Origin of the sequence: Shimia sp. R9_3, assembly GCF_017743755.1 — a bacterium.
GTDB lineage: Bacteria > Pseudomonadota > Alphaproteobacteria > Rhodobacterales > Rhodobacteraceae > Shimia.
Genome location: NZ_JAGHRP010000006.1, coordinates 168,223 through 224,869, shown reverse-complemented (window position 1 = coordinate 224,869; position 56,647 = coordinate 168,223). Strand labels below are relative to the sequence as shown.

Sequence of the window (56,647 nt, the reverse complement as noted above, 5' to 3'; positions counted from 1 at the left end):
CTCGCCGCGCCGGGCAGCAGTGACCTGACCGCCCATGTGGATTTTGAGGCCCTGGCACAGGCCGCCCCCTGCGCCCACAGCCGCCTCACCCCGCAAGGCGTGTTTCTGGAGCGCCTCGGCATCACCGCCCGCGCACAGGCCCTGGCCGCAAACCTCAGCGGCGCGGCGCTTGCCAGCCACATCGCCGCACATCGCCGCTTGACGCACCCCGAGGAAATGGGAAACCTGTTCAAAGTCCTCGCGCTCTTCCCCGAAGGCGGCACACCCCCAGCAGGATGCACCACATGACACTTGAGATTCTCACCTCGGACCTGCTTGCCCCCGTGCATCATGGCTTCTTCACCCGCCGCGGCGGGGCCTCCTCCGGCATCTTCGAAGGCCTCAACTGCGGCATGGGCAGCTCTGACCAATCCGAGATTGTTGCGATCAACCGCCAACGTGTAGCCGATGCGATGGAGGTCGACATCGCCCACCTCGCCTCCGTGCATCAGGTGCATTCCGCCGATGTCCACACCGCCACCGGCCCCATCACCGGCGAGCGCCCACGCACCGATGCGATTGTCACCAACCAACCGGGCCTCGCGCTCTCCATCCTCACCGCAGATTGCCAACCGGTCCTGTTCTCAGATCCTGAGGCCGGTGTGATCGGGGCTGCCCACGCAGGCTGGTGCGGCGCATTGGACGGCATTCTCGAAACCACCACGGAGGCCATGGAGGCCCTCGGCGCCTCCCGCGCCAACATCCGCGCCGTGATCGGCCCCTGCATCAGCCAAAGCGCCTATGAGGTTGGCCCCGAGTTTCTGGACAACTTTCTCGCCGAAGACCCCGAGAACAGCCGCTTCTTTGCCAATGGCGAAGGCGACCGCATGCTGTTTGACCTGCCCGCCTACGGGCTGCACCGCCTGCGCCGCGCGGGTGTCGGCGAGGCCGAGTGGATCCGCCACTGCACCTATGCCGATGCAGACAGATTTTACTCCTACCGCCGCACCACCCACGCCAAAGAAGCAGACTACGGCCGCTTAATTTCCTGCATCCGCCTCTAAACACGGCCCTGTGAAAGGCCTTTGTTTTAAAGGCCTTCACCAATACCGCCAAATTGTCACCGCATTTTCCTAAAATCTGACCAATCCTGCCCCATCTCTGCCTCAATTCGACACGAGACTGATCTCAAGTTGGAAACAATAGGCCCGACAGAGGCCAGAAAGACCAAGGAGAGCAGACATGAAAACCCAGAGCCGCTTTATCAAATCCGTTGTTGCCGCATCCAAAGCAGACGCCCCTCAGATGCCTTGGGCCCGTGGCCAGCGTCGCGCCGCCTTCATTGCAAAGCGCAAAGGCGTGCAGCTCAAAAAAGTGGCGTAACGCGCGAGTCGCCCACTCCCGGCGCTGCCCGCTTACCCCAACGCACGACCCTCCAGAAAAAGCGCAAAGCATCTTGCCAGAATTACGGGCTGCTTTGCGCTTCTGCATATGCCAGACCCGCATATGCGCAAATCAGACATCGCTTCATAAGCACTCATCAGCGCATTTTCGCAAAGCCCATCGGCTCCGTTGCTTAAATCCTTAAACCGTCTATAACGCTCGCCAAATTCTCATGTCAGAGGCGCATATGACGGACACACCTCAAGTCGGCATCATTATGGGCAGCCAATCCGATTGGCCGACCATGAAAGAAGCAGCCACCATTCTGGAAGAGCTGGGCATCACCTACGAGAAGAAGATCGTCTCCGCCCACCGCACCCCGGATCGCCTCTGGTCTTACGGCAAAGAAGCCGTCGAGCGCGGCCTTCAGGTGATCATCGCAGGCGCAGGCGGCGCAGCCCATCTGCCCGGCATGATGGCCTCCAAAACCCGCGTGCCTGTGGTGGGTGTTCCGGTCCAAACCCGCGCGCTGTCAGGTGTGGACAGCCTCTACTCCATCGTGCAGATGCCCAAAGGTTTCCCCGTGGCCACGATGGCCATTGGTGCGGCAGGTGCCGCCAACGCAGGCCTCATGGCCGCAGGCATTCTGGCGCTGCAGGATGCTGACCTTGCCACCCGCCTTGATGCGTGGCGCGACGCCCTCTCGGCCTCTATCCCGGATGAACCCCAAGATGACTGATCCCCTCCCCCTCGGTTCCACCATCGGCATCCTCGGCGGTGGCCAGCTGGGCCGCATGCTCTCCGTGGCGGCTTCCCGTCTGGGCTACAAAACCTGCATCTACGAGCCCGGTGGTGATTGCCCTGCCAGCCACGTGGCAAACTATCACTTCCAGAAAAGCTACGACGATGCCGAGGCCCTGCGCGCCTTTGCCGAAGCTGTGGATGTCATCACCTATGAGTTTGAAAACATCCCCACTTCCGCGCTCGACATCCTTGAGGCCCATGTGCCTATCCGCCCGGGCCGCGAAGCGCTGCGCGTCAGCCAGGACCGCCTGACGGAAAAAACTTTCCTGCGCGAACTGGGCCTGAAAACCGCCCCCTTCGCCGATGTCACCGACGCCGAAACAATGGCCGCAGCCGTGGCCGAGATCGGCGCACCAGCGATCCTGAAAACCCGCCGCTTTGGCTATGACGGCAAAGGTCAGGCCCGCCTGAAAACCGCTGCCGATGCGGAGGCCGCCCTCGCCGATATGGCCGGCGCCCCCGCGCTTCTGGAAGGTTTTGTCGATTTCTCCCATGAGGTCTCCGTGATTGCCGCACGCGGCATCGACGGTCAGGTCGCCTGTTTTGATCCGGGCGAAAACGTGCATGCGGAGGGTATCCTGCGCACCACCACCGTGCCTGCCCGCCTCACCGCCGCGCAACGCATGGACGCGGTGCTGCTCGCCGCCAACATCCTGAACGCGCTGGAGTATGTGGGCGTCATGGGTGTGGAGCTCTTCGTCACTTCTGAGGGGCTCATCGTCAATGAAATCGCCCCGCGCGTGCACAACTCCGGCCACTGGACCCAAAACGGCTGCGCGGTCGATCAGTTTGAGCAACACATCCGCGCCGTGGTCGGCCTGCCTCTGGGCGACGGCCAGCGTCACAGCGATGTGGTGATGGAAAACCTGATCGGCGACGACATGGACCAGCTCCCCGCCCTGCTCAAAGAGCGCGACACCGCCGTGCATCTCTACGGAAAGTCCGAGGTCAAAGCAGGCCGCAAAATGGGCCACGTCAACCGCGTCAAAGCCGACGCCGCCAAATAACACGTCAAGGCGAACTCAAAGGGCCCTGTCGCGGGGCCCCGCCTTCTCATTCGTCAAATATCCTGGGGTAGCCACATCAAAGATGAGGCTGGGGCGAAGCCCCCTCTTTTCCCCTTAAGCCGCCATAAACCGCGCCGCCACATCTCCGGCCATATGGCTCACACGCCCGCCCACAAGCGTCGCGCCGATGCGCCCATCCGGCGCCATCACAATCAGATCAGCGCGTTTGCCCGCCTCCAGCGTGCCGCGATCACTCAGCCCTAACACCTCTGCCGGCCGCGCCGAAATCAGCGCCCAGCCGGTCGCAAGATCACAGACGCCTTCCTCAACCATGCGCAGCACCGCCTGTTTGGGGGCCGGATAGTGGTAGTCAGAGGCCAGCGCATCCACCAGCCCTTCGGCCACCAGCTCTGATGCGGTCACATTGCCGGAATGACTGCCGCCGCGCACCACATTGGGCGCGCCCATCACCACCGGATCCCCCGCTGCCTGCGCAGCCTCTGCCGCCTCGCGGGTTTCCGGAAACTCGCTGATCGTCAGCCCACGCGCCCGCCAAAAGGCCCGTGTCTCCGCCGTGTCATCATCATGGCTGCCGAGCCGCACGCCTTTGGCAGCCAAACGCGCCGCCAGTCCGGCCACCGCTTCTGGCACCGCGTCCCGCGCGCCGTGCAGTTCTTTCAGCAAGGCCAGATGCGCTTCCGGGCTGCGCCCGCTCTTCAAGGCCTGCCCGGTCAGCCGCGGTGGCTTTTTGCCCTTCTCCAAGGCGGCATGGGGCAGGTGGTCATTAAACACCACATAAGGCACGCCGTGCGCATCCACCGCCGCCTCAAAATCCGTATAGTCAGACAGCAAATGGCTCTCAAAACGCAGTTGCACCCGCATGTCGGTCAACAGCCCTTCCGCTGCATCGAGCGCAGTCAGAAACCGCTGCGCAAAATCGGGGCTGCGCATGCCGCCTTCCCAGCTCCAGAACTGGGCCAGCACAGCCGTGGTGATGCCATTGGCCGCCAGCTCCGCATCCACCGACATCAGCCCGTCGCCAAGGTTCTTCATTGCGCCGCGACGCGGTGCAAGATGGCGCTCAAAACCGTCGCCATGCAGATCGACAATGCCCGGCAATATCCGAAACCCGCTCAGATCAATCGCGCGTCCCGGCCTATGCCTCGGCGCCGGAGCGGCCAGCATCCCGTCGCGCACACCAAGCGTGACCTGCGCCAAACCGTCCGGCAAAAGCACCTCCGCGCCCGTCAAATCCAGCGCCAGATCCAGCGCCGGATCACTCATCGTGGCGCGCCTCTTCATCACAGGCAGAGGCCACGCAGTCATCTTCCACAATCCGCTGCAAGGCCCGCACAGTGGCCTCCGCCCCCTCAAAGCCCAGCTCCGGATCAAAAGCGCCTTCTGCAAGGAAGGCCTCCACCTGCGCGATCACCACCGGATTGTTCATCATAAACGTATGGGTCACCGGCAGAACGATATGATCCTTCATGCCCGCCACCTTGGTACTGGCCACCGAAACCTTGCCGTCATCCGGTCCCTCGATCAGGCTTGAGAAATACGGGTTCAGCGAGCGGTCCCCCGCAATCACACCCAGCTCAAAATCCACCGGCGGCAGATCGCTTGGCAAGCCGTCCGTGCCCAGCTCCTGCCCCGCCGGACCATTCAGCCACTCAAACGGCGCCAGATCGCGCAGCTCGTCCACCACTTCACTGCCTTTGTTGGGCGGCCCCAACATTACCACCCGGCCGAGATTTTCAGGCCGGTTGTTCACAAACCACTGGCGCAGCAGAATGCCCCCCATGGAATGGGTCACAAAATGCACCTTCCGGTCGCCGCATTTCGCCACCGCCTCAGGCAGGGTGCCGTAGGCCAGATGCGCGATATCTTCCTTGGTGGAGGGATAGCCCTGCCGCACCACCTCATAGCCGTGTCGCTCAAGCGCAAGCTGCATCACCACAAAGGAATTCTTGGTGCGGGCCAACCCATGCAGCATCACCACACATTCCTCTGCCCGCGGGTCTTCGGTCTCAGTTGGCACAGTGCCCAGCACAGGCGCGGCCATCAACGGCAGGAGCGCGGCCAGAACGGCGCATTTTCGGATCAAATATCTCATGGCCTTGAGATAGGCGCTCCGCCCGCTCTACAAAAGCAAAAACCTTACGGAACTTTATGCATGTCGCCGCCTTCGCCCTCTCCCCGTCTCGCTGCCCGCGCCATTATCCTGCAAGAGGGCAAGCTGCTGCTGGTGAATGCCTATCCCGAGGGTCAAAGCGATCTCTGGTGTGTGCCCGGCGGCGGGGTGGAGCGGCACAGCTCGCTGAAGGAAAATCTCGCCCGTGAAGTCTGGGAGGAATGCGGCCTCACCGTCGCCGTACATGATCCCTGCCTGATCAATGAATTTCACGACCCAAGCGGCAGCTTTCATCAGGTCGACATCTATTTCCGCTGCACCATCACCGAGGGCAGCCTGAGCCACGACTGGAAAGATCCGGAGAACATCGTCACCGAGCGGCGGTTTTTCTCCCGTGAAGAGCTTAGCGGGGTGCGGTTTAAGCCTGACAGCCTGCCCGATGTCGCTTGGGGCTCCGGGCTCACTTATGATCCGCTGGAACCCATCGTGAAGCCCTAATCACGCTGCAGTGCTGTGCCGCGGCTTAAGCCTTGCGCATCGACACCAGCACGCCGCCAATCACCAGCACCGCCGCGCCGACAAACCGCAGGGTCAGCGGCTCTGCCAGAAACGCCATGCCGCCCGCCATGGCGATCACCGGCACGGTCAGCTGCGCCACCGCCGCGCGGCTTGCGCCCAGCCCCGGCAGGATCGCATACCACAGCGCATATCCCAGCCCCGAGGTGATCACGCCAGAAACCACCGCCAGCGCCACGCCCTGCCCGCTCAGCGCCGCAGCACCGCCGATCACAATTTCGCCAGCCAGCGCCCAACTCAGCAAAACCGCCACCGGTGCGGCCAGAATGAAGTTCATCGCCGTGGCCTGCGTCGCGTCTGATTCTCTGCGTCCCTGCAGCGAATAGATGCCCCAGCCAAGGCCCGCCGCCGCCATCGCCGCCGCATGGGCCACCGAAACGGCGCCACCTGAACCCGGCGCAAGCAGCCAGACCAGCCCCGCCAGCGCCAATCCGGCACCAAGCCATCGGGTCATCGGCATGTCTTCACGCGCCACAACGGCGCCGCCAAACATGGTGATTTGCACCACGCCAAACAGGATCAGCGCGCCAAGCCCCGCATCCAAGCCGCGATAGGCCAATGAGAAACCAAAAATATACGCCAGAAGACCCGCCACCGCGACGCCACGCCCGACCCCGCCAATGGCAAAGCCACGCTTCTGCCAGGCAATCAGCGCCGCCAGCGCCAGCGCGCCGGAGACAAGCCGGATCACGCCAAAGCTCATGGCATCCATGCCAAGCCCGCCCACAGCGGCGCGGTTCAGAACAGAGTTCGCGGCAAAGGCGGTCATCGTGATAGCGGTCAGAAGCAAGAGTCTCATACCGCCCTGAGTGACACGCGTGGCCGGGACGAGCAAGCCATCCCGACCACGCGCAGCCCCGGGTGTCGCCGCCGGACCAAAGCAGCAACAGAGGGGCCGGGCTTAATGCAAGGCAACGAGACATTTCGCGATACCGCATCGAGCGGAACGCGGCACCGCCACGCTGGGGGGAGCTGTCAGCCCCGCTACCTTTGCTCAGCCATCACGTCGCGCGCAAAGTTCTGATTGCGCGCCTTATCTCCAATCCACATCGCCATATAGCGATCCCGAATATTGTCATGCTGCAGGGTGCAGGTCTGGGTGCCATTCACCCAAAACCGCAACGCATCCGCACCTCTGGGGGCCGCCACAATCCGGTCGCCCGGCTGGATGTCGCGGTAACAGCTGGTCAGCTTGGACAGGATATCCGCATGATCCGCCTGCTCGCCTTCAATCCGTGTCAGCTCTTCCAGTGACGCCCGCAGCAAAATCTTGCGCCGGATCTTGCGCTGATATTCGATCTTCAGCGCGTATTTCCCGTCCCGGTCAAACCCCTGCCCCTGCGGCGCAAACATCTGTGCATCATAGACTTTCAGGCCCAGATAACGGAACTGTCCCGAACCCAGCGTCTGAGGCTGCCCAAGCAGGCTCTCCACCTCCGGCGCGGCGGTGGCAGAAGTCTCCGCCTTGGCGGTTGCCCCCCAACCCAGCGCAAGCGCGAACGTGAGGCACAACATCAGAGAGCGTTCCCGGATCGGCATTCTGAAATGCATGGTTGTCGCCCTCCCTTGCGCGCTTTGGGTCCACCCCCCGCCCAATATTCAGAGTTTTTCTGGCCGGTTTGAGAAAGATACGCAGACAAAAGGCGCCCGGATCACTCCGAACGCCTCTGTTTTGGGGAGAAAATTCCGGCTACTTGCGCCCCTTTCGCCCTTTATGGGCTTTGGTGACGGTTTTGATCATCTTGCCGAAGCTTTTGTCATAGGCCCGTCGCTCCGCCAGCGAGGCGGTGTTGTGCCGCTCCTCTGCCTCAAGCTTGCGCCACCGCTCCAGCCGATCCGCATCCAGCGTCCCCGCCGCGATCGCCGCACGCACGGCGCATCCCGGCTCGCTTTCATGGGCGCAATCGCGGAATTTGCACTGTGTGGCCAGCTCGACCACATCGGCAAACAGATCCGCCAGGCCATCACCCGCCTCCGCAAGCTGCAACTCGCGCATCCCCGGCGTGTCCAGAATGGCCAGCCCGGCCTCGGTGAAATGCAGCTGCCGCGCCGTGGTGGTGTGCCGCCCGCGGCTGTCATCTTCGCGGATCGCCCCGGTCTCGGCCTGCTCACTGCCAAAGAGCGCATTGACCAGCGTGGATTTCCCCACACCGGAGGTGCCAAGAAACGCCACCGTCTGCCCCGGCGCGCACCAATCGGCGAGCTTTGCGGCAGGTTCTTCGCTTTTGGCATTCAGCAACACCACCGGCACCCGATCCGAAATCCGCTGCGCCTCGTCCACAAAGGGCGCGGTGTCTTCACACAGATCGGCCTTGGTCAGCACGATCACCGGCGTCACATCCGCCTCAAAGGCCAGCGCCAGAAACCGCTCCAGCCGCGCCACATTGAAATCATTGTTGCAGCTAGTCACCACAAAGGCGGTGTCCACATTAGCGGCAATCATCTGAATGCTGCGGTCGTGCCCTGCGGCGCGGCGCTTAAACAGGCTCTTGCGCTCCAAAACCTCGCTGTGGCTCGGCAGCTCCGCATTATACAAAAGCCAGTCGCCAACCGTGGCCTCAGGCCCCGGCGGGATCAGCGCCTCAATGCCGTCGCCGCGCACACGCAATCCGTTGCGATGCACTTCCACCACCCGCACCGGCGGAGAGGCCTCCAGAGCATCAAGATCAGTCTGCTGGGCGAAGAAAGGCTGCCATCCCAGAATATCCAGCGGCGCGCGCTTGGGGGTGTCAGAAGGGGTGCCACTGCTGGGCAAAAATTGGGAATAGTCCCGTGTCATTGGTCATGAACTCTCATGGATCAGCCACACGCTGCGCATCTGGCCGAAAGGTAACAGAAAATAGTGGGGGCACAAACGCTCAGCCCCGCGCCAAAGCGCTTGGGTCGCTGATCTGTTGGTGCATCGGGTGGGCACTCTGCCACCCGCCATGTTCAGGCATCCTGATACCGGGCCATAAAACCTCCATCTGAGTTGCCCTAGCTCTACGCCACGGGGCCGCACAGGTCAATTCAGCCTGTGCGCTCAGCCCGCGTGACGCGCCACAAAATCCTGCATCATCGCCACCAGCAGCGGCGCCTGTTTCGGCGTGATCACATGCCCCATGCCGTCAATCGCGTGGTAATCACACCCGGGGATCAGCCCGGCAATCTCCGCCCCGGCCTCCGGCGGGATCAACGTGTCGTTTTCGCCGTGAATGACCTGACAGGGCACCGTCACTTGGGCCAGATCATGCCGCCGGTCGGTGGAGGCAATCACCGCCAAGACCTGACGGTTCACACCTTCCGGATCAAAGCCCCGGTCATAGGCCAGCCCCGCCTGCGCCGTGAGCTCCGCCTCGGTCATCGGATAGGCCGGGCTGCCCCAGAACTCATATTCCCGCAGCGCATTGGCAATGAACTCCTCCCGCGCCACCGGATGCGCCAACAAGGTCGCCAGCCACTCCGCATTGCCGCCACGCTCCGCAAAGGGGCGTGCTGTTGCCATCACAATGGTGCCGCTGAGCAAACGCGCGGCGTGATCCATGCACAAGAGCTGCACAATCGCCCCGCCCATGGACATGCCAAACACATGTGCTGTCTCGATGCCCAGCGCATCCATCACGCCCACCACATCCGCCGCCATGTCATCCAGCCGATACGCAGCAGGCACCGTGCCCTCTGCCAAAGCCCGTGCCGTGATCTCATCCGCTTGGCTTGGCACCCCCTCTTTAGGACAGCGCTGCGAAAGCCCCACATCACGATTGTCAAACAAAACCACGCGAAAACCTGCAGCGGCCAATCCTTGCACAAACTCCTTGGGCCAGTGGATCAGCTGAGACCCCAGCCCCCGGATGAGCACCAAGGGGACGCCCTCGCGCAGCCCGTGGTCTTCCACCTCAATCTGAATGCCATTTGCCGTGATCTGCATCTCTCACCCCTTGTGCTCTTGCCGCAGCACGTTCTTCTGCACCTTGCCCATAGTGTTACGCGGCAAGGCTTCCATGACCACATACTGTCGCGGATGTTTGAACCGTGCGAGCCGCGCTCCAACCTCTGCCTTGATGACCTCGACATCCAGAGTCGCGCCGGGTAGCGCCACCAGCGCCGCAATCACGCTCTCGCCAAAATCCGCATGTGGCACGCCATAAACCGCGCTTTCCGACACGCCCTCCAGATCGTTGAGCACATCCTCAACCTCTTTTGGATAAATGTTGTAGCCCCCGGAAATAATCAGGTCTTTCGCCCGCCCCACAATGGTGACCCGCCCATCCGGCTCCATCACCGCCAGATCACCGGTGATGAAAAACCCATCTTCACGCAGCTCTTCGGCGGTTTTCTCCGGCATCTGCCAATAGCCCTGAAACACATTGTCCCCGCGCACCTCAATCATGCCGATCTCTCCATGCGGCAGGGTCTCACCGGTCTCCGGATTGGTGATCTTCACCTCCGTGCCCGGCAGCGCATGGCCCACCGTGCCCGCCACCCGCGCCCCGTCATAGGGATTGGAGGTGATCATATTGGTTTCCGTCATGCCGTAGCGCTCAAGGATGCGGTGACCGCTGTGCGCCTCAAAGGCCTGATGGGTCTCTGCCAGCAAAGGCGCAGAACCGGAAATAAACAGCCGCATATTGGCACAGAGGGCTTTGTCAAACCGCCCATCGCCCAAAAGCCGCGTATAAAACGTCGGCACACCCATCATCAGCGAGGATTGCGGCAGCGCGCCCAGGATCTCTTCAAGATCAAACTGCGCCATCAGCCGCACCCGCGCGCCTGCCAACAGCGACGTGTTCATGGCCACAAAAAGCCCATGGGTGTGGAAAATGGGCAAAGCATGAACCAGCCTGTCTTCAGATGTGATCTGCCATAAATCCGTCAGCGACCGCGCGTTGGACAGCAGGTTCTTATGCGACATCATCGCGCCCTTGGAGCGCCCGGTGGTGCCTGATGTGTAGAGCAGCCCGGCAAGGTCGTCCGGCCCGCGCGCCACGGTCTCAAACTGCGCAGGCTGCGCATCTGCCGTCGCACTCAGGCTCCCGCCTGTCATTGTCAGCGTCAGCACCTGCGCCCCAACATCCGCCGCAATCTCTCCAATCTGGTCCGCATCTTTGGCATCACAGACAATCAGCTTCGGCGTCGCATCCTCACAGAAATAGCGCACTTCATCCTGCGTATAGGCAGTATTAAGCGGCAGATAGACCGCCCCCGCCTGCAACGCACCACCATAAAGCGCCAGAGTGTCGCGAGTCTTTGGGGCCTGCACCACGACACGCTCCCCCGGGGCCACACCCGCCGCTTGCAGCACATGCGCCATCTGAGCAGCCCGCGCGACAAAATCCTGATAGCTCAGCGAAACCCCGTCATCACAATCCAGAAAAACGGCCGCATTTTCTGCATGGGGGGCAATCAAAGCGTCATAAAGTATGTTGGTCACGCCGGAGGATCCTTTGTCAGTGTGGTCTCGCAGGCAGACCTTTGGGCATCCCGCCCCGATTTACAAGCGCCATAAAACATGGGTCCGACCTGCCTTTTTCCGCCCAATTCAAAAAATTGACGCAACAGCGTTGACTCCCCCGCATTCGCCCCCTACCTCTTTCGCCGTTAGCACTCGCCATTAGGGAGTGATAACGGCTCCGCTGAGGAGTCAGGGAGACACTTTAATTAGGGAAACCTAGTCATGGCTTTTACACCTCTGCATGACCGCGTGCTCGTTCGCCGCGTTGAAAGCGACGAGAAAACCGCAGGCGGTCTGATCATTCCAGACAGCGCCAAAGAAAAACCAGCTGAAGGCGAAGTTGTATCCGTGGGCGCGGGCGCACGTGACGACAAAGGCGCACGCGTCGAGCTCGACGTGAAAGCGGGCGACAAAGTCCTGTTTGGCAAATGGTCCGGCACCGAAGTCACCGTTGACGGTGAAGAACTGCTGATCATGAAAGAATCCGACATCATGGGCATCATTGCCTGATCGTCTGACCGCAATTTACGAATTTAGGAGCCTATAAAATGGCAAAAGACGTCAAATTCGACACCGATGCCCGCAATGCAATGCTGCGCGGCGTGAACGTTCTCGCAGACGCAGTCAAAGTGACCCTCGGCCCAAAAGGCCGTAACGTTGTTCTGGAGAAATCCTTCGGCGCACCACGCATCACCAAAGACGGTGTGTCCGTGGCCAAAGAGATCGAGCTGGAAGACAAGTTCGAGAACATGGGCGCACAGATGGTGAAGGAAGTTGCTTCCCGCACCAACGACGAAGCCGGCGACGGCACCACCACCGCGACCGTTCTGGCACAAGCCATCGTGCGTGAAGGCCTCAAGCAGGTTGCTGCTGGTCTGAACCCAATGGACCTGAAGCGCGGCATCGATCTGGCAACTGCGAAAGTTGTTGAAGGCATCAAATCCGCATCCCGCGAAGTTGCTGACTCCGCAGAAGTTGCTCAGGTTGGCACCATCTCCGCAAACGGCGAAGCCGAAATCGGCCAGCAGATCGCAGACGCGATGCAGAAAGTTGGCAACGAGGGCGTGATCACCGTTGAGGAAAACAAAGGTCTGGAAACCGAGACCGATGTTGTTGAGGGCATGCAGTTCGACCGCGGCTACCTCTCCCCTTACTTCGTCACCAACGCAGACAAAATGATCGCTGATCTGGACGACTGCATGGTGCTGCTACACGAGAAGAAACTCTCTTCCCTGCAGCCAATGGTTCCACTGCTTGAGCAGGTGATCCAGTCCCAGAAGCCTCTTCTGATCATCGCAGAAGACGTGGAAGGCGAAGCGCTGGCAACTCTGGTTGTGAACAAACTGCGCGGCGGCCTGAAAATTGCTGCTGTTAAAGCACCTGGCTTCGGCGACCGCCGCAAAGCCATGCTGCAGGACATCGCCATCCTGACCGGCGGTCAGGTTATCTCCGAAGATCTGGGCATGAAGCTCGAGAACGTCACCATGGACATGCTCGGCACCGCCAAGAAAATCGAGATCACCAAAGACGAAACCACCATCGTTGACGGTGCAGGCGAGAAAGCAGAGATCGAAGCACGCGTGGCTCAGATCCGCACTCAGATCGAAGAAACTTCTTCCGACTACGACCGTGAGAAGCTGCAAGAGCGCGTTGCCAAACTGGCAGGCGGTGTTGCTGTGATCCGCGTTGGCGGCATGACCGAAGTGGAAGTGAAAGAGCGCAAAGACCGTGTGGACGATGCTCTGAACGCAACCCGCGCAGCTGTGCAGGAAGGCGTGATCGTCGGCGGTGGTGTTGCTCTGGTTCAGGCCGGTAAAGCACTGAACGGTCTGGAAGGCGCAAACGCTGACCAGAACGCAGGCATCAACATCGTGCGCAAAGCCATCGAAGCACCTCTGCGTCAGATCGCAGAGAACTCCGGTGTTGACGGTGCTGTTGTGGCGGGCAAAATCCGCGAGAGCGACGACACCTCCTTCGGCTTCAACGCACAGACCGAAGAATATGGCGACATGTTCTCCTTCGGTGTGATCGACCCAGCCAAAGTGACCCGTACCGCTCTGGAAGACGCAGCCTCCGTTGCAGGACTGCTGATCACCACCGAAGCGATGGTTGCAGACAAGCCAGCCAAAGAAGGCGCAGCCGCACCTGCAATGCCTGACATGGGCGGCATGGGCGGCATGATGTAAGGCGAACTTCCATAAGGAAGTTCTGCCGAAGGCGACAGTGCCTTGGCCTTTGGGCCAAGGTCACGAAAGCCTCCGCCAGACAAATATGAAAGGGTCGCCTCCAGGCGGCCCTTTTTCTTTATCCGCTGCAAGGGCCAGCGCCCGACCGCGGGTGGGCGCACAGACGTGCAAAGTCGCCACTTTATCTCTGCCAAAGACCTCTTGGCCCGCAATCTCCTATAACCGCACACAAAGCGCCCGCCTAGAGGGGCGGTCGGGCGCTGGCCCGGCGGGCTGCGCCCTTGTTCCGGGCTGTCAGGCGTCCCACCTCGAAACGCAGCAATGGCATCGCGAACACATACGCCGCAGTATAATTTATAGTAAATTCAAACCCGGAAAGAAAAATTCAAGAAGGAACAGAAACATCATTACTGCACCGACCAAGTAGTAGCCCCGCACTTTTACTAGGAATACACTCTCAGTTGTGGTGAAGTCCCGCGCACCCTTCTTTTCACGAAAATTCTTTAAAAATTTTGGCTGGATGAATCGAAAGCCCTGGCGGCCGAGCCGCAGCCCTGATCCCCAAAGAAAAAATACGAGGAAGGCACCAATTATCACTGCTGGGAAAAAATATAAAAGATCACGTACCTCAAGAGGCATATTGCTGAAGTCCTCTAAAATCCGTTCGGAAAGCGACACTAGTCCTATCATAGATGCTGTGCTTCAAAATCATAGAGGTGCATCCCTACACCGCCTTAAGCCGGCCCTTAAGTACACTCCCGTGCAGGCAACAACGACACCTAGCACAAAGCCCACCCTTCGGCACGCCCCGTCCCTCGCGAAGCCTTCCGTCGACACTACCCCATCGGTGAGTTGCACGGCATAAATTCAAAGCCCTCCGGCAAATCCACTTGCGCTTTCCGCGTGGTCTCAGGCGGCTCTGGGGAGGTATCAAAACTCAGTTTGGACAGCGCGATGCCACCGTCTACATTCGAGGTGATTTGCAACGCCGTGACATCTAGGGAATACTGGCAGCGCACAAAACTTGCGGAAAATACATCTGCAACCATGATCCGCCGCTCCGCCACAAGGTCACCATTCGCCCCAAAGGCTTTCACGCGAATGTGTCGATCATTTTTGCCCGCCCCATCATGCTGTTCCATGCGAAACAGACGTTTCACCTCGATCCCAAAGGCATATTGAGGTCGGGGGAAGACCACAGCCAACGGCCTGTGTCCCAGCACGGTCTCAACAGTCACAGTCTTTTTCGCCTGCGCACCATAGCCAACAGTTCTCGTGTATTTCTCTCGCTTTCCATAGGTGAGACCCTCAGAGATCATTTCTAAGAAAAGCGTCTTGCCATCTCCGAAGCGGTCAATGACCGGCCCACTGTCTGAAGTATTCCCGGTTGTGTGCGCAGAAAGGTACTGACCTTTGAAAACGCTCCCAATTTTCAAAGCGCCATGCCTCAGATGAACAGGAAACCGTTTCCCGCGATACTGCGTCTGCCCCAACGCGCCAAAATCCACGACCTCATCCTGAAACTGTTCCGAAGACGTCAAAGGCCCCGTGTTCAACCCTTCGCTCACCGCGACATCCTGTGCTGAAATGGCGGTCCCAACGAGCGCGCAAAGGCCAATCGCCAAAACTTCGCCAGAAAATGACCACTTGTGACCTTCGCTCATAGATTGTCTCCCAATTGCACCCACATTCCGAAGGTAACAAAACGCCCGCAACAATCCATGGTGGAAATCAAGACGTTCTCCATCCACACGCCGCCCCCTCGCAATCCTCACACCCCTCCCCTATCTCTCTGAGAACACAGCCAAACCGGACCAGACGACATGCATGTTCTCACAGTGATTGACCACCCCAACCCCGCCTCTTTCAGCCATGCGGTTGCCGCCGAATTCATGCGTGGCGCGCAGGCGGCGGGCCACACCACAGAGCTGGCCGATCTCAACGCAGAGGGGTTCTCCCCGCTTTGGTCCATGGCTGATATCGAGAGCACAGACACCCCCCCGCCCGACGTGCGGCGCGAGCAGGAGCGCATCGAACGCTGTGACGCGATCTGCCTTGTCTTCCCGCTCTTCTGGTGGGGCATGCCGTCGATGATGAAGGGCTGGATGGACCGCGTCTTTTCCTGGGGCTGGGCCTATGATCAGCTTGATGATCCAGACCAAAGCCTCTTGAACCCCCGCACCGGCGTGTTGCTCATCCCCGCAGGCGCGCGCTCTGACGAGATGGAAGAAGAGGGCTACACGGCCGCGCTTAACACCCTCTGGACCAAAGGCACCTTTGGCTACTTCGGCCTCTCCCCGCGCAAGATCGAACTCTTAAACGGCTCCACCGGCTCCGCCCCCCGCCGCGCCGCGCTCTTGGAACGCAGCTACCAGACGGGCCTCACTTTGGAGCCGCCCGCCCAAAACTGACCAAAAGTGATCGACCTGCTTCAGGCGTTGCAGATTTGTTGGACGATGAGGGTTTGGAAAACGCATCAAAGCCCGGATGACCAATCCGGGCCGCGCCCGACCCTCCCCATGAGAGGGCGCATTTGCGAAGGTCTTCATTCCTCAAAACGGCAGAGTCTCTTGGCCAGATAAACTGCCATGCATCACCGCTCCTCCGCGCCCACCCAGGCTCAGGCGCGGCCCTCCCGATCCACCTATGGCTTAAAAAATTTCACTCAGCTCTGATCCCGCCTCCGCGCCCAGGCCAGGGCCTCCGCCTCAACCCGCTGCACAAAGGCGTCTTTGCCGTCAATATACGCCTCCCAGTCGCCGCGCCCTTCCGCAATCAACTGGCGTTTCAACGCGCCATAATCCGCCGCCACCGCCGGATGCGCACGCAGGTAGTCGCGAAACGCCAGATGGCGCGCCACATGCGCAGAGCCTCTTTCAAACACATGCAGGTGATGGCTGCGCTGCCCCGCACCGTCCATCTTGCGAAAATACCGCCGTCCCGGAATGCCGAGCTCTCCCATCACCTCATAGCCCAGCGCCTCAAACTGCGCAGTGGCCGCATCCACCGCCGCCAGATCCGCCACCTCACCAAGTAGATCAAGGATTGGCTTGGCCAACAGACCGGGCACCGAAGTGCTGCCAATGTGATGCAACTCGATCGCCTCAGCTTCCAGCGCCGCGTGGATGGCCTCCGCCTCTTGCGCAAAGCCCGCCGCCCATGCAGGATCATGTTCCACAACCAAAACCATGCCGCTGCATTAACCTTTCAAGTCCAAAAAATTCCACCTCCGCGAAACAGCCGCAATACCGACGCGATACCGACGTGCCAACAGGGCCAGTTTTGCGGATTAATGCACCGTCCCGGCGCAACGCTTAACCCGCATCTGCAAGCGCCGCGACGCCAGATTCGCTCAACATGTAGACGCCTTTTTCGACCTTCTCAAACCAGCCATAGTGGTTGTCCCGCATCAGGGTTGTTGCGTTCTCCACACCTGTGCCACCGGCCACATCCCGCCCCCGGCTTGCGCCGTTTTCATTGAGATATACCGCGCATTTTTCCGCGTCCTGACGGTAAACCGTCACGGTTGCGCCGCGCGTCCCGCCCACATTCGGATCTCCCTCAAGGCGCGAAAACGCCTTTAATAGCTGGGCTTTACGTGTCTTGGATTTTCTCGGTTGAAACGGCACCGGATCACAATGCGCCTCCACCGCGCCATCCTTGAGCCGCACCGAAAGCACCCCGATGCCCAGCCGTTTGCACAGGCCAATATTGCCGGAAAACGCCTTCCATCCGGCCCGCCCCTTCCAGCGCGGCACCGCCACATAAACCGCATCCGTCACCGCCTGCCGCGCCACCGCCTGTTGCAGCAACGCGAGGGAGAAACCAGTCTTTAACTCTATGATGACAGGCTCTTCCCCTGCCCGCATCGCCACCACATCCGCCGCACCCACTTCGGCTTTCACCTCAAATCCCCGCGCCTCCAGCCAGGCTTTGATCGGGGCATAAAGCTCTGTTTCGGCGATCTTGCTCATACCTCTTGGTAGCGGCAATTTGGGCAAATGCCCACAACGCTTTGCCAGCCGATGCGCGCGCTCTTGAGCGTAGGAGGCAAACTGCTAATTTGGCGCCAATTCCTATGAGGTTTCTGATGCGCATTTTCACGACGATCTTGTTTCTGCTCGGTTTTTCCGGGGCAGCCATGGCCAATTGCGAAGGCCCAAACCAGTTTGAGCAGCGCCCATTGGCGGAACGCGCCGCGATGCTTGAGGCCGCGGAACAAGCGCCCTTCTCCGAAGGGCTGCTCTGGCAGGTGGAGAAAGACGGGGTTGTCTCCCATATTGTCGGAACCTTCCATCTGCACCTGCCCGAGCACGCCGCCACCATGGAGCGCCTGCGCAGCCTCACGCCACCACCCCAGCAGCTCTTTATGGAGATGACATCGGAGGCCCAACTCGGCTTTCAGCGTCACCTGACCCAAAATCCGGAGCTCTTTCTGATCCAGTCCGGCCCCTCCCTGATCGACCGCCTTGGAGATGAAAACTGGGCCAAAGTCTCTGATCAACTGAAGGCCCGGGGCATGCCGCCCTTCTTGGCCGCACGCTATCAGCCTTGGTTTCTGGGCATGACGCTGATGGTCCCACCCTGCGCCTTTGATGTTGTTAAATCTGGCAAAAAAGGGCTGGATCTGCAAATCGAAGCGCTTGCCCAAACACGCGATTGGCCCCGGCATTCTCTGGACAACACCGAAAGCCTGATTGGGCTGCTGGCCGGTGACCCGATCGACCAACAGGTCGATGATCTGCGCTGGAGCCTTGATCTGGGCACTGATCTTTCAGGCGCAGATATGATCCCCACGGTTATAGACATGTATCTCTCTGAAACCATTCAGCTTATCTGGGATCTCAACCGTGCGGACATGCTACAGGCGGCGCAGGGCGATGCCGACGCAGAGCGCATCGCCACCCTGCTGCAACAGGTCGAAGAAGACCTGATCAAAACCCGCAACACCGCTTGGGTTAAGACCCTCGCCCCCGCGCTGGCCAAGACCCCTTCGCTTGTCGCCTTTGGCGCGCTGCATCTGCCCGGAGACCACGGTGTTCTGGCCCAGCTTGAGGCGGCAGGCTTCACCGTGACCCGCCTGCCGCTCTAGGCCAAATCGCCGCCCCGGCGCCTGCCCCCGTGACAAAGCGCGCGCGCCCTTCTATAAGGCGCGCAAATCCGCAATATTCCCCTGTTTTCTAAGGACCTCTCGACATGACCATTCAGGTTTTTGGCCACAAGTCTCCTGACACCGATTCCACCGGCTCCCCCATCATCTGGGCCTGGTATCTCTCTGAAATCAAAGGCACCCCAGCCGAAGCAAAGCTGCTGGGCGAGCCCAACACCGAAGCCGCATGGCTGCTGGAGCGCTGGGACCTGACCAAGCCTGAGATCATTGCCGACGTCGCAGATGACGCCGCCGTGGTGATTGTCGACACCAACAACCCGGCCGAGCTGCCTGCCAACATCAACGGCGCAGACGTTCAGGCGATCATCGACCACCACAAGCTGGTGGGCGGTCTGGAAACCAAAGGTCCAATCGACATCACCATCCGCCCGGTGGCCTGCACCGCGACCATCATGCACGACCTGATGGGCGACATTGACATGCCAGACTGGATCAAGGGCACCATGCTGACCTGCATCCTGTCTGACACCCTGGAATTCCGCAGCCCGACCACCACCGACCACGACAAGGCCGTGGCCGAGAAACTGGCTGCCGATCTGGGCATCGACATCCCGTCTTATGCTGCTGAAATGTTTGCCGCAAAATCCGACGTGTCTTCTTTCTCCGACGCAGAGCTGCTGCGCATGGACTCCAAAGAATACGAAGTCGACGGCACCAAATTCCGCGTCTCCGTTCTGGAAACCACCTCTCCTGCCATCGTGCTGGACCGCAAAGCGTCCCTGATGCAGAGCATGACCACCGTGGCCTCCGAGGATGGCGTGGATCAGGTTCTGCTCTTCGTGGTGGACATCCTGAACGAAGAAAGCACCCTGCTTGTGCCAAACGATCTGGTGAAAACAGTTGCCGCGAAGTCCTTTGACGCAACTGCCGAAGGTGACAGCGTTGTGCTGCCAGGCGTCGTGAGCCGCAAAAAGCAGATCATTCCAAACCTCAAAGTTTGATCGCGCATATCTCTCAAAACAAAAGGCCGGTGTGTCCCCACACCGGCCTTTTTCTTTTCCCTCGTAGGGTGCGCAATCCCTGCGCACCCCACCAATCACTTAGACATCGCCCCCTCCGGCAACGCCCCCTCCGTCAGCCACTCCCACAGCTCTGCCCAAAACGCCTCTCGCCCTTTGCGAAACGCCCCTTCATGACCCAACTTCTTAACGCCCAGCGCCCCTGGTGTGCGCAAAGCCAAATGCTTCTCCGCACGGGAATAATAAGACAGCGTGTCTTCCGAGGCGGCCTCAGTTGCAATCGGATCATCACTCAGGGACCAGGAACACATCGGGGCGGTCACCTGATCATAGTGATGCGGGTATCTGCCTGATGCGAGGTCCGGCAACAGATAACTCCTCCGGCTGCTCCACCGCCGCCATGTCCGGAACACTTTGGGTGGAAGAGCCTCACCGCCCCAGATGCCGCCGGCGGGAATAAATCCATATCGCGCAAGGCAATAGCTGCCATAGCCCCACCACCAAAACAGCTCCAGCGGCCAGTTGGCGGACTTGTGCAGCCGCCAATAACCACTGCCCACCGCGACAAAAGCATGCCGCACCGCCAGCGTATTGTTCTGCGCAAACCCCACAAACTGCCCGCCAACGCTGTGCCCCAATGTGGTCAGCGGCAGCCCCTCCGCTTCCTGCTTCAACCAGCTTAGCGCCGCCGTCATATCCAGCCGCCCCCAATCGGGGTAGTCGATCTTCGATGCTGCAAGGTCCTTTGCCCCGCTGTCGCCAATCCCCCGAAAATCATAGGTCAGCACCACCGCACCCCGCGCCGCCAGATAGGCCGCCGCATGTCGATAGAACCTGCGCGGATATCCAGTGCCTGCCGAAATCAGGATTGCCACCTGCGGCGCAGCCCCTCGATAGAGCGTACCAGCCAGCGCGGTGCCATCCTCTGTGGTGAGCGTTACATCTTCGACAGCAACATCACTCATATCCAACATCACACCCGCTCCTCAGAAAGGTCCACCTGATCAATGATCTCTTCGGCATTCTCAGCCATATGGGTCAGAAAACGCCCGATCACCTCCTGCTCGGCCTCGTCAAAAGGTGCGAGCAGAAGCCCGTTGATGTGCTGCACCAAAGGCAACGTACGCTGTAGTAAATCCTGCGCAGACGGTTCAAGGTACACTCTCACCACGCGTCCATCAGCATCCTCACGTGCGCGGCGGACAAAGCCGCGCTCAACCATACGGTCAATCAACCCACTGAGGCTCGACTTGCGCATCGATAGTGCCTTGGCCAGATCGGTCACTGTTTGACCGTCCTCTTTGGACAAAAGCGCCAAGACACCATGTTGCGGCATCGACAGCCCAGCCATGGCTTGCGTCTTTCGTTCTGACGCCCGCGCCAGCGCCGCATAGGCTTTGTTGATCAGAAAAAACAGACGGGGTTGTCTGGTCATTTTAGTTCGCATCCGAATTTTTTTCGCCTAATTCGTATACGAACCATCTGCCTTGACAAGTCATCTTGACGTTGACGTCGCGCCAACCAAAAAGGGCGAGAGAAACTCCCTCGCCCTTTCTGTATATCAATTTGGAAGAGCTAGATCAGCTTCGGTTCAGATCACTCACCGCAATTGGCTCTCCGTCTTTGAGCACCGCTACGCCGCAAGCCGGCACCGTCAAATCCCCAAGGTTTTCTGCAAAGCCATTGTAGTTGACCACAAATTCCAGCTCTCCAAAGCGGCGTTTACGCATCCCCTCCGGCACAGGGCTGACAGAGAAACTAGCCTTCTCAGCCACCATAGCCACAAGCCGATCCCACAATACCTCGTCGGGGAAACTGCCGAGATACCAACGGCCTCCCTGCCCCATCAGCACCGGCGCGCCCGCTTCGGTGGCCAGCAACACCACTGCGTCGCCGCTCAGCCGTTCATGCCAGTGATCGGCCATACCACCGCCAGCAACCGGCATCCCGGCATGCGGTGGCATGCTTTCAATCAGCTCTACGCGCACATCCAGCCCCGGCAACTCCGGGCGCCCCCCTGCGGGAATAAAGAAGTCCTCGGTGATGGCCCCGGTGCGCGGCCCATAGATGCCTAGCGCGCCAGCCGCACTCACGGCTTCCACCAATGCAGGATCCACCGTCGCCACGCACGGTGCAAACACCGCTTTGTAGCCTGCAAAGTCACGGCAAGAGGCGCTTACGATGTCCACCGAAAGCCCCGCACGGCGCAGCCCGCGATAGGCCGAAAACACCAGTCTGAAATAGTCAAAGCCAGCGCCCTGCGGCTGTGTGTGCCAGGCCCAATCCGAAGGATAATCAAACACCAGCGCCACCTCGGCCTGCTGTGTCTCTTGCGGGGGCAAATCGGCCAAAATCTTGGCCACCGCACGCGCCTCATCCATGCCCGGTGCCTCACGGCCATCGGGCGTCTGCAGCCCTGCGTGCATCTGCTCCTGCGCAAACGGGGCCTGCCGCCAGCGGAAATAGCTCACTACCTCTGCCCCATGGGCAAAGGCCTCCAGCGACCACAGCGCCACCATCCCTGGCAAAGGTGCGGGGTTATACGGTGCCCAATTCACCGGGCCGGGTTGCTGTTCCATGACCCACCAACGACCCTTGCCCACCGCACGATAAAGATCGTGGTGGAAGGCCTGCATGTCCGGATCCCCTTGGCGCAGGAACCGCACCTTATGGTCCTCTGACGCCTCCAGGCGATCTGATAGAAAGCCAATCGGATAGCTGTCCCAGCTCGCGATATCGAGGTCTTTGCCCACGTCAAAATGGTCAAATTCCAGAATGCGGCCCATGTAATTGTGGATCAGCGGCGCATCCGTATGAGCGCGCAGGATATCGGTCTGAACCTTGTTGAACGCCACCACCTGATCAGAGGAAAACCGGCGGAAGGCCAGCACATGTGCAGGGTTCGGCTCGGTCACCGTGAGGTTGGGCAAGTCGATCTGATCAAAGGAGAAATACTCCATCGACCAGAAGATATTGCCCCAGGCCTCATTGAGTGCCTCAACAGTGCCATAGCGCGCCTTGCACCAGGCTTGAAACGCGACCTTTGCAGGTTCTGAATAGCTGATGATCGTGTCGTGACAGCCGTACTCATTGTCCGTCTGCCACGCGGCCACATGCGGGTTTTTGCCATAGCGCTCCGCAATAATCTTGGTGATCCGCGCGCTCTCCGCCTTAAACCCTTCGTGGCTGAAGCAATAATGCCGACGCGAGCCAAATTTGCGTAGATTGCCATTTTCATCCACCGCCAGCATGTCGGGATGCTTGTCGATCATCCAGCGCGGCGGCGTGGCGGTCGGTGTGCCCAGCACAACTTTCAAGCCGGCACTGCCCAGCACCTCAATCGCACGGTCCAGCCACTCCAGCGTCAGCGTGCCCGCCACAGCCTCCATACGGCTCCAGGCGAACTCGCCAATTCGCACCCAAGTGATGCCTGCCGCGATCATATCGGCAGCATCTTTCGCCCACATCTCCTCCGGCCAGTGCTCCGGATAATAACAGACGCCCAGCTCTTGTTTCATAGGATCACCCGCGGTTCCGCTACGCCCTGACCGGCGTTTTCCTGCACAAATGTCATACCGTTCTGTGGCGCAGCAGCCAGAACATCAGCCGCCAGATCTTCCGCCGCTGTGGTGACATAGAGATCACGCAGCTCGGGGCCACCAAAGGCCGGACAAGAGGCTTGCACCCCGCCCACCTCCACGGCCTTCACAAAGCTGCCCTTAGGATCATAGGCCGCCACACGCGCGGCACCCCATTGCGCGATCCAGACATTGCCCTCGGCGTCGACCACCGCGCCATCCGGGTTCAGACCTTCCGGCTTCAGGTCAAGATAAACCTCCGCCGCGCCCACAGGCCAGCCGGTATCCGAGTCCAAACTTTGGCGCATCACCTGCCCTGTTGGCGTGTCGGTGTAATAGGCACAGGCGCGTGTCTGATCAAAACAGATCGCGTTTGAGATGGTGATGTCTCCAACCACCTGACGCAGTTCGCCTCTGTAGAAGCGATAAATCGCGCCCGCCTTGGCTTCAGCGGATTTCCCCATGGTCCCGATCCAGAAACCGCCCCAAGGGTCCGCGCGCCCGTCATTGGAGCGTGTCACCGGATTGTCGGCTTCCAGATCGACCACATGCTCGCGCAGGCCGCATTCCAGATCCATCCGCCACAGCGCGGTCTCTGAGGCCACGAGGAGAGTCTCCTCATCCACCCAACCAGCGGCGGAGAAGAACTCATCAAACACCCACTCCTGCTGCACGCCCTCTTTCTGGGTCAGCAGACGTTTGCCTTTGATATCAAACCAGTAAAATTGCTCGCGCACCGGATGCCAGAGCGGACCTTCACCCAACTCACAGACCCGATTGTCAAAGACGACGCTCATGCCATGGCCTCATCATAGGCCGCCACGATCGCATCTGCCTTAGCGCGCACATCAGCTGCACTCATCCCCGGTTTGTAGATCGCAGAGCCGATGCCAAACCCGCTCGCACCTGCCGCGACCCACTCACCAAAGTTGTCTGGCCCCGCACCGCCCACAGCATAGACTGCACGGTCTTTGGGCAGCACGGCACGCATCGCTTTGAGGCCTGCTGGCCCCGCCATGTCACCGGGGAAAAGCTTCAGGCCTGTTGCGCCTGCCTTCAGGGCGGCAAAAGCTTCTGTCGGGGTGAACACGCCGGGCCAGCTTTCCATGCCAAGACTTGCTGTGTGCGCAATCACGTCTACATCGCAGTTGGGCGAGACTATCAATTGCCCGCCAACCGCTTTCACTGCATCCACCTGCGCCACTTCGAGCACCGTGCCGGCACCCACAAGCGCTTGAGCGCCGATGGATTTTGCCAGCAACCCGATGCTCTCCAGCGGCTCCGGCGAGTTCAGCGGCACCTCGATCTTATCAATGCCTGCGGCGAGAATTTCCTGTGCAATCGCTTCCACTTCGCCCGGGGTCACCCCGCGCAAGATCGCAATAATCGACCGGCTCATGTTGTTATCCCAAAAGGTTGCGCGCGGCGATCAGCCCCGCAAGTGTCATTTCCTGGCAGTCCACCACAGAGACAAACCCGCCCTGCGCCTTCAGCGCCTCAGCGTAAATATTTGAAAGCACCGCATCGCCAATCACCGCGATCTGCTGGCCCAGCCAATAGGGGCGCGATGCCGCCAACTCAGCGCCCAGCAGCAGGCCAGAGAGCCGCGCATGTCCAACCGCCGCAGGCGTCGCCTCCAGCAGGTCGCTGGCCCGGATCGCAAACAGTTCAGTTGCGAGGTTTTCCGGGCGCGAGAGCGTTACATCCATGCCCGCGCGGAAGGCCTCTTCGTCCCAGCCTTCGCCGACCGAGTGCTGCAGCACCGATTGTTTGGACAAAAGCGCAAACATCTCTCCAGTCATAAAGGTGCGAAAGCTCACGACCTCGTCCGCGCTCACGTGCACCCATTTGGTGTGGGTGCCCGGAAGGCACAAAACCCCGTCCCAGTTCTGATGTTTGGACAGAAAGCCAGCCACCTGGGTCTCTTCGCCCCGCATCACATCGGCGGGTTTCATCTGCTTCAGGCCCGGCACCACATGCACACGCAGGCGCGCATCCGTATCCGGCACGCGAATGATCCGTTCCGCCAAGGCCGGCGCAGGCACCGCGCTGTAAGGCGCTTCCTCCCAGCCCTGGCGCGCGCCAACCATGCCGCAGGCAATCACATCGGTCACGCCATCACCCAGCCAGTCGCCAACCAGCGCCAAGAGGGCCGGTTCAAACTCCGCCTTGCTGAGCTTGGACATGCCCTGCTCGGACTCTGCAGTGGCCAGCACCTTCTCGCCCGCCATGGCAAAGACCCGCAACCGAGACGTGCCCCAATCCACCGCGATCCATTCTGCTTGCACGCTCATCACTTACCCCGAAACCACAACGCCGCCGTCCACTGCCATACACTGGCCCGTCATCATCCGGCTGGCATTGGAGGCGAGATACAGCGTCGGATCGATCATATCCTCGGGCTTCAGATGCTCTTTCAGACACTGACGCTCCATATGCGCCGTCAGCGCCTCAGGCTCGGCCCACATGTCCAATTGTTTCTGGGTCAACACCCAGCCCGGTGCCAGCGCATTGACGCGAATGCCTTTTGGCCCCAGCTCCCGCGCCAGCGAACGGGTCATCCCCGTGATCGCCGCATTGGCCGCCGTATAAATCGGGTAGCCTGCGTTGCCCATGATGTAGCTAATCGAGCTGAAATTGATGATCGAGCCGCCGTCCGTCATCTGCCGCGCCGCTTCCTGACAGGCAAAGAAATAGGCTTTCTGGTTCACCGCCTGCATCCAGTCGTAGAACGCTTCGTCCACCTCATCGAGTGCATGGCGCTGGTCGTTGGCCGCGTTGTTCACCACCACATCCAGACCGCCGTGTTCTCCCACCGCCTGCTGGATGGTCTCGCGCAGACGCGGAATGTCAGAGATATCGCCTTGCATGAACAGAGGTGTTGCACCGTGTTTGGTTTCCATCTCTGCGATGAAGTCATCCGCAGCGGAGCGTCCGATGATGGCCACCTTTGCGCCTTGCGCCATAAACCCATCGGTCAGGGCCGCGCCGATGCCACTGGCCCCGCCTGTGATATAAACGGACTTGCCTTTGAGATCTGGAAAAATCGTGCTTGCCATCAGTGGCTCTCCCGTGTGACCAAACGTGTGTCTTTGCCGACGAGGAAGTCGAGGTCCGCACCTTTGTCGGCCTGCAGCACGTGGTCATAATAAAGTTTTGCGTAGCCGCGTGTATAATGCTCTGGATCGGGCTGCCAGTCGGCACGGCGCGCCTCAAGCTCTGCCTCATCCACCAGTAGCTCCAGCACACCGTTTTGCGCTGACACTTTGATGCGGTCACCGGTTTTCACCAGCGCCAGCGTGCCTCCGGCCTGTGCTTCCGGGCTGACATGCAGGATCACCGTGCCAAAGGCCGTGCCTGACATACGCGCATCCGACACGCGGATCATATCGCGTACGCCCTCTTTCACCAGCTTCCCGGGGATCGGCATATTGCCCACCTCCGGCATCCCCGGATAGCCCTTCGGGCCACAGCCTTTCAGCACCAGAATAGTTTCCGGCGTCACCGGCAGATCGTCACGGTCAATATTGGCTTTCAGGTCTTCGATGTTCTCAAACACAAAGGCCTCGCCCTCATGTTCCAGAAGCGCATCCGTCGCCGCAGAAGGCTTCACAATCGCCCCATTTGGCGCGAGGTTGCCCCGCAGCACACGCAGACCGGCGGCAGGTTTGACCGGATTGTTAAGCGGTCGGATCACGTCGTCATTATAGATCTCAGCCCCGTCATGATAGGTCGCGATATCTTTGCCCAGCACAGTGTTGGCCGGACGCACGTGATCCTTCAGCTGGCTCAAAACGGCAGGCACACCGCCGGCGTAGCAGAAGTCTTCCATCAGGTATTTACCCGAGGGCATACAGTTGACCAGCAGCGGGATGTCTGAGCCGATCTCAAAATCTTTCAGTGTCAGACCCACACCCACACGGCCCGCAAGCGCCAGCAAATGCACCACCGCGTTGGTGGAGCCCCCCACCGCCGCATTGGCCAGAATGGCGTTTTCAAAGGCTTCTTTGGTGAGGATGTCAGAAGGTTTCAGATCTTCGTCCACCATTTCCACAATGCGCTTACCAGTCAGATGCGCCAGCGCCATCCGGCGCGCATCCACCGCAGGCAGCGCCGCATTGGTCGGCAGCGCCATGCCCATCGCTTCCACCAAGGAGGCCATAGTGGAGGCCGTGCCCATGGTCATGCACACGCCCGCGCTGCGGCTCATGCCGCTTTCCGCATTCATGAAATCCTGCAAGGTCATCTCGCCCGCGCGGACCTCTTCAGAGAACTTCCAGACGTCCGTACCAGAGCCGATGTCCTTGCCCTTGAACTTCCCGTTCAGCATCGGGCCGGAGCTCACAACGATGGTCGGCAGGTCCACAGACGCCGCGCCCATCAGCTGCCCCGGGGTGGTCTTGTCACAGCCGCCCAGCAGCACAACACCGTCGATGCCATAGGCGCGGATGCTTTCTTCCACATCCATCGCCAGCAGGTTGCGGAACAGCATCGCAGTGGGCTTCATCTGGGTCTCACCCAGCGACATCACCGGGAACTCCACCGGGAAGCCACCCGCCTCCCAGACCCCGCGCTTCACGCCTTCGGCCAGCGTGCGCAGGCCAGAGTTACAGGGGGTCAGCTCCGACCAGGTGTTGCAGATCCCGATGATCGGGCGCCCGTCAAAAGCGTGATCCGGAAAGCCCTGGTTTTTCATCCAGCTGCGGTGAATGAACCCGTCTTTGTCCAGCTTGCCATACCAATGCTGGGAGCGGCGTTTCTTGGTCATACTCGTTTTCCTTCAATCACCCACATCCGGTCCGGGAAGGACCACGGCAGGATGAGTCCGTGTTGCATCAATATCTGGCCACTCACCGTGAGCGGCCCGTCTTTTATCGGCATCTCGCGACGGGACAAATGATGTGCCTCATCGCGGTTGATCAGCTCAATTTCATAGCGCGCATCCGGCTCCAAACCCGTGAGCCTCAAAGGGCGCGGCATGATCTGCGTCCCGGTGTCCGCCTTACCGGCAAAAACCACAAAGCGCGTCTTGTCCTGCGACAGTTGCTGTTCTGCAATCACACTGCTGTCCGCAACGTCCAGCCGCAGAATGTCCGCCGACATACGCCAGTCCCGATTGGCCTTCCACCAGGTGGTGACACGGGTCAGCACCTCGGTTTCACTGTCCGTCAGCTCGCGGGGATCCATTTCAAACCCCATGTGCCGCTGCGCCGCCACCCAGGCGCGGAAGTGGATGTCATGCACCCGCCCGGAGGTATGGCAATGGCGCGGCCCAACGTGGCTGCCGGTGATCGCCGCAGGCAGCATCAGCGCCGCATCATGCTGAATGCGCAACCGCTCCAGCGCGTCATTGCTGTCACTCAGCCAAACCCGCTGCGTATGGCGCAAAATCCCCGCATCAATCCGCCCCCCACCAGAGGCGCAACTCTCAATCTCCACCTGCGGGAAAGCGGCGCGCAGCGCCCCCATCAGCGCATAGATGCCCTCCGCCTGCGCCGCATCGGCCACGGGCAGCAAGCGGTTGTGATCCCACTTGATGTAATCAATGTCGTGGCTTTCCAGGATCGCGCTGATCTTGCCGTAAAGGTGGTCTCGCACCTCAGGGTTGGCCATGTCCAGCACCCGCTGCTGACGCCCTTCGATCTGATCCACCGGCCCCAGGATCCACTCCGGATGGGCCCGTGCCAGATCACTGTCGAGGTTGACCATCTCCGGCTCAAACCACAGGCCAAAGACCATCCCAAGCGACGCCACATGATCTATCAGCGGGCTCAGACCGTCCGGCCATTTGCGCGGATCAATGTCCCAATCCCCAAGGCTGGAGGTGTCGTCATCGCGCTTCCCGAACCAGCCGTCATCCAGCACAAAACGCTCCGCACCCAGCGCCGCGGCCCGGTCGGCAATCGCTTTAAGTTCCTCAAAGTCGTGATCAAAGTAGATCGCTTCCCAGCAATTATAGTGCACCGGGCGCGGGCGCTCCGGATGCGGCCAGGTCACCACATGCTCCCGCAGATGACGTTGAAACGCCACCGCGCAGCCATTCAACCCCGCGTCGGAAACCGAGAGATAGAGCTTTCCAGTCTCAAACTGCGTTCCTGCGCGGCGCGTGCCGGTGGCATGGCCCCACTGGATCTGACGCCGCCCATCCGGCAGCTCTTCGGCATACATGACATGTCCACCAGACCAGCCGTAATGCATCGCAAAGACCTGGCCTTGTGTATTGCTTGCGCCCTGCTCCGGGAAATAGGCCAGCGGCGGGTGCTCATGGCCGGACCGGCCCGTGCGCGCCTCCCGCATCAGAACCCCTGCGCGCCATGGGCTGCGTTCCATCTGAAACTCACCAACCCAGCGGCCCGAGAAATGCAAAATCTCCGCCCCCATCTGCGGCCCCGGCAGCACCGGCGCAGCCAGATGGTGCACACTGATCTCCGCACGGGAGGTCAGCGTGGTTGAGGCGGCAATCACATCACCCTCAACGGCAAAGGTGAAGGTCAGCGTCAGCCCGGCCTCTGCGTCCTCGCAGACAAAGCGCGCGCCGTCGGTCTCAATCAGTTTAAAACGTGGATAAAGCGCCTGCCCATCGCGGTAGGCCACCAGCCCCGCCTGCCCCTGAAAGCTGTTGCCCGCTTCCGGACACAGCGACAGGGCGGGCAGTGCGTCGATCATGCCCCCGGTCACATCACGCGCGGTCGCGGCCGCAAGCGCGCTCAAATCGTCTCCCGCAGGCAACGGAGCGCCCCAGTAGAGCGCGCCGGGCACGCCCCCGTCTGAACCAAGCACCAATGTCTGACCCGGCGCATCAATGCGCCAGGTTTGCAAAGCTTGCGTCACTTCACAGCTCCCAAAGTGAGACCGGCAATGAAGTGCCGTTGCATCAGGAAGAACATCGCCACAGGGGGCAGAGCCGCCACAATCGAGCCTGCGCTCATCAGGTGATAGGCAGCACGGTACTGCGCGTTAAACGAGGTGATCCCGGCGGTCACAGGCTGGCTCTCCGCCCCTTGGGTCAGCACCACCGCCCAGAAATAGTCGTTCCAGATGAAGGTGAAGATCAGCACCGAAAGCGCCGCCAGCGCGGGCTTCATCAGGGGCAACACCACATACCAGAAGATGCGCCATTCGCTCACACCTTCCACCCGCGCCGCCTCAATCAGCTCAAACGGCAGAGCGCGGATGAAGTTGCGCATAAACAGCGTGCAGAACCCGGTCTGGAAAGCCACATGGAACAGCACAAGGCCGGTCTTGGTGTTGTACAGCCCCATGTCCAGCGTCAGGTCACGCACCGGCACCATCAGGATCTGAAACGGCACGAAGTTTCCGGCCACAAACATAAAGAAGATCCAAAGGTTGGCGCGGAACTTGTAAATCCCCAGCGCAAACCCCGTCATCGAGCTGAGCGCCACGGCCCCGATCACCGTTGGAATGGTGATCATGAAGGAGTTCAGCAGATAACGTGGCATATCGGAGTCAAAGAAGACCCGCCCATAGTTCGCGGCCCCCTCAAAGCTTGACGGCAGCCCCCAGTAGTTGCCGGAGGTGAAATCCGCATCCGGTTTGATGGAGAACAGAGCCACGGCCAGCAGAGGCGCGAGCCAGAGCAGCAGCGCAATCGGCAGCATGGTCTTATAGGCAAGCTGCGCGGCCTGAGGCTGTTTTTCGATCGGTTGTGGAAACATCTCAGTGCCCCTTCTCTTCGCGATACATCGACCACAGGAAGTAGGCGATAAAGCAGAGCATGATCAGGAACAGCACCACGGCAATCGCCGCGCCATAGCCCATGCGGAAACCGTATTCCGACAGCGCCACTTCAAACATGTAATAGGCCAGCACACGCGAGCTGCCAAACGGGCCGCCCTGTGTCATGATGGAGATCAGGTCAAAGGAGCGCAGCGCGCCGATGATCGTCACCACAAAGGCAATGAAGGTCGCCGGGCGCAGTTGCGGCAGGATGATGTGCCAGAGCATTTTCCAGCCCTTCGCCCCATCCAGACGCCCGGCTTCGATCTGCTCCGGATCCACCGCGTTCAGGCCGGTGAGGTAAAGGATCATGCAGTAGGCCGTCTGCGGCCACAGGCCCGCAGCGACGATGCCGTAGGTCACAAGGTCTTCGTTCCCAAGCACATTGATCGGGCCCATGCCGACCCAGCCCAGCATTGTGTTCAGCAGGCCGAAGTTCGGATCGTAAAACCAGCTGAACACCAGACCAACCACCACCTGACTGATCACGAAAGGGAAGAAGAACAGCGACTTATAGATACGGATGCCCGCGACAGTCTGGTTCAGGAACAGCGCAATGAAAAGGCCGGCAGGAATGGCAAGCAGGTAGAGAAACAGCCACAGCACGTTGTTTTTCAACGACACAAAGAAGGCGTCTCGATCCACATACTCCCAGTAAAGGTCTTCATAGTTGCGAAAGCCCACGTAGGTCTTTTCGCCCAACCCGTCCCACTCATAAAGCGACAGGTTGAAAGATTGGAACACCGGCGCGATCACATAGACCGCGAAAAACAGGATGCCCGGCGCCAGGAAAACCCAGGGCGCGATGCGCTGTTGATTGCGGTGGAACCAGCTTTCGGTTTCAGGAATTTCAGAAGAAACGGTCATAACATAACCCGGGGTTTGAGGGCTGAGAGGCGGAGAATTCCCCCGCCTCTCGTGTCAAACGACGGCTAATTGGCCAGATAGCCAAGCCAACGCCTTGTTTTTATTTGTAGATACGGCCGCGTGCGCGCTCGAGCTTGGCCAGGATCTTATCCAGCTGATCTGGCTTCACCATGAACTCCTGGAAACCTTCCATGGAGACTTTGGCCATTTCTGCCGGAGCATCACGGTCCCAGAACTGCGCCACACCACCGGTGGAATTGGTGGACAGCATCTCAAAGCCCTGCTGCAGGAACTTGTCATCATCCACGGAGGAGGCTGCGTTCACAGGCAGCTGACCCAGGTTCTTGCCGTTGTTGATGATGGTCTGCTCTTCTGGCGAGGTGGCAAAGCGCAGGAACTCACGTGCCGCTTCTTTGTTCTTCGCGTTTGCAGGGATGTGGAAGGTGTCGGTTGGTGCATCTTCAGAGAGTGCAACGTCCGGGTTGATCTTCACAAACTGATAGAAATCCAGCTGGTCATCAGACAGACCTGCCTCGCGCAGCGGCGCCACAGCGAAGTTGCCCATCAGATAGGCCGCCGCTTCACCGTTCACCATGAACGGCAGCGCTTCCTGCCAGCTGTAGGTCTGGTGGTCAGCAATAAAGCCGCCCATGTCGATCAGCTCTTTCCAGTTCATGAAAGTCTGCTTCACGCGCTCGTCTTCCCAAGACACGTTGCCAGCCGCCAGATCCATGTGGAAATCAAAGCCGTTGGTGCGCATGTTCAGGTAGTCAAACCAACCGCCAGCGGTCCACAGGTACTTTGTGCCGATGGTGTAACAGGCGCGGCCAGACTCTACGATCTTGGCGCAGTTGGCTTTCTCTTCGTCCCATGTGGTTGGCTCAGACAGGCCCAGCTCGGCAAAGATATCTTTGCGGTAGTAAACACCCCACTGATAGTAGGTGTAGGCCACACCCCACTGCTTGTCGTCAATGGTCAGAGCGCCTTTGGTGGAAGCCAGACCTTCTGCGATGGCTGGCTCTGCATAAAGATCGGATACATCTTCAAACAGGCCCGCTTCTACGTAGGGGCGCATACGGTTGGCGGCATACCAGGTGGCAACATCCGGCGCATTTGCGGTCAGGAAGTTGCGGATCTGGGTCTTATAGGCTTCGCGATCGATCACAGTGGTTTCGATGTTCAGGTCCGGGTGCTTTTCACCGAAACGCGCAATCATAGCCTCCATTGTCGCGCGCGGCGCTGGGTTCGATGTGTCCAGGAAAATGGTCAGATCGCCGCTCAGCTCCGCGGAAGCCGGTACAGCAAACGCCGAAGCAACCGCGGCCGCGGCTGCAGTGGTTTTCATTTTGGAAAGCATTGTGTCCTCCCTGTGCTCCAAAATTATGTAAGTGTTGGTTTCATTATTTGAAACCTCGTTTTACATATTGAAAACTACACCCTGTTCGAGCTAGGTTGTCAACAGATTCCTGCGGATCCGCAGGAAAGCGGAGGAGCATAGAAGCGTCATGGCAGGCGACGGAACAGTCGGCAAAGCACTGGATGTGCTTGATCAAGTGGCCGCCTTTGAGCGGCCTGTGCGCTTTGGAGAGCTGCAGGAACAAAGCGCCTTCCCGAAGGCGACGCTCTATCGGTTTCTGCAAACCCTGACCAATCAGGGCATGCTGTCTTATGACAGCGAACGGCAAACCTACACGCTGGGCATTCGCCTGGTGCGTCTGGCTCATGCCGCATGGACACAAAGCTCGCTTGCCCCCATCGCGCGCCCACATCTGGATGCGCTCTCGCAAGCCACCGGTGAAACCGTACACCTCGCGCAGCTGGACGCCTCGCAGGTGCTTTATGTGGACAAACGCAACGCGCGTGACCCGGTTGAGATGTACTCGCAAGCTGGCAAGGTTGGCCCCGCCTACTGCACCGGCGTTGGCAAAGCGATGATGGCCTTTCTGGACGAAGCCACTTTGGCTTCTGCGATTGCACAACAGAGCTTTCACCGCTTCACCCCCACCACCTTGGTGACAGGGGAGGACTTGCGCGCCGAACTCGCAAACATTCGGGCGCGCGGCTACGGCTTTGACCGGGAAGAACATGAACCCGGCATCGTCTGTATCGCAGCGCCGGTTCTCACACCCAACGGCCGCATGCTGGGCGCTTTGTCCGTGACCGGCCCGACCAGCCGAACCTCACTTGATCAACTTGAAACCTGGGCGCCGCGCGTGATGGAAACCGCCGCTCAAATTGGCCGGGAAGCCCAGGCATGGCGTTTCCCCGAAACCAGACAACAAAAGGTAGCGACCACATGACAGGCGTAACTCTGCAAGGGGCCATCAAGAAATACGGCGAAACGCAGGTGATCCACGGCGTGGATCTGCAAATCGAAGATGGCGAATTCTGTGTGTTTGTCGGCCCGTCAGGCTGCGGCAAGTCCACCCTGCTGCGCATGATCGCCGGTCTGGAGGAGACCACCGGCGGCACCATCAACATCGGGTCGCGTGATGTCACCCACATGGATCCGGCCAAGCGCGGCGTCGCCATGGTGTTCCAGACCTACGCGCTCTACCCGCATATGACCGTGGCCGAAAACATGGGCTTTGGCCTGCGCATGAACGGCGTGCCCAAGACCGAGATTGAGGAGAAGGTGCAAAAGGCCTCCTCGATCCTCAAACTGGATCAATACCTCAAGCGCAAACCCAAAGCGCTCTCCGGTGGTCAGCGCCAGCGCGTTGCCATTGGCCGCGCCATTGTGCGCGGGCCGGAAGTCTTCTTGTTTGACGAACCGCTCTCCAACCTCGATGCGGAACTGCGTGTCGACATGCGCGTGGAAATCGCCCGCCTGCATCAGGAAATCGGCGCCACCATGATTTATGTGACCCACGATCAGGTCGAAGCCATGACCATGGCCGACAAGATCGTGGTGCTGCGTGATGGCCGCATCGAACAGGTCGGCGCGCCGCTGGATCTCTACCGCGATCCCGACAACCGCTTTGTGGCGGGTTTCATCGGCTCCCCCTCCATGAACTTCCTGGAATGTGATGTGGTGGACGGCACGCTGATAAACCCGGCCTTCTCCGCGCCCATCCCCTCCCCCATTGCATTGCCGCAGAACCAGACCAAAGTGACGCTCGGCATTCGCCCGGAGCATCTGCAACTGGATCACAGCGCTGACCAGCTTACCATCGAGCTCACCGAAGCGCTTGGCGGCGTGTCCTACTGCTATCTGGGCGGTATCGGCGACACCCGCCTGATTGTTGAGGAACGTGGCGATGAACGCAGCCCTGAAGGCGCAAAAGTCGGCCTCACAATCCCGGCCGAGCGCATCTACCTGTTTGACCCCGACACCGGCGCGCGCATCCGCTAAGTGACGGAACAAGAAACAAACAGACGCCCCGTTCTTTGAGCGGGGCATTTTTCTGTGCATAGCAGTGCACTGGCTTGATTTTGGGAAATCCGGACACAACGGACATAAAGCGTCAGCGCTTGACCAACCGTGTTGGAATTCATTTCATCGCGTGCAACTGAACAAGTTGACCACGGCCGGAATTCTGACTTCACCCCTTGCTTGGAACTTCTCAAAGGCTAGCTTCACAGCCCCTTCTATTGCCGCCTCATCCGTTTCTGTTCCCATATGAGCTTTCACTATGCGAGCCGCAGGACCTACCTTACTGGCCGCTCTGGCAGCGCCTGCGACACCGCCCGGAGGTGTCAGTTCAATATCCATTGGTCGCGCTTCAATATTGGACAGACCTGCCTGAACAATCAGTTCTCTGACACGATCGCAATCTTGAAATGCAGTTGGACCAGGAGCATGGGGATCCCCCTGAGGCTGAGGGCCAAGCCTTTCCTCTGCCGCTTTTTTGGGTATCTCGAACCAAGGGTTTTCCGCTACTGACGCCCAGCTCACGAAGACCATTTTACCTTGTGTATCCAGCGCCTTGGCCAAATTTTCCATCGCGACCACCGTGTCAGAGAAAAAGCTCATGCCCAATCGTGAGACCAAAATATCAAAAGACTGGTCAGAAAAATCATGTGTTTGAGCATCGGCCAAAAGGAAAGAAACGTTCTGTAAACCTTCCCCTTCTGCTCTTCTGGATGCGCGTTTGAGAAGCGGGTCAGAGATATCTACCCCAAGCACCGCGCCGTCGGAAACCCGTCGAGCGGCTTCAAGTGTACTGGCACCGGTTCCACATCCAATGTCGATGATACGGTCCGTAGGAACAATTTCGGCAACATCGAACATCATGTCCAGCATGCCGGACATCGCGGTATCCAGAGCATGCTCGTGTTCAATCCATTTCAGGCCCGCGGGAGACGTCCAATAATCAGCCTGCGCCCTATTTGCTTCCATGAAAGATCACCTCTTTCATCCCAATCTAGCAAACATTCCCGGAATGCGCAGCATTGGACATTTGGCGTCAATCCAGCCACACGCCTCAGCGCCTCACTGCAGGTATCAACCCCCTATCATCCGTCCACTTTGTAGTGCGCCAAAAACATTGCGACGCAATCATCCAAGGCATCCTTTGGCGTCGGTGTCTCGCCGAGAAAAAATTCCGGCCAGAAGAAGAAATTCTTCACGAGCGCCAACAGCTGGTTGGTGGCAAAAACCGGATCCGCCTTACGCAGCACGCCTGCCTCCATGGCCTCGCCAATCAACCGCGTCATCGGGTAGTCATGGGTTTCCGTCTCGGTGAAGAATTTCCGGGAACGCTCAAGATCGCGGATCAGCTCTGACAGCACCATGCGGTTCAGTCCAATGGCCGTCTCTTCTGTTATGACCGCGATATACCGCCACAAAGCGTCTTTTAACTGCTCTACAAAATCCCCGCTTGGGTCGTAGGCCACCGGCTCCATGCTCTGGTTTTGCTCCAACATGATCGCCGAGATGGCTTCAAACAGCGCCTCTTTGCTCTCGAAGTGATTGTAGAGCGTGCGACTCGAAACCTGCGCTCTTTTTGCGATTGAGGTGGTCTTGGCCCCCAGAAACCCCTGCTCGCGGAACTCATCGATCGCCGCATCGATAATATCTTTTCTTTTCTTTTCAGTGCGTTTCACGATTTTCGACCCCAAAAGTAAAATTTTCTGTTTACAATAAGCACCCATCCCACATAAGTAAACATAACGATTTACTTTAGCAAGGCGAAACACGATCCTGGAAACCAGTGGACCATGACAATGACCAACCTCTCAAGACGCCACCTCATCCAAACCGCCTCGCTTGCCTCCCTGATGTCCTTTGCGGGCTGGGGCGCAGGCGCGAAACAGACATCCCTTCCCATCAACGCAGGAGCTTCTGAAATGTCCTTCAAACCCGGAACAAACCCCGTCACTTTCAAATCCTTCGGCCTCGATCTTGTGGGCGATCTGTATCTGCCCGAAGACTTCGACCCGGCAAAGACGTACAAGGCCATTGTCGGTGCCAGCCCCTTCCCGCAGGTCAAGGACCAGATCCCCGCGACCTACGGTCCCGAAATGGCCGCGCGCGGCTTTATCTACCTTGGTTTTGACTACATGGGCATGGGCTCCTCTCCAGCGCTTCCCGGCGAACATATGCAATCACGCTACAATTTCCGCCTGATCGAGAACACATGGGATGCGGTGTCCTATCTCGGCACCCTGCCCTTCGTCGAAGAAATCTACGGTCTTGGCGTGTGTCAGGGCGGTCAGACGATCGCCTCAGCAGCGGTCACAGACCACCGCATTAAGAAGATCGCTATGGTATCAGGCATGATGGCCTCAGACGCATTTCAGTGGACAGACCGGAATATGGCCAATCAGATGATCGCCGCCGCCAACGCCTCGATGCAGACGCAATATGAAACTGGCGCGCCAGACTATGTTGCACCCTTTGGTCTGAACGACGAGATGTCCCGTGAAGAGTTCACCTCTGCAGCTGCTTATCCGGAGATGGCTGGCGAAACTTACGACTACTACGGTCGCGACGGCGCCAAAGGGCCGATTGCCGTACCGAATTACACCAATATGCACATCGGTGATCAGCCCATGCAGTCCTTGTTCTCGATCTGTGAAGCATATGCCGACAAGATCGTGCAACCATCGCTGACAATCTATGGCACAAACGCCGCAACTGCGATTTGCTCAACCGCCTTTGTCGAGAAGCTGACCAACGACCACAAAGAGCTGGCCTTTGACGAGTTCACACACGTGGATTTCTACCACAAGCCAGAGGCCGTCAAAGCCTCCACCGATGCCGTGGCAGAATTCTTCAACGCGTAAAATGATTGGTGGAGGTCATAGCAATATGATCTCCACTTTCTCTTGCACTTAAGCTGATACCAGTAGACCAACAGCGCCCATAGCTATTGGCTCCCCCCCAGCGGCGCCTCAGCCCCCCACCGCAGGCTTCAATCCGCAATCACCCAGTCATCCGCATAAGCCAGCTCTCCGATTGCCATCCAGGACATGCGCACACGTGCCACGCGGCTGTCGCCCCAGGTGCGGAATACGAGCTGAAACCCGAGATTGGTGATTTCTTCAGCCGCAACTTCGGAACGGATATTCGGGCCGCTGTCCATATCCCACAGCGACAAAGACACATGCACCGCCGGCGGCATGCGATACGTAGAGCGAAACTTGACCAGTTTGCGCCGCTCCCGTGGCCCATCCCCGGTCCACATCTGTCCATTTTCTTCAAAGTCGGAGAAGAGGGCCACATCCCCCTGATCCACCCCGACATAGCTATTTCGTATCCGTTTCATCGCCATCTGTGTGCAAGTCAATAAAGGCAGCATCAAGCCAAAATATGGTTACGAAAACGCAAAAGGCCCCGCCGTGGTGGCGAGGCCTCATGTTGATCATGTCCCGGTTGGGATCAGACCATATCTTCCATGAGCTGTTCCAGATCGGAGAGGAATTTCTCCGCCCCGTCCTTGTGCTCTTCACCGGCTTCGGCGGCTGCCTTGCGGGCGTCTGCGATGACGTCCTCAAGATCTGCCTTGGTCACGGTGTCACCGCTATGTGCGTGTTCCGCGATCACCGAGATCGACTCTGCAGAGATTTCCGCGAAACCGCGGGTCACCACAAAATCCTTCTCACCATCCGCCGTCTGAACCCGCACCACGCCTGGGCGCAGCGAGGTCAGCAAAGGCGCATGGCCTGGCATTGCGGTAAGGTCACCATCAGCGCCAGGGATCTGCACGGCGGTCGCCTGGAGCGAAGCAAGGCTCCGCTCAGGGCTGACCAGATCAAATTGCAGTTCGTTTGCCATGTCGGGCCTCCTTAGGCCGCTTCAGCAGCCATCTTCTCGGCTTTTGCGATCACTTCCTCGATGCCGCCAACCATGTAGAAGGCGCCTTCAGGCAGGTGGTCGTATTCGCCAGCCACAACAGCTTTGAACGAAGCAATGGTGTCTTCCAGAGGCACCTGAACACCGTCAGAACCGGTGAAGACCTTCGCAACGTCGAACGGCTGGGAGAGGAAACGCTGGATCTTACGCGCACGCGCAACGGTCAGCTTATCTTCTTCAGACAGTTCGTCCATGCCGAGGATCGCGATGATGTCCTGCAGCGACTTGTAACGCTGGAGAATACCCTGAACCTCAAAGGCCACGTTGTAGTGCTCTTCACCCACAACAGATGGGTCCATCAGGCGCGAGCTGGAGTCCAGCGGGTCCACAGCTGGGTAGATACCCAGTTCGGAAATCGCACGGGACAGAACGGTTGTCGCGTCCAAGTGAGCAAAGGTTGTCGCTGGTGCCGGGTCGGTAAGGTCGTCCGCTGGAACATACACAGCCTGGATCGAGGTGATCGAGCCGGACTTTGTAGAGGTAATACGTTCCTGCATCGCACCCATGTCGGTGGCCAGTGTTGGCTGGTAGCCCACAGCAGAAGGAATACGGCCCAGAAGCGCGGACACCTCCGAACCCGCTTGGGTAAAGCGGAAGATGTTGTCCACGAAGAACAGAACGTCGGTACCGGATTGGTCACGGAACTGTTCCGCCAGGGTCAGACCGGTCAGCGCAACACGGGCACGCGCACCGGGAGGCTCGTTCATCTGGCCGTAAACCAAAGCAACCTGAGAGTCTTCGAGGTTGTCTGGCTTAATCACGTTGGATTCGATCATCTCGTGATAGAGGTCGTTGCCTTCACGGGTACGTTCACCAACACCCGCGAACACCGAGTAACCGGAGTGCACTTTTGCGATGTTGTTGATCAGTTCCATGATCAGAACGGTTTTGCCCACGCCGGCGCCGCCGAACAGACCGATCTTACCACCTTTAGAGTAAGGTGCGAGAAGGTCGATCACCTTGATGCCGGTGACAAGGATTTCGGACTCGGTTGCCTGCTCAGCGAACTCAGGTGCTGGCTGGTGGATGGCGCGAGTTTCTTTCGCTTCCACTGGGCCGCCTTCGTCAACCGGCTCACCGATCACGTTCAGAATACGACCGAGGGTCGCGTTGCCAACCGGGATCGAGATCGGAGCGCCAGTGTCTTCCACTGCTGCGCCGCGAACCAGACCTTCGGTTGCGTCCATTGCGATGGTACGAACGGTGTTTTCACCAAGGTGCTGGGCAACTTCCAGAACCAGTTTCTTACCGTTGTTTTCGGTGGTCAGTGCGTTCAGGATCTCCGGCAGAGTGTCGTCGAACTGCACGTCGACAACAGCGCCGATGACCTGAGTCACCTTACCTTTTGCGTTTGCCATGTTTCGTCTCCGGTTCTTAGAGCGCTTCCGCGCCCGAGATGATTTCAATAAGCTCGTTGGTGATAACAGCCTGACGTGAGCGGTTAAACTCGATGGTCAGCTTGTCGATCATGTCGCCTGCGTTGCGGGTTGCGTTGTCCATTGCAGACATCCGCGCACCCTGCTCAGAGGCACCGTTTTCCAGCAGTGCAGAGAAAATCTGCGTGGCCACGCCGCGCGGCAGCAGGTCAGCCAGAATGGCCTCTTCGCTGGGCTCGTAGTCATACAGAGTTGCTTCGCCACCTTCCTCAGCCTCAAATGCGGCCGGGATGATCTGCTGTGCGGTCGGGATCTGGCTCACGACGTTCACGAACTTCGAGTAGAAGATCGTTGCGACATCAAATTCGCCCGCGTCAAAGCGCACGAGAATGTCACGGGCAATGCCCTGAGCGTCGTCGTAACCCACGCGTTTCACCTCGGTGAGGTCAACGTGGCCTACAAAGTCATCACCCAATTCGCGTTTGATCGCGTCACGGCCCTTCTTGCCGACGGTCAGAACCTTGACGGTTTTGCCTTCAGCTTTCAGTTCCGCAGCTTTCGCACGCGCCAACTTAGCAATGTTTGCGTTGAAGCCACCGCAGAGGCCGCGTTCAGCGGTCATCACCACCAGAAGGTGGGTCTGATCGCTGCCGGTCCCTGCAAGCAGCTTAGGTGCAGAGTCAGAGCCGCCAACCGAGGCCGCGAGCCCGGCCAGAACGGCGTTGAACCGTTCTGTGTAGGGGCGCGACTGCTCAGCAGCTTCCTGCGCGCGGCGAAGCTTCGCCGCGGCAACCATCTGCATGGCTTTTGTGATCTTCCGAGTGTTTTTCACACTCTCGATCCGGTTTTTTAGGTCCTTCAGACTAGGCATTGTCCGAACCCCTTATGAAAAGTCAGCGGCGAACGCGTCCAGAACGGCTTTCACTTTGTCAGCGGCCTCGCCTTTGATCTTCGGATCTTCGTCGGTGATCCACTGAAGCAGGTCGGCGTGCTTGCTGCGCAGGAAGGTCAGCAGAGCTTCTTCAAAGCGGCCAACTTCGGATACGTCCACTTTGTCGAGGTAGCCGTTCACACCCGCGAAGATCACGCAGACGATTTCTGCGTTGGTCAGCGGGGAGTACTGAGGCTGCTTCATCAGCTCGGTCAGACGTGCACCACGGTTCAGCAGCTGCTGGGTTGCGGCGTCAAGGTCGGAACCAAACTGAGCGAAGGCTGCCATCTCACGATACTGCGCGAGGGACAGTTTCACCGGACCCGCAACGGAAGACATCGCGGAAGTCTGCGCGGAGGAACCCACACGGGAAACCGACAGACCGGTGTTCACAGCAGGACGGATACCCTGGTAGAACAGCTCGGTTTCAAGGAAGATCTGACCGTCGGTGATGGAGATCACGTTGGTCGGAATAAACGCGGAAACGTCGCCACCTTGGGTTTCGATGATCGGCAGCGCGGTCAGCGAGCCTGCACCGAAGTCTTCGTTCAGCTTCGCGGAACGCTCAAGCAGACGGGAGTGGAGGTAGAAAACGTCACCAGGATAGGCTTCACGGCCGGGCGGACGACGCAGCAGCAGGGACATCTGACGATAGGCCACAGCCTGCTTGGACAGGTCATCATAGATGATCAGCGCGTGCTTGCCGTTGTCACGGAAGTACTCGGCCATCGCGGTCGCGGCATAAGGTGCCAGGAACTGCATCGGTGCTGGGTCGGACGCGGTTGCGGCCACAACGATGGAGTATTCAATCGCGCCGGTTTCTTCCAGCTTCTTCACCAGCTGAGCAACAGTGGAGCGCTTCTGGCCAACCGCGACGTATACGCAGTACAGCTTCTTGCTCTCATCGTCGCCTGCGGCGTCGTTGTAAGACTTCTGGTTCAGGATCGCGTCCAGAGCAACGGCAGTTTTACCGGTCTGACGGTCACCAATGATCAGCTCACGCTGGCCACGGCCGATTGGGATCATCGCGTCAACGGACTTCAGGCCGGTCGCCATTGGTTCGTGAACGGATTTACGCGGGATGATGCCTGGCGCTTTAACGTCTGCAACACCACGTGTGTCAGAGTCGATCGGACCTTTGCCGTCCAGCGGGTTGCCCAGACCGTCAACAACGCGGCCCAGCAGGCCTTTGCCGGTTGGAACGTCCACGATGGAGTTGGTGCGCTTAACAGTGTCACCTTCTTTGATGTCACGGTCAGAACCGAAGATAACGACACCCACGTTGTCGTTTTCCAGGTTCAGCGCCATGCCCTGAATACCACCTGGGAATTCAACCATCTCACCGGCTTGAACGTTGTCCAGGCCGTAGACGCGCGCAATACCGTCGCCGACGGAAAGCACACGGCCGACTTCGGCCACTTCGGCCTCTTGGCCAAAGTTTTTGATCTGCTCCTTAAGGATCGCAGAGATTTCGGCTGCTTGGATACCCATTATCCGACCTCTTTCATTGCATTCTGTAGGGATGCGAGCTTGGAGCGGATCGAGGTATCGATCATCTTCGAGCCCACTTTAACGACAAGACCGCCGACGAGAGACGCGTCAACGGTCGCATTAATCTTGACATCTTTGCCCACGCGCGCGGCCAGGGTCTTGGCCAGCTTTTCGCTCTGGGTTTTGGTCAATGCCTTGGCGCTGGTGACCTCTGCAGTCACTTCGCCTTTGTGCTCCGCAAGCATCGCTTGCAGATGCTCAATAAGCTGCGGCAGCACAAACAGGCGACGTTTCTGCGCCATCAGGCCCAGCACGTTCACCAGTACATCTTGTACACCGATTTTTTGGGCAACGGCCGTGATGGCTGCACCTTGTTCATCGCGGCTGATCAAAGGCGAATTGATCAGATCACGCAGCTCTGCGCTGTCGGCGACTGCCGCGCTCAGGCCTTCGAGGCTGCTTTCCAATTCGCTCAGCGCATTGTTCTCTTGTGCGATCTCAAAGACCGCGGCGGCATAGCGTTCTGCAATGCCGGAGGAGATCGAAGCTGGTTCGGACACGTCCACCCTTCCGCTTGCTGGCCTCACCTCTCGCATACAATTGTATGCAAAAAACGAGGGCGTTTATGGCCCCGGGACTAACGAGGCGTTAAAATCCGTCGCGGGTGTAGCAGAGGGACGCTCGCCTAGCAACAAGTTTGCACGGCAATAGGAAGGTCTGGAAAATGGCCTCCACAGCCATCGAACTATTCGCTGTCAAGGCGTTGGCGCAAGCGGCTCTAAACATATCCTATGAACCTGTTTTTTAGGCGAAACCCGTGAGTTTCCCAAATATTGACCCAAACCATTCGTAGCGTTGCGTCACATAGTGCGACAATTCGGCACGCCTAGCCTTATCCGGTTTCGGTCACCCACGGCATGTATCAACGAAATTTCAATCTACTACGCGCTCAATACTTCCTCGGCGGACGGAGTCCGATTCTAAATTTCTGAGGTAGTCATGGGGCCGCTTGTAATTCTCTCTCTGCTGGGCATCGGCGCAGCAACCGCCGTTGTGGATGTGATGGGGTCCTCAAACGACGACCAAGATGGGACCACTCCGCCGGAAAAGGGTGATCAGCCCGATGAGGACACCTCCTCCAACCTGATTGAAGAAACTCCCGACAGCTCCGGTGACACCCCCACTGAGCCTGATGCAGCCGCCCCAGCTTTAGAAGACGCGATCATGGGTACCGATGAGGGCGACAGCCTTATTGCACGCGGCAGCGACAACATTATGGCGGGCGATGGCGAGGATACATTGATCTCCTGGGGCTCAGGCGAAGTTCACGGCGAAGACGGCAACGACGCCTTCAAGATCGGCGGCTCCGTGCAGGGCTTTGGCGGGGACGGCGAAGACTATATGCACATCTCTCAGGCCGCCCGCGGCTATGGCGGCGACGGGGATGACACCTTCTTTCTGAAGGCCTCCCAGTCGGCAGAGGGCGATGCAGCCCACGCCGATGGCGGCGATGGCGACGACACCTTCCTGATGCGGCCCCTGTCCGGCTTCCCCGAGGACACGCTTGCCCATGTGCTGACCGGCGGTGCCGGTGCCGATGTCTACGCATTGGATGTGGACGCGGCCACGGCCATTCGCGATGGCGAGGATGGCAAAGACCTCATCGTGGCGCGGATCACCGATTTTGACACCGAAGAGGACATGCTTCTGGTCGACATCGGCGCCAGCGCCAATATGCCCGACCTTGCGCAGATCCCGACGCCGGAAATCACGACCACCACAGATCCGGATGGTGCCTTTACGGATGTGCACATCAGCTGGCAAAACCCGCTGAACCCCGACAATGTCGAAACCCGCACCGTACGGCTTGAAGGCGTCACCGATTTCTCCGCAGAGGATGTGGAGCTCACCAGCGTCTTTGACCCTGACAGCGGCTACTTCAAAGACGAGACCAATGGGGCCAGCGCCCATCGCATGTTTGCCCTCAACCATCTGACCGGCACCGCCTCCGATGACACGCTGACCGCAGAGGAAAACAGCCTGATCGCGCTGAAAGAAGGCAACGATACGCTGACGCTGGTGGGCGGCAGCCACCTCGCGCATGGTGGTGAAGGCGATGACACAATCACCGTGATTGAAGCCAGCGACGGACCAGTGCATCTCTTTGGCGGTGAAGGCGACGATGTGATCACCGCTGATCTGGTGAAAAACAACGACACCGCACTCTTTGGCGGAGATGGTGATGACCACATCACCTTTGGCCTTGGCCACTATGTGGATGGCAACGCGGGCGAAGACACGCTGGTGCTCAATGTGATGCCCGATGCCTTTGATCAGGGTCCCGCAGTTCTGCGCACCCTCACGGGCAATCATCTGACAATCAACATCCCGCCCGAGCTTCAAGGCGAGGTCGACATCGTCAACCACACCTACGGCAACGGCTTTGAAGTGGCCTATTCCGAAATCTACGTGGGCGATGTGGCGGTGCTCAAACTGCTTGAGGAAGACTTTGAAAGCGGTGTCGGCATCGCAGATGACGATCCGCGCATCACCATCCTGCGCAACGTGGCCTAGGGTCTGTTGACATTCAGCGCGCGCTCCGGCGTGAGATTTGGCCGAAATCGGCCATCGCCGCGTTATTTTGGTTCGAAAAGGGGCCACCTTTACATCACCAAAACGCCTTGCGCTGGTGGATTTTGGTCTCAAACCGGGGGTGCGCGGTGAATGTCAACAGACTCTAAGCTGGTGCCACGTCCGGGCTGGGTGCCAGAACGCCCAGTTGCCGCGTGACCCGTGTGCGCACCCCTGGCCCGCTTGGCGCCTGCACCCGTTTGCTGGCCTCCACAATCAGCACGCCCCCCGCCATCACCGGCGACACCGTCTTACCAAAGCTCTCCAGTAGGTTGCCGGTCTTGCGCCAGAAACGTTTGTGACTCGGCGGCTGATAAAGCGTCGCGCGGTGCCGCTCCGGCATAAATCCGTGCTGCTTCAGCAAGCCTTCCAGCTGCGCCGTAGAATAAGGACGGCCAAAGCCAAAAGGCGTCTTATCGCTGCGCGACCACATGCCGGAACGGTGCGGCACAATGAACACCGCGCGCCCGCCTGGCCCCAGCACCCGACTGGCCTCTGCCAGCACATCTCCGGGCCGCTCGCTGGTTTCAAGCCCGTGCATGATCACCAGCTTGTCCGCATGTCCGGTCGCAATCGGCCAAAGCGTCTCTTCACAGAGCGTCGCAACGTTCGCCATCCCCGCAGGCCAGGGCATCACCCCCTGCGGCCCCGGCATCAGGCCAACAACGCGCCGCGCCTCCCCCAGATAGGGCCGCAACAGCGGCACCGCAAAGCCAAACCCGACGACCGTTTGTCCCTTGGCCTCGGGCCAAAGCTCCAGCAATTCGTCACGCACAGCCTTCTGGGCCGCACGCCCCAAAGTGCTGCGGTAATAGAAATTGCGTAGGTCCTGCACATCAAGATGCATTGCGCCTGGCTCTCTGATCGGCAAATCTAGTGCTAACATAACCATGAAGAGGCGGATTTCCATGCCCCATCAGATCGTGACCATTCCCTGCCTGTCAGACAACTACGCCTTTCTGGTGCATGATGAGGCCAGCGGAGCCACTGCACTGGTCGATGCACCCGAGCCCGGCCCGATTCTCGCAGCCCTTTCCGAGCGCAACTGGCAGCTCAGCCATGTGCTTTTGACCCATCACCATTGGGATCATATCGACGGTCTCGACGGTATTCTTTCAGAACACCCCGCTAAGGTGATTGGTGCCAGCGCCGATGCCCACCGTCTGCCCGCGCTGGATCTCGCACTGGCAGAGGGCGACAGCTTTGACTTTGCGGGCGAAGAGGTCGCGGTGATTGATGTGTCCGGCCACACCGTGGGCCACATCGCCTTTCATTTCCCCGACACACAGGCCGTCTTCACCGGCGACAGCCTGATGGCCATGGGCTGCGGCCGTCTTTTTGAGGGCACACCGGCGCAGATGTTTAAGAGCCTCAGCAAGCTCGCCGCCCTTCCAGACACCACAACCGTCTGCTCCGGTCACGAATACACCGCCTCCAACTGCGCCTTTGCCGCCTCTCTGGGCGAAGACAATCCGGCTCTGACTGCGCGTATCCTTGAGGTGGATGCCTTGCGCGCTGAAGGGAAATTCACCGTGCCCTCCAGTCTCGGGCAAGAAAAGGCCACGAATCCCTTCCTGCGCGGAGACGATCCGGCCCTTCAGGCCGCCATCGGCATACCGGATGCCACGGCTGAAGAGGTATTCACCGAAATTCGCAAACGCAAAGATCATTTTTGATCGGCTTTGCCAAATCATGCAGGTCGGTGCCGCGCAAAGGCATGGCGCCGCCTCAAATCCAGCCTTTACTGGCTGTTTTGCAGCCCATTCCTTCAGCGTTTCACGACAGAGTGACCCAACCTTAGGCTGCATCCTGCGACAATCTGTGTCAAATTTTACAGAAAGTCCTTGAAGACCGCCGACAATCGACCAAACTTTAACAGTACAGACCCTATGATGATACGCGGAGGTTCCGCCTTCATCTAACCTCGGAGGGAGCAGTCACACCGTGCCGTCATTTTCAAACACGCTCGAACAAGCCATTCATGCCGCACTTGCACAGGCCAACCAGCGCAAACATGAGTTTGCCACGCTGGAGCATTTGCTCCTGTCGTTGCTGGAAGAGCCCGATGCCCTGCGCGTGATGCAGGCCTGCGGCGTGAACATCGACGAATTGCGCAGCGACCTGATCGAATTCATTGACGATGACCTGTCCAATCTGGTCACCGACATCGAAGGCAGCGAGGCGGTCCCGACCGCCGCATTCCAACGCGTTATCCAGCGCGCCGCGATCCATGTCCAAAGCTCAGGCCGCACCGAAGTCACCGGTGCCAATGTGCTGGTGGCGATCTTTGCGGAGCGTGAATCCAACGCCGCTTATTTCCTGCAGGAACAGGACATGACCCGCTATGACGCGGTCAACTTCATCGCCCACGGCGTGGCCAAAAACCCCGCCTTTGGCGAGGCGCGTCCGGTTTCCGGTGCCGAAGATGAGAGCGAACAGCGCATCGAAGGCACCGCAGAGGGCGGCGAAGGCAAAGAAAGCGCGCTGGCCAAATACTGCGTCGACCTGAACGCCAAAGCGAACAAAGGCGACGTTGATCCTCTGATCGGTCGCGATCATGAGGTCGAGCGCTGCATTCAGGTGCTGTGCCGCCGCCGCAAGAACAACCCGCTTCTGGTGGGCGACCCGGGCGTCGGTAAAACCGCCATCGCCGAAGGTCTCGCGCGCAAAATCGTGCAGGGCGAAATCCCCGAGGTTCTCTCTCAGACCACGATCTACTCCCTTGATATGGGCGCACTTCTCGCCGGCACCCGCTACCGCGGTGACTTTGAGGAACGTCTCAAGGCTGTGGTGACCGAGCTTGAGGACCACCCCGACGCCGTTCTTTTCATCGACGAAATCCACACCGTGATCGGTGCTGGTGCCACCTCCGGCGGCGCAATGGATGCCTCCAACCTGCTGAAGCCTGCGCTTCAGGGCGGAAAACTGCGCACCATGGGTTCCACCACCTATAAAGAGTTCCGCCAGCACTTTGAGAAAGACCGCGCCCTGTCCCGTCGTTTCCAGAAAATCGACGTGAACGAGCCAACCGTGCCCGACAGCATCAAGATCCTCAAAGGCCTCAAAGAGTATTTTGAGGAGCATCACGGCGTGAAATACACCGCCGATGCGATCAAAACCGCTGTGGAACTTTCTGCGCGCTACATCAATGACCGTAAACTGCCGGACAAAGCCATCGACGTGATCGACGAGGCCGGTGCCGCGCAGCACCTGCTGGCCGCCTCCAAACGCCGCAAGACCATCGGCGTGAAAGAGATCGAGGGCGTGGTCGCCAAAATCGCGCGCATCCCCCCGAAAAACGTCTCCAAAGACGACGCCGAAGTGCTCAAGGATCTGGAAAAATCCCTCAAGCGCGTGGTGTTTGGTCAGGACAAAGCCATCGAGGCGCTCAGCTCTGCCATCAAACTGGCCCGCGCCGGTCTGCGCGAGCCTGAAAAGCCCATCGGCAACTACCTCTTCGCCGGTCCAACCGGTGTGGGTAAAACCGAGGTCGCCAAACAGCTGGCCGACACGCTGGGTGTGGAACTTCTGCGCTTTGATATGTCTGAGTACATGGAGAAACACGCGGTCTCCCGCCTGATCGGCGCGCCTCCGGGCTATGTCGGCTTTGATCAGGGCGGTCTTCTGACCGATGGCGTGGATCAGCACCCGCATTGCGTGCTGCTGCTCGATGAGATCGAGAAGGCCCACCCCGATGTCTACAACATCCTCTTGCAGGTGATGGACAACGGCGAGCTGACCGATCACAACGGCCGCACCGTGAGCTTCCGCAATGTGGTTCTGATCATGACCTCCAACGCGGGGGCCACCGAGCAGGCGAAGGCCGCCATCGGCTTTGGCCGCGACCGTCGTGAGGGCGAAGACACCGCCGCGATCGAGCGCACGTTCACACCGGAATTCCGCAACCGTCTGGACGCGGTGATCTCCTTCCAGCCGCTGCCGAAAGAGACCATCCTGCAGGTTGTCGAGAAATTCGTGCTGCAGCTTGAGGCCCAGCTGATGGACCGCAACGTGACCATCGAGCTCACACCAAAGGCCGCGCAGTGGCTGGCGGATAAGGGTTATGACGACAAGATGGGCGCCCGCCCGCTTGGCCGTGTGATCCAGGAGCACATCAAGAAGCCGCTCGCCGAAGAGCTGCTCTTTGGCAAGCTTGCCAAAGGCGGCGTGGTCAAGGTCAAGGTCAGAGACGGCGAGCTGGTGCTCGATCTGTCCGGCCCGGACAAGCCGCGCATCACTGGCGACAAACAGCCGCCGCTGCTGACGGCGGACTGATGCGCCTCACAGGCTTCGCACTTCTTGGCGCGCTCGCAGCTTTCCCCGCTGCGGGCGCGCCATTGTTTTCGCTGCCTGTCGACTGTGAGCTGGGCGAAACCTGCTTCATTCAGAACTATGTCGATCAGGACAGTTCTGACGGCACACAGGATCACACCTGCGGCGGGCTGTCTTATGACGGGCACAAAGGCACGGATTTTGCCCTCCCCACCTCCAAGGCCATGACTGAGGGGGTCAATGTGCTTGCTGCTGCGGGCGGCGTTGTTCTGGGCGTGCGCGACGGCATGCGTGATCAAATCATCCGTACAGAAGACATTCCCAAACTCAACGGGCGTGACTGCGGCAATGGGGTCGCGATTGACCACGGCGACGGCTGGGTCACCCAATATTGCCATATGAAGCGCAACACCGTCCGCGTCGCGACCGGAGATCAGGTCAAACGCGGCCAGCCCCTGGGCGAGATCGGCCTCTCCGGACGCACGCAGTTTCCGCATCTGCACATCTCTGTGCGCCACAATGATCAGGTGGTTGATCCCTTCTCCGCCGACACCCTCGGCACCTGCGGCGGCGCACACAGCTCTCTTTGGGCAGAGCCTATTTCCTATGTGGCGGGCGGTTTGATCCGCATCGGATTTGAGGTTGGCATTCCGGAATATGACCGGGTCAAAGACGGCATGGCCGGGCGCGAGCGCATCCCTGCGCAGGCCAAGGCGCTGGTGCTGTTTGGGCACGCTTATGGCAGCCGTCCGGGCGATCAGATGTCCTTTACGATCAATGGCCCGCAAGGCGCTGTCTACACGCAGACCATGCTGCTGGACCGCGCGCAGGCACAGTATTTCCGCGCTGGCGGGCGCCGCACACCGCAGGGCGGCTGGCCCAAAGGCACCTACACAGGTGAGGTTCTGCTAAAGCGGGACGGCGCAGTCCTTGATCAGTCAACGACGATCCTGACGATAGAATGAGATCGCTGCCCCGCATGTAGGGAGCAGCAAATGATCAAACGGCACCATTGAAACCGCTTATTTCTCGGTGAATTTCAGCTCGATCCGCCGGTTTCGCGCCCGCGCCTCCTCAGAGTCTGCCGGATCCACCGGCTGATACTGGCCAAAGCCATTGGCAGACAGGCGCGTGGGCGGCAGGCCCAGCACATCAATCAGATAGCGCACCACAGACAGCGCCCGCGCTTGGCTCAGCTCCCAGTTATCGGCAAAAACGCCGCCTGAAATCGGCACATCATCGGTGTGGCCATCCACCCGCAGGATCCAGTTGATCTCTGCTGGAATGTCATCCACCACGCCCTGCAGGATGCCCGCCACCTTAGCGACTTCACTCTGTCCTTCCGGTGACAGCTGCGCACCGCCCGGCGGGAACAGCACTTCTGAAGAGAACACAAAGCGGTCGCCGACAATCTGCACCCCTTCCTGCGCGCCGAGCACATTGCGCAAACGCCCAAAGAACTCAGAGCGATACTGCGCCAGATCCCGCGTCTCCGCCGCCAGCGCAGCGGCCTCGGCCTCAAGCGCCAGCTTCTCTTCTTCCAGCCGCTTGCGCTCCGCCTCTTCCAGCTGCCGCCGTTTGCGCTCTTCTGCGGCGGCCCGCGCCAGAGCCGCGTTGAGATCAGAACCAAGCGCCTCAAGCTGGACCTGCGCCGCCGCATCCCGCTCCGCATATTCATCCAAAATACCCTGCAGCGATCCCAACTGCGCGCGCAGCGCGGCAATCTGCTGATTGAGCACCGCAATCTGGCGCTGGCTCTCCGCCGATCTGGCCTCTTCTTCTGACAGCGCTTTGTTGGCTTCTGACAGCAACACATCTCGGCGCTCCGCCTCGCTCAACGCGTCAGCCTGCGCCGCTTCCGCCGCCCTCTGGGCTGCAAGTGCCGCCGCAAGGGCCTGTTGTACATCATCCCCGTCGCGCAGCTGCTGCTCTGCGGAAAGCTTCGCCGCCAGAGCCGCCGCAAGCCGCTCGCGCAGATCATTGCCGCTGTCCTGAGCTTGAACCTGCGCGGCCACCGCCGCTGCCAGTTGATCTTCCAACGTGGCAACCCGCGCGGTCAGCCCGTCGACCTGCGCAGAAGAGGCAGCGCCTTCGGTTTCCGCAGCCAGTTTTGCGGCCAGCGCCTCGGCCAATTGGGCCTCAAGCGTCGCCAAATCGTCAGAGCGTTCAGAAACCTGCGCCTCTGCTGTGGCGCGCGCGGCCACTTCCTGCACCAGCTGCGCCTGCAAATCACTCACCGTGCGCCGGTTCTCCTCAAGCCCCAGCAATGTCGCTGCCAGCTCTGCCTTCACCGAGGCCAGCTGACCATCGCGTGTGTCCAGCTCCGTCTGAAGCGTGGCCAGCTGCAGCGCCGCCTCCGCCAGATCAGAGCCAACGTCCTGCCCCTCCACCAGCGCCGCGGCCAGTTTCAGGTCTAGATCATCCCGCGCAGCCTCCGCCGCTGCCAAAAGCGTCAGCGTGTCCTCGGCCTCTTTGCGCTGCTCTTCCAGCGCCAAAGTCATGGCGGTCAGCTCCGCATCGGCGTTTTCCAAACGCTTGCGCAGCTCTTCCGCCGCTGCCGCCTCAAGCAAACGCTGCTGCTCCTGCTCGGTAAGCGCGCGGTCCAACTGATCCGCCTCAGCGCCCAGCTCATCAATCTGCAACTGCCCTTCGGCCACATCTTCGCGCAGGCTCGCAATCAGCGCTTCCATCGCCTCTGCTTCCGCCGCCGCCAAACGAGCCGCCTCCGCACCGGCATCAATTTCATCCCGCGCCGCCGCCAGCGCCAGATTGAGCGCCGCGCGCTCATCAATCAGCGCGTCACGTGCCACTTCCAGCGCGGCCACATTGGCCTGTGCGTCATCGCGTTGCGCCAGCAGTGTCGCCACCTGTGCCTCAAAGCTTGTGATCTGCGCCCGCGCACGCTCCAGCGCGGCGCCTTGGGCATCCCGTGTTGCCGTCAGAGCCGCGATCAGCGCTTCCTGCTCGCGCAGCTGGCTGTCCCGATCCGTCAACGTCGCCGTCAAACCGCTCAGCTCGCCTTCCAGATCGCGCGTCCGCGTCCGCTCCAGGCCCAGTGCATCCGCCAACGCCGCAACCTCACCCTGAAGCGCATCAAGCTCGCTTTCCTGTCCGGTGATGGTCTCACTCAGCACAAACTGCACGATCATGAAGATCGTCAGCACAAACATCAGCACCAGCAAAAGCCCGGTCATCGCATCCACGAAACCGGGCCAGATCGAGCCTTGAAACCGTTGTCCTGTGCGCCGCGAGAGGGCCATGGCTTAGCCCTCCTGCCCACCTTTTGAGATTGGCGAGCGCTTGAGCTGTACCTTGGTGTTGGGCGCGGCGTTTTCCGCTTCCTGCGCCTTGGCCAGCCGCCGCAGCACACGGGAAATCCCGCTCAGCTCTGTGCGCAGCTCCGCCATGCTTTCCTGACGTCCGGCGGAGATCTCTTCCAGAATGCGCAGCATCTGCACATCAATCGAGCGCAGCCGCATCCGGCTTTCCGCATCAATGCCACCGTCCCCGACAATCCCTTCGCCCATCTTGGCCAGCAGCGCCTCCTGCCCTTCCGCCAGCCGTAACAAAGCCTGGGTCACGGGCGTCTGCGTGTCCGCGCGGTCCGCCATCCGGTTCACCGCCTCGATCAGCTCGCCCATCTGGCCGCTGTTCTGCCCCCGCATCTGAGCGGTTTCGATCATGGTTTCGCGCAGTTGATCAAGCTGGCCCGACATATGCTCGAACGCCGCCCCCAGCACCTGAATATCGCCGCCCTCGCCATCGCTGGTGGCAAAACCCACCCGCGTGATCGAGCTCAGCCATTCTTCGAGTTCGCGATAAAACCGGTTCTGCCCATGGCCGGCAAACAGCTCCAGCAGGCCCACAATCAGCGAGCCCGCAAGCCCCAGCAATGAGGAGGCAAAGGCCACGCCCATGCCACCCAGCTGGCTTTCAAGCCCCGTCATCAGACGCGAGAACACCTCAACACCGCCTTCGCCACCACCCACATCAAGGCTGCGGATCGTGTCCACCACCGCAGGCACGGTGGTTGCAAGGCCGTAGAAGGTGCCCAAAAGCCCCAGGAAGATCAGCATGTTGACGAGGTAGCGCGTGATTTCTCGCCCCTCATCCACACGGGTGGCCACCGAATCCAGAATGGAGCGCGCCGAGGAAGAGGCGATCTGCCCATGCGCCCCGCGTTCCCTCAGCAGACTCGCCAGCGGTGCCAGCAATGTCGGCGGGTTGTGCGCGTCATAGCCATCGCGCAGACCGGCAAACCCCTCGATCCAGCGCACCGAGGAAATCAGCGACAGCACCTGACCAAAGGTCGCGGCCACACCGATCAAAAAGACAAAGATGATAAAGCCATTCAAATAGGGGTTTGCCTGAAACACAGGCAAGACACGCGGCAGGGCAAAATAGCCCAAAGCCCCGGTCATTCCCAAAACGCTCACCATCAGGAAAATCTGGCGCGTTGGCTTAGAGAAATGCGGCTCGACTTTGCGGTCCGGCTGATCCATGAGGACGGATCCTGACACTTGTTTATTCTGCGTTATTCAGCGCTCACCCTACTGGCATGTCCTTCATGTGCCAAGGTATTTCCAGCCCCCGCCCCGCGCTGGTCTCAGGCTGTGGTCATTCTGCTTACTTCGCGGGACAACCAGGCCAAATCCGCATCTTCAATGCCCAGCTCAAACAGGTGATTGGCGGTGTTGTGCAAATATTCGGTGTTCGGCCCGCGCCCCCCCACAGCCGTGGAAATGATCGCCGCCTGCTCCGCCAGCGGCAGGTGGCAATACTGGACGTGTTCGGGGTCGATCACATAGGTCACCGCCTCCACCACGCGCCCATCGGTCAGCGTCAACGGCAGGTTGCGCTCCAGATAGGCCGAGCTGATCAGCTCCCGCTCGCGCAGATACTCAAGCGTGCGCGCCTCATGGCCCTCTGCCACCTTCAGCGCCAGCCCCTGACAATGCGCGCCCACTTCGGCGTCCAATGCCAGCACCAAACCGGGGTGCTCGACCGTGCCGCGATGATGGATGGAGCGCATGCAGAAACTGCGGTGCCAGCCATCAAGCCGCGCCACCGCCTGTTCGGCGACCTCAAAACCCGGGTTCCACAAAAGGGACCCATATCCAAATACCCACATATGCTGCCTCTGGTCCTACTGGCTTTGCGCCGTTAAACACCAAACTGGATCGGGGAGAAAGGGCCAGCCATGATGAAACGTCTCACAGTTCTGATCGCTCTGGCGGCCATGGCATGGTCCGGTTTCTGGCTCGCCGGATACTGGGGCCTCTCCAAAGGCATCCCCGCATGGTTTGAAGCACGCCAGAATGATGGCTGGGTTGCCGAATATGACGACCTCTCCCTACGCGGCTTCCCCAGCCGTCTGGACAGCACGCTCACCAACGTGACCCTCGCAGATCCTGACACAAGCGTTGCCTGGGATGCGCCCTTCTTTCAGATTTTTGCGCTCACCTACCGTCCGCACCACGTGATTGCCGTCTGGCCAAACACCCAGACCATTTCGACACCAACCGAAAAGCTCACGGTGAACACCACAGACATGCGCGCCTCCCTGATTTTTGAGCCGGGTACCGATCTGACACTGGCGCGCAGCAATCTCGCAATCGACGGGCTTGCCATCAGCTCTTCACAAGGCTGGGAGCTTCTGGCCAACGCGGTGAACATTGCCATGCACCGGCAGGATGATAATCCCGCGCGCTACCGTCTGGCGTTTCAGGCCGACGAATTTGCCCCGACCCCCGTGCTCAACCTGCCAGCCGATCTCGACCTGCCGCGCAGCTTCTCCAGCTTTCAGGCCGACCTGACCGCCGAATTCAGCCGCCCGTGGGATCGCTCCGCCATTGAACAGGACCGGCCACAGCCCGTCGCGCTGGATCTCACTCTGGCCGAGGTCATCTGGGGCGATCTGGAGCTTAATGCCGCCGGCGCCGTGACCATCGACCGCTTTGGTGTGCCGACCGGAGAAATCACCATCCGTGCGGTCAACTGGCGCGACATTCTGCAGGTTGCCCGCCAGTCTGAACAGGTGCCCGCCTCTGTGGTGGACACGGTCGAGCAGGCGCTTGGTTTTATCGCCGGGCTTTCGGGCAACGCCGACACGCTCGACATTCCGCTGACTTTCAAACGCGGCGCAACCCATCTCGGCCCGCTGCCTATTGGCCCCGCGCCAAAAATCGTGCTGCGTTAAACGCGCCGCTTACCGGCAGTAAGGTCCGCCACGGTGGCGCGCCGTGTCAAAGTGGAAGTGATCGCGGTGGAAACGGTCCGAATTCGGCCCCAGCACCGTGCCAAACGGCCCACAGGCGCTTTTGTGCATTTTCTTGAGCATCCGGCCACGTTTGCCTTTGCCCCAGTCCCGCAGCACAGAGATTGTGTCGCCGTTTTCCAGAACCAGCGCTGAAATATCAATCGCCTTGCCCTTGCCGTGCTCGCTGATCTTGGCACCTTTTTTGTGGTTGCGTGTCCGGCAGGAATAGCCCGCTGCCACCTTCAGCGTGTCGATGCCACCACCATAGTTGCGCACGGCTCTCTTTGCGCCTTTGTTGACCCATTTTTTCAGGGCTTTGGCGGTGTCACAGGTCATAACTGCCGGTGTGCTCAGCGCAACGCCATCCACCTCATAAAGCTTGACCGCCCCGCGACGAATGCCACAGCCGGGCAGCTTCGCAGGCACCGGTGCAACCTCTTTGCCGATCAAATCGCGGTCCCGACAGATCTTGCCGATCCCGGCCGCCTTGCGCGCCTTCTTCTCTTCCCGAGTCACCCGCGCGGGTATGGGTTGCGCCACCGGCTCCAGTGCAGCCAATGAGCTTTGCACAGAGGCTGA

General features: G+C 59.7%; 55 protein-coding genes (2 of these 55 running past the window's edge). 19 read left to right on the top strand and 36 right to left on the bottom strand.

The window, feature by feature from the left end:
- The 5 genes from J7412_RS16380 to J7412_RS16360 form a co-directional block, all read left to right on the top strand.
- Positions 1-288, top strand: the final stretch of a protein-coding gene (locus J7412_RS16380; protein WP_209079601.1) for an SAM-dependent methyltransferase. Its footprint begins 771 nt before the window's first position; 288 of the gene's 1,059 nt are visible here — the last part of the coding sequence; the start codon falls outside the window, past its left edge; it ends in the stop codon at positions 286-288.
- Positions 285-1,043 (top strand): peptidoglycan editing factor PgeF, encoded by a 759-nt coding sequence (gene pgeF, locus J7412_RS16375; protein WP_209079600.1) that lies wholly within the window; start codon positions 285-287, stop codon positions 1,041-1,043. The genes J7412_RS16380 and pgeF overlap by 4 nt, the downstream gene beginning before the upstream one ends.
- A gap of 178 nt (positions 1,044-1,221) precedes the next feature.
- A complete protein-coding gene (locus J7412_RS16370; RefSeq protein ID WP_209064415.1) occupies positions 1,222-1,362 on the top strand; it encodes a hypothetical protein in 141 nt (46 codons plus the stop codon).
- A 247-nt stretch (positions 1,363-1,609) separates the two neighbouring features.
- Entirely contained in the window at positions 1,610-2,101 is a 492-nt protein-coding gene (purE, locus tag J7412_RS16365) for a 5-(carboxyamino)imidazole ribonucleotide mutase (protein WP_209079599.1), read from the top strand.
- Entirely contained in the window at positions 2,094-3,173 is a 1,080-nt protein-coding gene (locus tag J7412_RS16360; protein ID WP_209079598.1) for a 5-(carboxyamino)imidazole ribonucleotide synthase, read from the top strand. Before purE ends, J7412_RS16360 begins: the two co-directional genes overlap by 8 nt.
- A gap of 114 nt (positions 3,174-3,287) precedes the next feature.
- On the opposite strand, the gene J7412_RS16355 is transcribed toward J7412_RS16360, so the two are convergent.
- Together J7412_RS16355 and J7412_RS16350 are read right to left on the bottom strand one after the other, a co-directional pair.
- Positions 3,288-4,457, bottom strand: a complete 1,170-nt coding sequence (locus tag J7412_RS16355; RefSeq protein WP_209079597.1) for an alpha-D-ribose 1-methylphosphonate 5-triphosphate diphosphatase — start codon at positions 4,455-4,457, stop codon at positions 3,288-3,290.
- Complete coding sequence (locus tag J7412_RS16350; RefSeq protein WP_247743979.1) at positions 4,450-5,235, bottom strand: alpha/beta fold hydrolase; 786 nt, start codon at positions 5,233-5,235, stop codon at positions 4,450-4,452. The genes J7412_RS16355 and J7412_RS16350 overlap by 8 nt, the downstream gene beginning before the upstream one ends.
- 111 nt (positions 5,236-5,346) lie before the next feature.
- Here J7412_RS16350 and J7412_RS16345 point away from each other — a divergent pair, with 111 nt between their 5' ends.
- Entirely contained in the window at positions 5,347-5,802 is a 456-nt protein-coding gene (locus J7412_RS16345; protein WP_209079596.1) for an NUDIX hydrolase, read from the top strand.
- Positions 5,803-5,827: 25 nt separating this feature from the next.
- Here the strand turns inward: J7412_RS16345 and J7412_RS16340 are convergent, their stop codons facing one another.
- The 5 genes from J7412_RS16340 to J7412_RS16320 form a co-directional block, all read right to left on the bottom strand.
- A complete protein-coding gene (locus tag J7412_RS16340; RefSeq protein ID WP_209079595.1) occupies positions 5,828-6,679 on the bottom strand; it encodes a DMT family transporter in 852 nt (283 codons plus the stop codon).
- A gap of 185 nt (positions 6,680-6,864) precedes the next feature.
- Positions 6,865-7,431, bottom strand: coding sequence for a hypothetical protein (locus J7412_RS16335; RefSeq protein WP_209079594.1), 567 nt, complete (start codon positions 7,429-7,431; stop codon positions 6,865-6,867).
- Positions 7,432-7,570: 139 nt separating this feature from the next.
- Positions 7,571-8,659, bottom strand: a complete 1,089-nt coding sequence (gene rsgA, locus J7412_RS16330; RefSeq protein WP_209079593.1) for a ribosome small subunit-dependent GTPase A — start codon at positions 8,657-8,659, stop codon at positions 7,571-7,573.
- Positions 8,660-8,902: 243 nt separating this feature from the next.
- The gene (locus J7412_RS16325) at positions 8,903-9,787 is read right to left on the bottom strand and encodes an alpha/beta hydrolase (RefSeq protein WP_209079592.1); all 885 of its coding nucleotides are present in this window, start codon (positions 9,785-9,787) and stop codon (positions 8,903-8,905) included.
- A 3-nt stretch (positions 9,788-9,790) separates the two neighbouring features.
- Positions 9,791-11,290 (bottom strand): malonyl-CoA synthase, encoded by a 1,500-nt coding sequence (locus tag J7412_RS16320; protein ID WP_209079591.1) that lies wholly within the window; start codon positions 11,288-11,290, stop codon positions 9,791-9,793.
- 243 nt (positions 11,291-11,533) lie between these two features.
- Between J7412_RS16320 and J7412_RS16315 the strand changes: the two genes are divergently transcribed.
- Both J7412_RS16315 and groL read left to right on the top strand, forming a co-directional pair.
- Positions 11,534-11,821: a co-chaperone GroES gene (locus J7412_RS16315; protein WP_209064394.1), complete on the top strand. Its 288-nt coding sequence runs from the start codon at positions 11,534-11,536 to the stop codon at positions 11,819-11,821.
- A 38-nt stretch (positions 11,822-11,859) separates the two neighbouring features.
- Entirely contained in the window at positions 11,860-13,497 is a 1,638-nt protein-coding gene (gene groL, locus J7412_RS16310) for a chaperonin GroEL (protein ID WP_209079590.1), read from the top strand.
- 354 nt (positions 13,498-13,851) lie between these two features.
- Here groL and J7412_RS16305 read toward each other — a convergent pair whose 3' ends face one another.
- Positions 13,852-14,175 (bottom strand): hypothetical protein, encoded by a 324-nt coding sequence (locus J7412_RS16305; RefSeq protein ID WP_209079589.1) that lies wholly within the window; start codon positions 14,173-14,175, stop codon positions 13,852-13,854.
- Between the two features lie 158 nt (positions 14,176-14,333).
- Positions 14,334-15,161 carry a hypothetical protein gene (locus J7412_RS16300; RefSeq protein WP_209079588.1) on the bottom strand — a complete coding sequence of 276 codons (828 nt, stop codon included), beginning with the start codon at positions 15,159-15,161 and terminating at the stop codon, positions 14,334-14,336.
- Between the two features lie 159 nt (positions 15,162-15,320).
- Here J7412_RS16300 and J7412_RS16295 point away from each other — a divergent pair, with 159 nt between their 5' ends.
- Positions 15,321-15,908, top strand: coding sequence for an NAD(P)H-dependent oxidoreductase (locus J7412_RS16295; protein WP_209079587.1), 588 nt, complete (start codon positions 15,321-15,323; stop codon positions 15,906-15,908).
- Between the two features lie 254 nt (positions 15,909-16,162).
- On the opposite strand, the gene J7412_RS16290 is transcribed toward J7412_RS16295, so the two are convergent.
- Together J7412_RS16290 and J7412_RS16285 are read right to left on the bottom strand one after the other, a co-directional pair.
- Positions 16,163-16,687, bottom strand: a complete 525-nt coding sequence (locus J7412_RS16290; RefSeq protein WP_209079586.1) for a GrpB family protein — start codon at positions 16,685-16,687, stop codon at positions 16,163-16,165.
- A gap of 124 nt (positions 16,688-16,811) precedes the next feature.
- Entirely contained in the window at positions 16,812-17,471 is a 660-nt protein-coding gene (locus J7412_RS16285) for a DUF2161 family putative PD-(D/E)XK-type phosphodiesterase (RefSeq protein WP_209079585.1), read from the bottom strand.
- 116 nt (positions 17,472-17,587) lie between these two features.
- On the opposite strand from J7412_RS16285, the gene J7412_RS16280 reads away from it, so the two are divergent.
- Entirely contained in the window at positions 17,588-18,589 is a 1,002-nt protein-coding gene (locus tag J7412_RS16280; RefSeq protein ID WP_209079584.1) for a TraB/GumN family protein, read from the top strand.
- Positions 18,590-18,693: 104 nt separating this feature from the next.
- Positions 18,694-19,608: a manganese-dependent inorganic pyrophosphatase gene (locus J7412_RS16275; protein ID WP_209079583.1), complete on the top strand. Its 915-nt coding sequence runs from the start codon at positions 18,694-18,696 to the stop codon at positions 19,606-19,608.
- 95 nt (positions 19,609-19,703) lie between these two features.
- On the opposite strand, the gene J7412_RS16270 is transcribed toward J7412_RS16275, so the two are convergent.
- The 12 genes from J7412_RS16270 to J7412_RS16215 form a co-directional block, all read right to left on the bottom strand.
- On the bottom strand, positions 19,704-20,600 hold the full coding sequence (locus tag J7412_RS16270; RefSeq protein ID WP_247743968.1) for an alpha/beta fold hydrolase: 897 nt from the start codon (positions 20,598-20,600) through the stop codon (positions 19,704-19,706).
- The gene (locus J7412_RS16265) at positions 20,600-21,061 is read right to left on the bottom strand and encodes a MarR family transcriptional regulator (RefSeq protein WP_209079582.1); all 462 of its coding nucleotides are present in this window, start codon (positions 21,059-21,061) and stop codon (positions 20,600-20,602) included. The genes J7412_RS16270 and J7412_RS16265 overlap by 1 nt, the downstream gene beginning before the upstream one ends.
- Before the next feature lie 145 nt (positions 21,062-21,206).
- On the bottom strand, positions 21,207-23,144 hold the full coding sequence (locus J7412_RS16260; RefSeq protein ID WP_209079581.1) for a beta-galactosidase: 1,938 nt from the start codon (positions 23,142-23,144) through the stop codon (positions 21,207-21,209).
- A complete protein-coding gene (locus J7412_RS16255; protein ID WP_209079580.1) occupies positions 23,141-24,001 on the bottom strand; it encodes an SMP-30/gluconolactonase/LRE family protein in 861 nt (286 codons plus the stop codon). The genes J7412_RS16260 and J7412_RS16255 overlap by 4 nt, the downstream gene beginning before the upstream one ends.
- Positions 23,998-24,603, bottom strand: coding sequence for a 2-dehydro-3-deoxy-6-phosphogalactonate aldolase (locus J7412_RS16250; RefSeq protein ID WP_209064361.1), 606 nt, complete (start codon positions 24,601-24,603; stop codon positions 23,998-24,000). The genes J7412_RS16255 and J7412_RS16250 overlap by 4 nt, the downstream gene beginning before the upstream one ends.
- A gap of 4 nt (positions 24,604-24,607) precedes the next feature.
- Entirely contained in the window at positions 24,608-25,498 is an 891-nt protein-coding gene (locus tag J7412_RS16245) for a 2-dehydro-3-deoxygalactonokinase (RefSeq protein ID WP_209079579.1), read from the bottom strand.
- Between the two features lie 3 nt (positions 25,499-25,501).
- Positions 25,502-26,263, bottom strand: a complete 762-nt coding sequence (locus J7412_RS16240) for an SDR family oxidoreductase (RefSeq protein WP_209079578.1) — start codon at positions 26,261-26,263, stop codon at positions 25,502-25,504.
- Positions 26,263-27,972 carry an IlvD/Edd family dehydratase gene (locus tag J7412_RS16235; protein ID WP_209079577.1) on the bottom strand — a complete coding sequence of 570 codons (1,710 nt, stop codon included), beginning with the start codon at positions 27,970-27,972 and terminating at the stop codon, positions 26,263-26,265. The genes J7412_RS16240 and J7412_RS16235 overlap by 1 nt, the downstream gene beginning before the upstream one ends.
- A complete protein-coding gene (locus tag J7412_RS16230) occupies positions 27,969-30,035 on the bottom strand; it encodes an alpha-galactosidase (RefSeq protein ID WP_209079576.1) in 2,067 nt (688 codons plus the stop codon). Before J7412_RS16230 ends, J7412_RS16235 begins: the two co-directional genes overlap by 4 nt.
- A complete protein-coding gene (locus J7412_RS16225) occupies positions 30,032-30,880 on the bottom strand; it encodes a carbohydrate ABC transporter permease (protein ID WP_209079575.1) in 849 nt (282 codons plus the stop codon). Before J7412_RS16225 ends, J7412_RS16230 begins: the two co-directional genes overlap by 4 nt.
- Position 30,881: 1 nt before the next feature.
- On the bottom strand, positions 30,882-31,808 hold the full coding sequence (locus J7412_RS16220; protein ID WP_209079574.1) for a sugar ABC transporter permease: 927 nt from the start codon (positions 31,806-31,808) through the stop codon (positions 30,882-30,884).
- A 100-nt stretch (positions 31,809-31,908) separates the two neighbouring features.
- A complete protein-coding gene (locus J7412_RS16215) occupies positions 31,909-33,165 on the bottom strand; it encodes an ABC transporter substrate-binding protein (protein WP_209079573.1) in 1,257 nt (418 codons plus the stop codon).
- Positions 33,166-33,313: 148 nt separating this feature from the next.
- On the opposite strand from J7412_RS16215, the gene J7412_RS16210 reads away from it, so the two are divergent.
- Both J7412_RS16210 and ugpC read left to right on the top strand, forming a co-directional pair.
- The gene (locus tag J7412_RS16210) at positions 33,314-34,108 is read left to right on the top strand and encodes an IclR family transcriptional regulator (protein WP_209079572.1); all 795 of its coding nucleotides are present in this window, start codon (positions 33,314-33,316) and stop codon (positions 34,106-34,108) included.
- Positions 34,105-35,163: a sn-glycerol-3-phosphate ABC transporter ATP-binding protein UgpC gene (ugpC, locus tag J7412_RS16205; RefSeq protein ID WP_209079571.1), complete on the top strand. Its 1,059-nt coding sequence runs from the start codon at positions 34,105-34,107 to the stop codon at positions 35,161-35,163. Before J7412_RS16210 ends, ugpC begins: the two co-directional genes overlap by 4 nt.
- A 144-nt stretch (positions 35,164-35,307) precedes the next feature.
- Here ugpC and J7412_RS16200 read toward each other — a convergent pair whose 3' ends face one another.
- Positions 35,308-36,150 (bottom strand): class I SAM-dependent methyltransferase, encoded by an 843-nt coding sequence (locus J7412_RS16200; protein ID WP_209079570.1) that lies wholly within the window; start codon positions 36,148-36,150, stop codon positions 35,308-35,310.
- Positions 36,151-36,266: 116 nt separating this feature from the next.
- Positions 36,267-36,950 carry a TetR/AcrR family transcriptional regulator gene (locus J7412_RS16195; RefSeq protein WP_209079569.1) on the bottom strand — a complete coding sequence of 228 codons (684 nt, stop codon included), beginning with the start codon at positions 36,948-36,950 and terminating at the stop codon, positions 36,267-36,269.
- Between the two features lie 21 nt (positions 36,951-36,971).
- On the opposite strand from J7412_RS16195, the gene J7412_RS16190 reads away from it, so the two are divergent.
- A complete protein-coding gene (locus J7412_RS16190; protein WP_209079568.1) occupies positions 36,972-38,039 on the top strand; it encodes an alpha/beta hydrolase in 1,068 nt (355 codons plus the stop codon).
- A 128-nt stretch (positions 38,040-38,167) separates the two neighbouring features.
- On the opposite strand, the gene J7412_RS16185 is transcribed toward J7412_RS16190, so the two are convergent.
- From J7412_RS16185 to J7412_RS16160, 6 genes are all read right to left on the bottom strand, one after another.
- Positions 38,168-38,521 carry an H-type lectin domain-containing protein gene (locus J7412_RS16185; protein ID WP_209079567.1) on the bottom strand — a complete coding sequence of 118 codons (354 nt, stop codon included), beginning with the start codon at positions 38,519-38,521 and terminating at the stop codon, positions 38,168-38,170.
- 113 nt (positions 38,522-38,634) lie between these two features.
- A complete protein-coding gene (locus tag J7412_RS16180; protein WP_209064335.1) occupies positions 38,635-39,030 on the bottom strand; it encodes a F0F1 ATP synthase subunit epsilon in 396 nt (131 codons plus the stop codon).
- Between the two features lie 11 nt (positions 39,031-39,041).
- Complete coding sequence (gene atpD / locus J7412_RS16175) at positions 39,042-40,466, bottom strand: F0F1 ATP synthase subunit beta (RefSeq protein WP_209079566.1); 1,425 nt, start codon at positions 40,464-40,466, stop codon at positions 39,042-39,044.
- A 16-nt stretch (positions 40,467-40,482) separates the two neighbouring features.
- The gene (locus J7412_RS16170; protein WP_209079565.1) at positions 40,483-41,355 is read right to left on the bottom strand and encodes a F0F1 ATP synthase subunit gamma; all 873 of its coding nucleotides are present in this window, start codon (positions 41,353-41,355) and stop codon (positions 40,483-40,485) included.
- A gap of 12 nt (positions 41,356-41,367) precedes the next feature.
- On the bottom strand, positions 41,368-42,906 hold the full coding sequence (gene atpA / locus J7412_RS16165; RefSeq protein WP_209064330.1) for a F0F1 ATP synthase subunit alpha: 1,539 nt from the start codon (positions 42,904-42,906) through the stop codon (positions 41,368-41,370).
- Complete coding sequence (locus tag J7412_RS16160; protein ID WP_209079564.1) at positions 42,906-43,466, bottom strand: F0F1 ATP synthase subunit delta; 561 nt, start codon at positions 43,464-43,466, stop codon at positions 42,906-42,908. The genes atpA and J7412_RS16160 overlap by 1 nt, the downstream gene beginning before the upstream one ends.
- A 439-nt stretch (positions 43,467-43,905) precedes the next feature.
- On the opposite strand from J7412_RS16160, the gene J7412_RS16155 reads away from it, so the two are divergent.
- The gene (locus J7412_RS16155) at positions 43,906-45,480 is read left to right on the top strand and encodes a hypothetical protein (RefSeq protein ID WP_209079563.1); all 1,575 of its coding nucleotides are present in this window, start codon (positions 43,906-43,908) and stop codon (positions 45,478-45,480) included.
- A 163-nt stretch (positions 45,481-45,643) separates the two neighbouring features.
- Here the strand turns inward: J7412_RS16155 and J7412_RS16150 are convergent, their stop codons facing one another.
- Complete coding sequence (locus tag J7412_RS16150; protein ID WP_209079562.1) at positions 45,644-46,384, bottom strand: class I SAM-dependent methyltransferase; 741 nt, start codon at positions 46,382-46,384, stop codon at positions 45,644-45,646.
- Between the two features lie 61 nt (positions 46,385-46,445).
- Between J7412_RS16150 and gloB the strand changes: the two genes are divergently transcribed.
- From gloB to J7412_RS16135, 3 genes are all read left to right on the top strand, one after another.
- Positions 46,446-47,213 carry a hydroxyacylglutathione hydrolase gene (gene gloB / locus J7412_RS16145; protein ID WP_209079561.1) on the top strand — a complete coding sequence of 256 codons (768 nt, stop codon included), beginning with the start codon at positions 46,446-46,448 and terminating at the stop codon, positions 47,211-47,213.
- 268 nt (positions 47,214-47,481) lie between these two features.
- Complete coding sequence (gene clpA / locus J7412_RS16140; protein ID WP_209064318.1) at positions 47,482-49,812, top strand: ATP-dependent Clp protease ATP-binding subunit ClpA; 2,331 nt, start codon at positions 47,482-47,484, stop codon at positions 49,810-49,812.
- Entirely contained in the window at positions 49,812-50,774 is a 963-nt protein-coding gene (locus tag J7412_RS16135; RefSeq protein WP_209079560.1) for a M23 family metallopeptidase, read from the top strand. The genes clpA and J7412_RS16135 overlap by 1 nt, the downstream gene beginning before the upstream one ends.
- A gap of 57 nt (positions 50,775-50,831) precedes the next feature.
- On the opposite strand, the gene J7412_RS16130 is transcribed toward J7412_RS16135, so the two are convergent.
- The 3 genes from J7412_RS16130 to J7412_RS16120 all read right to left on the bottom strand — a co-directional run bounded on the left by J7412_RS16130 (position 50,832) and on the right by J7412_RS16120 (position 54,940).
- Positions 50,832-53,069: a peptidoglycan -binding protein gene (locus J7412_RS16130; RefSeq protein WP_209079559.1), complete on the bottom strand. Its 2,238-nt coding sequence runs from the start codon at positions 53,067-53,069 to the stop codon at positions 50,832-50,834.
- Between the two features lie 3 nt (positions 53,070-53,072).
- A complete protein-coding gene (locus J7412_RS16125) occupies positions 53,073-54,311 on the bottom strand; it encodes a biopolymer transporter ExbB (RefSeq protein ID WP_247743966.1) in 1,239 nt (412 codons plus the stop codon).
- A 104-nt stretch (positions 54,312-54,415) separates the two neighbouring features.
- Positions 54,416-54,940 carry a gamma-glutamylcyclotransferase gene (locus tag J7412_RS16120; RefSeq protein ID WP_209064312.1) on the bottom strand — a complete coding sequence of 175 codons (525 nt, stop codon included), beginning with the start codon at positions 54,938-54,940 and terminating at the stop codon, positions 54,416-54,418.
- Positions 54,941-55,012: 72 nt separating this feature from the next.
- Here J7412_RS16120 and J7412_RS16115 point away from each other — a divergent pair, with 72 nt between their 5' ends.
- On the top strand, positions 55,013-56,008 hold the full coding sequence (locus J7412_RS16115) for a DUF2125 domain-containing protein (protein ID WP_209079558.1): 996 nt from the start codon (positions 55,013-55,015) through the stop codon (positions 56,006-56,008).
- A 9-nt stretch (positions 56,009-56,017) separates the two neighbouring features.
- Here the strand turns inward: J7412_RS16115 and J7412_RS16110 are convergent, their stop codons facing one another.
- On the bottom strand, positions 56,018-56,647 hold the 3' portion of the coding sequence (locus J7412_RS16110) for an extensin family protein (protein WP_209079557.1). Its footprint extends 222 nt past the window's final position; 630 of the gene's 852 nt are visible here — the last part of the coding sequence; its start codon lies off the right edge, out of view; it ends in the stop codon at positions 56,018-56,020.

Coding starts and splice junctions, on each gene's coding strand:
- pgeF (WP_209079600.1), top strand. CDS start 285: ATGACACTTGAGATTCTCACCTCGGACCTGCTTGCCCCCGTGCATCAT.
- J7412_RS16370 (WP_209064415.1), top strand. CDS start 1,222: ATGAAAACCCAGAGCCGCTTTATCAAATCCGTTGTTGCCGCATCCAAA.
- purE (WP_209079599.1), top strand. CDS start 1,610: ATGACGGACACACCTCAAGTCGGCATCATTATGGGCAGCCAATCCGAT.
- J7412_RS16360 (WP_209079598.1), top strand. CDS start 2,094: ATGACTGATCCCCTCCCCCTCGGTTCCACCATCGGCATCCTCGGCGGT.
- J7412_RS16355 (WP_209079597.1), bottom strand. CDS start 4,457: ATGAGTGATCCGGCGCTGGATCTGGCGCTGGATTTGACGGGCGCGGAG.
- J7412_RS16350 (WP_247743979.1), bottom strand. CDS start 5,235: ATGGCCGCGCCTGTGCTGGGCACTGTGCCAACTGAGACCGAAGACCCG.
- J7412_RS16345 (WP_209079596.1), top strand. CDS start 5,347: ATGTCGCCGCCTTCGCCCTCTCCCCGTCTCGCTGCCCGCGCCATTATC.
- J7412_RS16340 (WP_209079595.1), bottom strand. CDS start 6,679: ATGAGACTCTTGCTTCTGACCGCTATCACGATGACCGCCTTTGCCGCG.
- J7412_RS16335 (WP_209079594.1), bottom strand. CDS start 7,431: ATGCATTTCAGAATGCCGATCCGGGAACGCTCTCTGATGTTGTGCCTC.
- rsgA (WP_209079593.1), bottom strand. CDS start 8,659: ATGACACGGGACTATTCCCAATTTTTGCCCAGCAGTGGCACCCCTTCT.
- J7412_RS16325 (WP_209079592.1), bottom strand. CDS start 9,787: ATGCAGATCACGGCAAATGGCATTCAGATTGAGGTGGAAGACCACGGG.
- J7412_RS16315 (WP_209064394.1), top strand. CDS start 11,534: ATGGCTTTTACACCTCTGCATGACCGCGTGCTCGTTCGCCGCGTTGAA.
- groL (WP_209079590.1), top strand. CDS start 11,860: ATGGCAAAAGACGTCAAATTCGACACCGATGCCCGCAATGCAATGCTG.
- J7412_RS16300 (WP_209079588.1), bottom strand. CDS start 15,161: ATGAGCGAAGGTCACAAGTGGTCATTTTCTGGCGAAGTTTTGGCGATT.
- J7412_RS16295 (WP_209079587.1), top strand. CDS start 15,321: ATGCATGTTCTCACAGTGATTGACCACCCCAACCCCGCCTCTTTCAGC.
- J7412_RS16290 (WP_209079586.1), bottom strand. CDS start 16,687: ATGGTTTTGGTTGTGGAACATGATCCTGCATGGGCGGCGGGCTTTGCG.
- J7412_RS16285 (WP_209079585.1), bottom strand. CDS start 17,471: ATGAGCAAGATCGCCGAAACAGAGCTTTATGCCCCGATCAAAGCCTGG.
- J7412_RS16280 (WP_209079584.1), top strand. CDS start 17,588: ATGCGCATTTTCACGACGATCTTGTTTCTGCTCGGTTTTTCCGGGGCA.
- J7412_RS16275 (WP_209079583.1), top strand. CDS start 18,694: ATGACCATTCAGGTTTTTGGCCACAAGTCTCCTGACACCGATTCCACC.
- J7412_RS16270 (WP_247743968.1), bottom strand. CDS start 20,600: ATGTTGGATATGAGTGATGTTGCTGTCGAAGATGTAACGCTCACCACA.
- J7412_RS16265 (WP_209079582.1), bottom strand. CDS start 21,061: ATGACCAGACAACCCCGTCTGTTTTTTCTGATCAACAAAGCCTATGCG.
- J7412_RS16260 (WP_209079581.1), bottom strand. CDS start 23,144: ATGAAACAAGAGCTGGGCGTCTGTTATTATCCGGAGCACTGGCCGGAG.
- J7412_RS16255 (WP_209079580.1), bottom strand. CDS start 24,001: ATGAGCGTCGTCTTTGACAATCGGGTCTGTGAGTTGGGTGAAGGTCCG.
- J7412_RS16250 (WP_209064361.1), bottom strand. CDS start 24,603: ATGAGCCGGTCGATTATTGCGATCTTGCGCGGGGTGACCCCGGGCGAA.
- J7412_RS16245 (WP_209079579.1), bottom strand. CDS start 25,498: ATGAGCGTGCAAGCAGAATGGATCGCGGTGGATTGGGGCACGTCTCGG.
- J7412_RS16240 (WP_209079578.1), bottom strand. CDS start 26,263: ATGGCAAGCACGATTTTTCCAGATCTCAAAGGCAAGTCCGTTTATATC.
- J7412_RS16235 (WP_209079577.1), bottom strand. CDS start 27,972: ATGACCAAGAAACGCCGCTCCCAGCATTGGTATGGCAAGCTGGACAAA.
- J7412_RS16225 (WP_209079575.1), bottom strand. CDS start 30,880: ATGTTTCCACAACCGATCGAAAAACAGCCTCAGGCCGCGCAGCTTGCC.
- J7412_RS16220 (WP_209079574.1), bottom strand. CDS start 31,808: ATGACCGTTTCTTCTGAAATTCCTGAAACCGAAAGCTGGTTCCACCGC.
- J7412_RS16215 (WP_209079573.1), bottom strand. CDS start 33,165: ATGCTTTCCAAAATGAAAACCACTGCAGCCGCGGCCGCGGTTGCTTCG.
- J7412_RS16210 (WP_209079572.1), top strand. CDS start 33,314: ATGGCAGGCGACGGAACAGTCGGCAAAGCACTGGATGTGCTTGATCAA.
- ugpC (WP_209079571.1), top strand. CDS start 34,105: ATGACAGGCGTAACTCTGCAAGGGGCCATCAAGAAATACGGCGAAACG.
- J7412_RS16200 (WP_209079570.1), bottom strand. CDS start 36,150: ATGGAAGCAAATAGGGCGCAGGCTGATTATTGGACGTCTCCCGCGGGC.
- J7412_RS16190 (WP_209079568.1), top strand. CDS start 36,972: ATGACAATGACCAACCTCTCAAGACGCCACCTCATCCAAACCGCCTCG.
- J7412_RS16185 (WP_209079567.1), bottom strand. CDS start 38,521: ATGAAACGGATACGAAATAGCTATGTCGGGGTGGATCAGGGGGATGTG.
- J7412_RS16180 (WP_209064335.1), bottom strand. CDS start 39,030: ATGGCAAACGAACTGCAATTTGATCTGGTCAGCCCTGAGCGGAGCCTT.
- atpD (WP_209079566.1), bottom strand. CDS start 40,466: ATGGCAAACGCAAAAGGTAAGGTGACTCAGGTCATCGGCGCTGTTGTC.
- J7412_RS16170 (WP_209079565.1), bottom strand. CDS start 41,355: ATGCCTAGTCTGAAGGACCTAAAAAACCGGATCGAGAGTGTGAAAAAC.
- atpA (WP_209064330.1), bottom strand. CDS start 42,906: ATGGGTATCCAAGCAGCCGAAATCTCTGCGATCCTTAAGGAGCAGATC.
- J7412_RS16155 (WP_209079563.1), top strand. CDS start 43,906: ATGGGGCCGCTTGTAATTCTCTCTCTGCTGGGCATCGGCGCAGCAACC.
- J7412_RS16150 (WP_209079562.1), bottom strand. CDS start 46,384: ATGCATCTTGATGTGCAGGACCTACGCAATTTCTATTACCGCAGCACT.
- gloB (WP_209079561.1), top strand. CDS start 46,446: ATGCCCCATCAGATCGTGACCATTCCCTGCCTGTCAGACAACTACGCC.
- J7412_RS16135 (WP_209079560.1), top strand. CDS start 49,812: ATGCGCCTCACAGGCTTCGCACTTCTTGGCGCGCTCGCAGCTTTCCCC.
- J7412_RS16130 (WP_209079559.1), bottom strand. CDS start 53,069: ATGGCCCTCTCGCGGCGCACAGGACAACGGTTTCAAGGCTCGATCTGG.
- J7412_RS16125 (WP_247743966.1), bottom strand. CDS start 54,311: ATGGATCAGCCGGACCGCAAAGTCGAGCCGCATTTCTCTAAGCCAACG.
- J7412_RS16120 (WP_209064312.1), bottom strand. CDS start 54,940: ATGTGGGTATTTGGATATGGGTCCCTTTTGTGGAACCCGGGTTTTGAG.
- J7412_RS16115 (WP_209079558.1), top strand. CDS start 55,013: ATGAAACGTCTCACAGTTCTGATCGCTCTGGCGGCCATGGCATGGTCC.